Origin of the sequence: Aquabacterium soli (assembly GCF_003933735.1) — a bacterium.
GTDB lineage: Bacteria > Pseudomonadota > Gammaproteobacteria > Burkholderiales > Burkholderiaceae_C > Aquabacterium > Aquabacterium soli.
In genome coordinates this window covers 285,466-342,897 of sequence record NZ_RSED01000001.1, presented here as the reverse complement: position 1 = coordinate 342,897, position 57,432 = coordinate 285,466, and the positions used below count along the sequence as shown (strand labels likewise).

The 57,432-nt window shown below is 67.4% G+C and carries 49 protein-coding genes and 1 riboswitch (2 of these 50 cut by a window edge); of the genes, 26 read left to right on the top strand and 23 right to left on the bottom strand.

Annotated features, from left to right (window positions below; all coding sequences use genetic code 11):
- The 9 genes from murD to EIP75_RS01345 all read right to left on the bottom strand — a co-directional run.
- On the bottom strand, positions 1–1,674 hold the 5' portion of the coding sequence (gene murD / locus EIP75_RS01385; protein WP_125241408.1) for a UDP-N-acetylmuramoyl-L-alanine--D-glutamate ligase. 189 nt of this gene lie to the left of the window's left edge; 1,674 of the gene's 1,863 nt are visible here — the first part of the coding sequence; its start codon is at positions 1,672–1,674; its stop codon lies off the left edge, out of view.
- A 27-nt stretch (positions 1,675–1,701) separates the two neighbouring features.
- Positions 1,702–2,880 (bottom strand): phospho-N-acetylmuramoyl-pentapeptide-transferase, encoded by a 1,179-nt coding sequence (gene mraY, locus EIP75_RS01380; RefSeq protein WP_125241407.1) that lies wholly within the window; start codon positions 2,878–2,880, stop codon positions 1,702–1,704.
- A complete protein-coding gene (locus tag EIP75_RS01375; RefSeq protein ID WP_233584623.1) occupies positions 2,870–4,345 on the bottom strand; it encodes a UDP-N-acetylmuramoyl-tripeptide--D-alanyl-D-alanine ligase in 1,476 nt (491 codons plus the stop codon). The genes mraY and EIP75_RS01375 overlap by 11 nt, the downstream gene beginning before the upstream one ends.
- Positions 4,342–5,886: a UDP-N-acetylmuramoyl-L-alanyl-D-glutamate--2,6-diaminopimelate ligase gene (locus EIP75_RS01370; protein ID WP_125241406.1), complete on the bottom strand. Its 1,545-nt coding sequence runs from the start codon at positions 5,884–5,886 to the stop codon at positions 4,342–4,344. The genes EIP75_RS01375 and EIP75_RS01370 overlap by 4 nt, the downstream gene beginning before the upstream one ends.
- A complete protein-coding gene (locus tag EIP75_RS01365; RefSeq protein ID WP_125241592.1) occupies positions 5,886–7,730 on the bottom strand; it encodes a peptidoglycan D,D-transpeptidase FtsI family protein in 1,845 nt (614 codons plus the stop codon). The genes EIP75_RS01370 and EIP75_RS01365 overlap by 1 nt, the downstream gene beginning before the upstream one ends.
- Positions 7,731–7,816: 86 nt before the next feature.
- The gene (gene ftsL, locus EIP75_RS01360; RefSeq protein ID WP_158622705.1) at positions 7,817–8,137 is read right to left on the bottom strand and encodes a cell division protein FtsL; all 321 of its coding nucleotides are present in this window, start codon (positions 8,135–8,137) and stop codon (positions 7,817–7,819) included.
- Entirely contained in the window at positions 8,134–9,153 is a 1,020-nt protein-coding gene (rsmH, locus tag EIP75_RS01355) for a 16S rRNA (cytosine(1402)-N(4))-methyltransferase RsmH (RefSeq protein ID WP_125241404.1), read from the bottom strand. The genes ftsL and rsmH overlap by 4 nt, the downstream gene beginning before the upstream one ends.
- 4 nt (positions 9,154–9,157) lie before the next feature.
- Positions 9,158–9,589, bottom strand: a complete 432-nt coding sequence (gene mraZ / locus EIP75_RS01350; RefSeq protein WP_125241591.1) for a division/cell wall cluster transcriptional repressor MraZ — start codon at positions 9,587–9,589, stop codon at positions 9,158–9,160.
- Between the two features lie 515 nt (positions 9,590–10,104).
- Positions 10,105–12,204: a TonB-dependent receptor gene (locus tag EIP75_RS01345; RefSeq protein ID WP_233584622.1), complete on the bottom strand. Its 2,100-nt coding sequence runs from the start codon at positions 12,202–12,204 to the stop codon at positions 10,105–10,107.
- 280 nt (positions 12,205–12,484) lie between these two features.
- Between EIP75_RS01345 and EIP75_RS01340 the strand changes: the two genes are divergently transcribed.
- A complete protein-coding gene (locus EIP75_RS01340; protein ID WP_125241402.1) occupies positions 12,485–13,459 on the top strand; it encodes an alpha/beta hydrolase in 975 nt (324 codons plus the stop codon).
- A gap of 20 nt (positions 13,460–13,479) precedes the next feature.
- On the opposite strand, the gene EIP75_RS01335 is transcribed toward EIP75_RS01340, so the two are convergent.
- Positions 13,480–14,496: an LLM class flavin-dependent oxidoreductase gene (locus EIP75_RS01335; RefSeq protein ID WP_125241401.1), complete on the bottom strand. Its 1,017-nt coding sequence runs from the start codon at positions 14,494–14,496 to the stop codon at positions 13,480–13,482.
- 77 nt (positions 14,497–14,573) lie between these two features.
- Here EIP75_RS01335 and EIP75_RS01330 point away from each other — a divergent pair, with 77 nt between their 5' ends.
- From EIP75_RS01330 to EIP75_RS01310, 5 genes are all read left to right on the top strand, one after another.
- The gene (locus EIP75_RS01330; RefSeq protein ID WP_125241400.1) at positions 14,574–14,924 is read left to right on the top strand and encodes a hypothetical protein; all 351 of its coding nucleotides are present in this window, start codon (positions 14,574–14,576) and stop codon (positions 14,922–14,924) included.
- Between the two features lie 252 nt (positions 14,925–15,176).
- Positions 15,177–16,058 (top strand): 4-hydroxy-tetrahydrodipicolinate synthase, encoded by an 882-nt coding sequence (gene dapA / locus EIP75_RS01325; protein ID WP_233584621.1) that lies wholly within the window; start codon positions 15,177–15,179, stop codon positions 16,056–16,058.
- Positions 16,059–16,187: 129 nt separating this feature from the next.
- Entirely contained in the window at positions 16,188–16,526 is a 339-nt protein-coding gene (locus EIP75_RS01320) for a DUF3649 domain-containing protein (RefSeq protein ID WP_420797133.1), read from the top strand.
- Positions 16,523–18,256: a PepSY-associated TM helix domain-containing protein gene (locus EIP75_RS01315; protein ID WP_125241398.1), complete on the top strand. Its 1,734-nt coding sequence runs from the start codon at positions 16,523–16,525 to the stop codon at positions 18,254–18,256. Before EIP75_RS01320 ends, EIP75_RS01315 begins: the two co-directional genes overlap by 4 nt.
- Positions 18,256–18,615: a DUF3325 domain-containing protein gene (locus EIP75_RS01310; RefSeq protein WP_233584620.1), complete on the top strand. Its 360-nt coding sequence runs from the start codon at positions 18,256–18,258 to the stop codon at positions 18,613–18,615. Before EIP75_RS01315 ends, EIP75_RS01310 begins: the two co-directional genes overlap by 1 nt.
- A 17-nt stretch (positions 18,616–18,632) precedes the next feature.
- Here the strand turns inward: EIP75_RS01310 and EIP75_RS01305 are convergent, their stop codons facing one another.
- On the bottom strand, positions 18,633–19,694 hold the full coding sequence (locus EIP75_RS01305) for an AraC family transcriptional regulator (protein WP_158622704.1): 1,062 nt from the start codon (positions 19,692–19,694) through the stop codon (positions 18,633–18,635).
- Positions 19,695–19,833: 139 nt separating this feature from the next.
- Here EIP75_RS01305 and EIP75_RS01300 point away from each other — a divergent pair, with 139 nt between their 5' ends.
- The 12 genes from EIP75_RS01300 (at position 19,834) to EIP75_RS24010 (ending at position 32,263) form a co-directional block, all read left to right on the top strand.
- A complete protein-coding gene (locus tag EIP75_RS01300; protein WP_125241396.1) occupies positions 19,834–20,964 on the top strand; it encodes a fatty acid desaturase in 1,131 nt (376 codons plus the stop codon).
- Between the two features lie 148 nt (positions 20,965–21,112).
- Positions 21,113–21,382, top strand: coding sequence for a FeoA family protein (locus EIP75_RS01295; protein WP_125241395.1), 270 nt, complete (start codon positions 21,113–21,115; stop codon positions 21,380–21,382).
- A gap of 18 nt (positions 21,383–21,400) precedes the next feature.
- A complete protein-coding gene (gene feoB, locus EIP75_RS01290; RefSeq protein WP_125241394.1) occupies positions 21,401–23,332 on the top strand; it encodes a ferrous iron transport protein B in 1,932 nt (643 codons plus the stop codon).
- A gap of 22 nt (positions 23,333–23,354) precedes the next feature.
- A complete protein-coding gene (locus tag EIP75_RS01285; RefSeq protein WP_125241393.1) occupies positions 23,355–23,585 on the top strand; it encodes a hypothetical protein in 231 nt (76 codons plus the stop codon).
- Positions 23,586–23,678: 93 nt separating this feature from the next.
- Positions 23,679–23,879, top strand: coding sequence for a hypothetical protein (locus tag EIP75_RS01280; protein ID WP_125241392.1), 201 nt, complete (start codon positions 23,679–23,681; stop codon positions 23,877–23,879).
- Between the two features lie 65 nt (positions 23,880–23,944).
- Positions 23,945–24,056: riboswitch (TPP riboswitch) on the top strand.
- 164 nt (positions 24,057–24,220) lie between these two features.
- Positions 24,221–26,137: a phosphomethylpyrimidine synthase ThiC gene (gene thiC / locus EIP75_RS01275; protein ID WP_125241391.1), complete on the top strand. Its 1,917-nt coding sequence runs from the start codon at positions 24,221–24,223 to the stop codon at positions 26,135–26,137.
- Between the two features lie 10 nt (positions 26,138–26,147).
- Positions 26,148–27,284 carry an FAD-dependent oxidoreductase gene (locus EIP75_RS01270; protein WP_199758458.1) on the top strand — a complete coding sequence of 379 codons (1,137 nt, stop codon included), beginning with the start codon at positions 26,148–26,150 and terminating at the stop codon, positions 27,282–27,284.
- A gap of 22 nt (positions 27,285–27,306) precedes the next feature.
- On the top strand, positions 27,307–27,549 hold the full coding sequence (thiS, locus tag EIP75_RS01265; protein ID WP_125241390.1) for a sulfur carrier protein ThiS: 243 nt from the start codon (positions 27,307–27,309) through the stop codon (positions 27,547–27,549).
- 4 nt (positions 27,550–27,553) lie between these two features.
- Positions 27,554–28,387 (top strand): thiazole synthase, encoded by an 834-nt coding sequence (locus EIP75_RS01260; RefSeq protein WP_125241389.1) that lies wholly within the window; start codon positions 27,554–27,556, stop codon positions 28,385–28,387.
- Positions 28,384–30,042, top strand: a complete 1,659-nt coding sequence (locus EIP75_RS01255) for a bifunctional hydroxymethylpyrimidine kinase/phosphomethylpyrimidine kinase (protein ID WP_125241388.1) — start codon at positions 28,384–28,386, stop codon at positions 30,040–30,042. The genes EIP75_RS01260 and EIP75_RS01255 overlap by 4 nt, the downstream gene beginning before the upstream one ends.
- 91 nt (positions 30,043–30,133) lie before the next feature.
- A complete protein-coding gene (locus tag EIP75_RS01250) occupies positions 30,134–31,987 on the top strand; it encodes a sensor histidine kinase (RefSeq protein WP_125241387.1) in 1,854 nt (617 codons plus the stop codon).
- Positions 31,988–32,089: 102 nt separating this feature from the next.
- Positions 32,090–32,263, top strand: a complete 174-nt coding sequence (locus tag EIP75_RS24010) for a hypothetical protein (protein WP_158622703.1) — start codon at positions 32,090–32,092, stop codon at positions 32,261–32,263.
- Here EIP75_RS24010 and EIP75_RS01245 read toward each other — a convergent pair.
- Together EIP75_RS01245 and EIP75_RS01240 are read right to left on the bottom strand one after the other, a co-directional pair.
- Entirely contained in the window at positions 32,244–32,714 is a 471-nt protein-coding gene (locus EIP75_RS01245) for an AtaL-like protein (protein ID WP_125241386.1), read from the bottom strand. The two genes, EIP75_RS24010 and EIP75_RS01245, sit on opposite strands and share 20 nt — an antisense overlap.
- 103 nt (positions 32,715–32,817) lie before the next feature.
- Complete coding sequence (locus tag EIP75_RS01240; RefSeq protein ID WP_125241385.1) at positions 32,818–35,076, bottom strand: TonB-dependent receptor; 2,259 nt, start codon at positions 35,074–35,076, stop codon at positions 32,818–32,820.
- 450 nt (positions 35,077–35,526) lie between these two features.
- Here EIP75_RS01240 and bioB point away from each other — a divergent pair, with 450 nt between their 5' ends.
- The 3 genes from bioB to EIP75_RS01225 all read left to right on the top strand — a co-directional run bounded on the left by bioB (position 35,527) and on the right by EIP75_RS01225 (position 38,125).
- On the top strand, positions 35,527–36,540 hold the full coding sequence (gene bioB / locus EIP75_RS01235) for a biotin synthase BioB (protein ID WP_338014889.1): 1,014 nt from the start codon (positions 35,527–35,529) through the stop codon (positions 36,538–36,540).
- A gap of 76 nt (positions 36,541–36,616) precedes the next feature.
- Positions 36,617–37,012: a YkgJ family cysteine cluster protein gene (locus EIP75_RS01230; protein WP_125241383.1), complete on the top strand. Its 396-nt coding sequence runs from the start codon at positions 36,617–36,619 to the stop codon at positions 37,010–37,012.
- Positions 37,013–37,387: 375 nt separating this feature from the next.
- Positions 37,388–38,125, top strand: coding sequence for a hypothetical protein (locus EIP75_RS01225; protein WP_125241382.1), 738 nt, complete (start codon positions 37,388–37,390; stop codon positions 38,123–38,125).
- 164 nt (positions 38,126–38,289) lie between these two features.
- Here EIP75_RS01225 and EIP75_RS01220 read toward each other — a convergent pair whose 3' ends face one another.
- The 6 genes from EIP75_RS01220 to EIP75_RS01195 form a co-directional block, all read right to left on the bottom strand.
- Positions 38,290–38,961 carry an OmpW/AlkL family protein gene (locus EIP75_RS01220; protein WP_125241381.1) on the bottom strand — a complete coding sequence of 224 codons (672 nt, stop codon included), beginning with the start codon at positions 38,959–38,961 and terminating at the stop codon, positions 38,290–38,292.
- Between the two features lie 23 nt (positions 38,962–38,984).
- Positions 38,985–40,121, bottom strand: coding sequence for an SGNH/GDSL hydrolase family protein (locus EIP75_RS01215; protein ID WP_125241380.1), 1,137 nt, complete (start codon positions 40,119–40,121; stop codon positions 38,985–38,987).
- Positions 40,122–40,297: 176 nt separating this feature from the next.
- Positions 40,298–40,810, bottom strand: a complete 513-nt coding sequence (locus EIP75_RS01210) for a DUF4442 domain-containing protein (RefSeq protein ID WP_125241379.1) — start codon at positions 40,808–40,810, stop codon at positions 40,298–40,300.
- 67 nt (positions 40,811–40,877) lie between these two features.
- Positions 40,878–42,299: a DUF1501 domain-containing protein gene (locus EIP75_RS01205; RefSeq protein WP_125241378.1), complete on the bottom strand. Its 1,422-nt coding sequence runs from the start codon at positions 42,297–42,299 to the stop codon at positions 40,878–40,880.
- 30 nt (positions 42,300–42,329) lie between these two features.
- Complete coding sequence (locus EIP75_RS01200) at positions 42,330–43,916, bottom strand: DUF1800 domain-containing protein (protein WP_158622702.1); 1,587 nt, start codon at positions 43,914–43,916, stop codon at positions 42,330–42,332.
- A 273-nt stretch (positions 43,917–44,189) separates the two neighbouring features.
- The gene (locus EIP75_RS01195; protein WP_125241376.1) at positions 44,190–47,513 is read right to left on the bottom strand and encodes an acetyl-CoA carboxylase family protein; all 3,324 of its coding nucleotides are present in this window, start codon (positions 47,511–47,513) and stop codon (positions 44,190–44,192) included.
- A 301-nt stretch (positions 47,514–47,814) separates the two neighbouring features.
- Here EIP75_RS01195 and EIP75_RS01190 point away from each other — a divergent pair, with 301 nt between their 5' ends.
- Positions 47,815–49,089 carry a pectin acetylesterase-family hydrolase gene (locus EIP75_RS01190; RefSeq protein WP_125241375.1) on the top strand — a complete coding sequence of 425 codons (1,275 nt, stop codon included), beginning with the start codon at positions 47,815–47,817 and terminating at the stop codon, positions 49,087–49,089.
- A gap of 114 nt (positions 49,090–49,203) precedes the next feature.
- Here EIP75_RS01190 and EIP75_RS01185 read toward each other — a convergent pair whose 3' ends face one another.
- Positions 49,204–49,719 (bottom strand): FxDxF family PEP-CTERM protein, encoded by a 516-nt coding sequence (locus tag EIP75_RS01185; protein WP_158622701.1) that lies wholly within the window; start codon positions 49,717–49,719, stop codon positions 49,204–49,206.
- Between the two features lie 198 nt (positions 49,720–49,917).
- On the opposite strand from EIP75_RS01185, the gene EIP75_RS01180 reads away from it, so the two are divergent.
- The gene (locus EIP75_RS01180) at positions 49,918–50,622 is read left to right on the top strand and encodes a hypothetical protein (protein ID WP_199758457.1); all 705 of its coding nucleotides are present in this window, start codon (positions 49,918–49,920) and stop codon (positions 50,620–50,622) included.
- Positions 50,623–50,870: 248 nt separating this feature from the next.
- Here EIP75_RS01180 and EIP75_RS01175 read toward each other — a convergent pair whose 3' ends face one another.
- Both EIP75_RS01175 and EIP75_RS01170 read right to left on the bottom strand, forming a co-directional pair.
- Positions 50,871–51,575 carry a phytanoyl-CoA dioxygenase family protein gene (locus tag EIP75_RS01175; protein ID WP_125241373.1) on the bottom strand — a complete coding sequence of 235 codons (705 nt, stop codon included), beginning with the start codon at positions 51,573–51,575 and terminating at the stop codon, positions 50,871–50,873.
- 30 nt (positions 51,576–51,605) lie between these two features.
- The gene (locus tag EIP75_RS01170; protein WP_125241372.1) at positions 51,606–51,791 is read right to left on the bottom strand and encodes an oxidoreductase-like domain-containing protein; all 186 of its coding nucleotides are present in this window, start codon (positions 51,789–51,791) and stop codon (positions 51,606–51,608) included.
- A gap of 117 nt (positions 51,792–51,908) precedes the next feature.
- Here EIP75_RS01170 and EIP75_RS01165 point away from each other — a divergent pair, with 117 nt between their 5' ends.
- The 3 genes from EIP75_RS01165 to EIP75_RS01155 are packed head-to-tail and all read left to right on the top strand — an operon-like array spanning position 51,909 to position 56,918.
- Positions 51,909–53,288 (top strand): hypothetical protein, encoded by a 1,380-nt coding sequence (locus EIP75_RS01165; protein ID WP_233584619.1) that lies wholly within the window; start codon positions 51,909–51,911, stop codon positions 53,286–53,288.
- A 24-nt stretch (positions 53,289–53,312) separates the two neighbouring features.
- On the top strand, positions 53,313–54,098 hold the full coding sequence (locus tag EIP75_RS01160; RefSeq protein ID WP_233584618.1) for a hypothetical protein: 786 nt from the start codon (positions 53,313–53,315) through the stop codon (positions 54,096–54,098).
- A 3-nt stretch (positions 54,099–54,101) separates the two neighbouring features.
- Positions 54,102–56,918, top strand: a complete 2,817-nt coding sequence (locus tag EIP75_RS01155; RefSeq protein ID WP_125241371.1) for an ATP-binding protein — start codon at positions 54,102–54,104, stop codon at positions 56,916–56,918.
- Here EIP75_RS01155 and EIP75_RS01150 read toward each other — a convergent pair.
- On the bottom strand, positions 56,912–57,432 hold the 3' portion of the coding sequence (locus EIP75_RS01150) for a LysE family transporter (RefSeq protein ID WP_125241370.1). The gene runs 163 nt beyond the window's last position; the window shows 521 of its 684 coding nt (coding positions 164–684); the start codon falls outside the window, past its right edge — the gene reads right to left on this strand; the stop codon is at positions 56,912–56,914. The two genes, EIP75_RS01155 and EIP75_RS01150, sit on opposite strands and share 7 nt — an antisense overlap.

Here is a 57,432-nt window from a genome sequence, read left to right as displayed (position 1 = left end):
CAGCGGCTCGCCCAGCGCGTCGATCAGGCCGTCGCCTTGAGACAAGGCCTGTTCAATGGCCTCGGCATCTCGGCCGATCAAGGCCACGGCCCGTGCGAAGCGGCCCACCGGCGCGGCCAGCGGCGCGAAATCCTGGCCCTTGCCGTCGCCGCCCAGGATCACCACCAGCTTGCCGCCCGACAGGTCGGCGCCCAGGCCCAGCAATGCGGCCACGGTGGCGCCCACGTTGGTGCCCTTGCTGTCGTCGATCGCGTCGACGCCGGCGACATTGGCCACCACCTCGACGCGGTGCGGCTCGCCGCGGTATTCACGCAGGCCGTGCAGCATCGGCGCCAGCGGCAGGCCGATGGCCGTGGTCAGTGCCAGCGCGGCCAGGGCGTTCGAGGCGTTGTGGCGCCCGCGGATGCGCAGCGCGTCGGCCGGCATCAGGCGCTGCAGGATGATCTCCTCATCCGGATCGCCCTTCTTGCGCTTGATGGTGGGATCGACCTCGCGGGCACGCACCAGCCAGGCCATGCCGCCCTCGTTGACCAAGCCGAAATCGCCCGGTTGGCGCGGCGCGTCCAGACCGAAACGCACGACATCGCGGTGCACCACGCGGGCCGGACGGCCTTTGACGCCGGATTTGATCACTTCGGGCGGCGGCACCATGGCGTCCACTGCCGGGTCGTCGCGGTTGATCACCATCACACCCTGCTTGCCGAAGATGCGGGCCTTGGCGCCTGCGTAGCCGGCCATGGTGCCGTGCCAGTCCAGGTGGTCCTGCGTGATGTTGAGCACGGTGGCGGCACTGGGCTCGAAGTTGCTGACGCCGTCGAGCTGGAAGCTGGAGAGCTCGAGCACCCAGACCTCGGGCAGCACCTGGAACACGGGCTCGGCCGGCGGCGGCGGGGCCAGTTGCACCAAGGGCGCATCGGCATCATCGGGCAGAGACGCCGTGGCGTCTGCGTCGGTGGATTCAGGGGTGGCGGCCAGCACAGGCGCATCCTGGCCTTCATCGGCTGCAGCCGATTCAGCGGCCAGTTCTTCCCCGTCGGCCAGGTCGATGGCCACGGTGGCGGCATCGCCTTGAGCCGCCTGGTCTTGGGCAGGCAAGGCCGGCGCCTCGGCGCCTTCGGGCAATGCTGGCGGCACGGCCTCTTCAGGCTCTGGCGTCACCTCGGGCTCGGCGTCGAGCGCCTGGGCCAGCGTGTCCAGCAAGGTGGGGCCGATGTTGCCCGCCAGGCCCACCCGCTTGCCGGCGCGCTCGACCAGCTTGGCCGTGAGCGAGGTGGTCGTGGTCTTGCCATTGGTGCCGGTGATCGCCAGCACCTTCGGGGCATAGCCGCGTTCGTCCTTCAGATCGGCCAGGGCCGAGGCGAACAGCGAGAGCTCGCCGCGCACCGGGATGCCCAGCTCGTCGGCACGGGCCAGCAACACGGACACCTCGGGCGCGTTGGGCGCCAGGCCCGGGCTCTTGAGCACCAGTTGTACGCCGTCCAGCAGGGCCGCGTCCAGCCCATGGTGCAGCGTGGCGCCCGGCACCTCGGCAGCCAGGGTGGCCGCCTGGGGTGGGTTCGCACGCGTGTCCGCCACGCGCACCAGCGCGCCGCACCGGTTGCACCAGCGCGCCATGGCCAGGCCCGAGTCTCCCAGACCCAGGATCAGCACGGTGAGCTCACGCAGGTAAAGCATCTTGGTGGAGGTGTGAATCGACAGCGATCAACGCAGTTTCAGGGTGGACAAGCCGGCCAGGCACAGCAGCATGGTGATGATCCAGAAGCGGACCACGACCTGCGTCTCTTTCCAGCCGGATTTCTCGAAGTGGTGGTGCAGCGGCGCCATCAGCAGGATGCGCCGGCCCTCGCCGTACTTCTTCTTGGTGTACTTGAAGTAGCTGACCTGGATCATCACGGACAGGGCTTCGAGCACGAACACACCGCCCATCACGGCCAGCACGATCTCCTGGCGCACGATGACGGCGATGGTGCCCAGGGCACCGCCCAGCGCCAGCGCGCCCACATCGCCCATGAAGACCTGCGCCGGGTAGGCGTTGAACCACAGGAAGGCCAGCCCCGCGCCGGCCATCGCCGCGCAGAACACCATCAACTCGCCCGCGCCCGGGATGTGCGGCAGCAGCAGGTACTTGGCGTACACGGCGTTGCCGGTCACGTAGCAGAAGATGCCCAGGGCCGAGCCCACCATCACGACCGGCATGATGGCCAGGCCGTCGAGGCCGTCCGTCAGGTTCACGGCGTTGCTGGTGCCCACGATCACGACGTAGGTCAGCACCATGAAGCCCCAGACACCCAGCGGGTAGCTGATGGTCTTGAAGAAGGGCACGATCAGGTCGGCCTTGGGCGGCAGGTCATTCGAGAAGCCCGAAGCCACCCAGCGGAAGAACAGCTCGATCACGCGCAGGTTGTCGGTCTCGGACACGCTGAAGGCCAGGTAGATGGCGGCCACCAGGCCGATGACCGACTGCCAGAAGTACTTCTCGCGCGAGGGCATGCCCTCCGGGTTCTTGTGCACCACCTTGCGCCAGTCATCGGCCCAGCCCACGGCGCCGAAGCCCGTGGTCACGATCATCACGATCCACACGAAGCGGTTGCCCCAGTCGAACCACAGCAGGGTCGACAGGCCGATGGCCAGCAGGATCAGGGCGCCGCCCATGGTGGGCGTGCCGCGCTTGGACAGGTGATCCTGGATGCCGTATTCACGGATGGGCTGGCCGATCTTGAGTTCGGTGAGCCGGCGGATCAGCCAGGGGCCCAGGGCCAGGCCGATCAGCAGCGCGGTCATGGCCGCCATCACCGAGCGGAAGGTCAGGTACTGGAAGACGCGCAGGAAGCCCCATTCGGGGTTCATGTCCTGCAGCCACAGGGCCAGGCTAAGCAGCATGCTCACCTCCGGCCAGGCTGGCGACGACGGTTTCCATCTTCATGAAGCGCGATCCTTTGACCAAGATGGCGGCCGCGTCCGGCACGCCCCCTGGTTCGTTATGAGGGGTGTGGTTCTGGGCAGGGGTCGATGCCTGCAAGGCCGCCACGATGTCGGCGGCCGATTCGAAATGACGTGCACCCGCACCGTAGGCCTGTGCGGCATGGCGGCACAGCAGGCCGGCCGTCCACAGGTGTTCGATGCCCTTGGCGCGGGCATGGGTGCCGACTTCTTCGTGGAAGGCGGGCCCCTGGTTGCCGACCTCGCCCATGTCACCCAGCACCAGCCAGTGCGGTCCGGGCAGCGCGGCCAGCATGTCGATGGCGGCGCGCACAGAGTCGGGGTTGGCGTTGTAGCTGTCGTCGATCAAGGTGACGGTGCGACCTGCACGCTGGATGCTGCGCAACGCCGAGCGGCCCTTGACGGGCACGAAGCCGGACAGGCCCTGAGCGACGGCCTGCAGCGGGGCACCCGCGGCCAGCGCCGCTGCGGTGGAGGCCAAGGCATTGCGCACGTTGTGCTCACCGGCCATGTGCAGCCGCACCTCGGCAGCGCCAGCCGGCGTGGACAGCTGGATCAGCCAGTGCGGTCCCTGGCCATCGGTGGGCGCGTCGACCCAGGTGCTGGCGCAGGTCACGGCCGCATCGCCCTGCAATGCGAAATCGATCACGCGGCGGCCGGTGGAGAGCTCGCGCCAGATCGGCGTGTGCTCGGCATCGTCAGCGGGGAACACGGCGATGCCGTCACGCGGCAGCGAGGCCAGCACGCTGCCGTTCTCGCGCGCCACGGCCTCGACCGTGTGCATGAACTCCTGGTGCTCGCGCTGTGCGTTGTTGACCAGCGCCACGGTGGGCGCGGCCAAGGCGGCCAGCTGTTCGATCTCGCCGGGGTGGTTCATGCCCAGCTCGACGACGGCGCACTGGTGCTGGTCTTCGCGCAGGCGCAGCAGGGTCAGCGGCACGCCGATGTCGTTGTTGAAGTTGCCTTGCGTGGCCAAGGCGCCGTCGGGGCGGCCCTCCAGCGTGGTCCAGGCGCGCAGGATGCTGGCCACCATCTGCGTGACGGTGGTCTTGCCGTTGCTGCCGGTCACCGCCACCAGGGGGATGTCGAATCGGGCGCGCCAGCCGGAGGCCAGCCAGCCCAGGGCCGCACGCGTATCGGGCACGACCAGGCCGGGCAGCCCCGACGTGTCGATGCCGCGCTGCACCAGCACGGCGGCGGCGCCCGATTGCGCGGCCTGGGGCAGGAAATCGTGCGCATCGAAGCGCTCGCCGCGCAAGGCCACGAACAGGTCACCGGCCTGCAGGCTGCGGGTGTCGCTGTGCACGCGGGCGATCGGCGTGGCCGGATCGCCCACCAGCACCGAGCCGGGCAGCAACTGGTGGGCCAGGCCCAGGGTCATCATCATCACCGGGGTGCCTGTCATGCAGCCCTCCGTGCGCGCAGGGCGCTCAGCGATTCGTCCACATCGGAGAACGGTGTCTTGGCGCCGGCCACGTCCTGCGTGGTCTCGTGGCCCTTGCCAGCGATCAGCACCACATCGCGCGGGTCGGCACGGGTGATGGCGTGGACGATGGCTTCGCGGCGGTTCTCGATCACGGCCACAGGCTCGCTGCGCACCACGCCGGCCAGGATCTGGCACAGGATGTAGCCGGGCGCCTCGTTGCGGGGGTTGTCGCTGGTGAGCACGATCTCGTCGGCGTACTGGTCGGCCATGGCGCCCATCAGCGGGCGCTTGATCGGATCACGGTTGCCACCGCAGCCGAACACGCACCACAGGCGGCCGCCGCGTGCACTGGCCAGCGGACGCAGGGCCGTCAGGGCCTTGAGCAAGGCATCAGGGGTGTGGGCGTAGTCGACCACGGCCAGCGGCAAGGCCAGCGCATCGGTGTCGGGCAGCTGCACCTGCTGCATGCGGCCAGGCACGGCGCTCAGGCCGGCGCAGGCGTTCACGGCATCGGCCAGCGTCACGCCGAGGGCGCGCAGGGCACCAATCACGGCCAGCAGGTTGGACACGTTGAAATCACCCACCAGCGAGGCCTGCAGATCGGCCTGGTCCAGCACGCGGGCCAGCGATTCATCACGCTCGACGATGCGGGCGCGCAGGCCATCGGCCTGGGTGACCACGTCCTGGGCGGACAAGCGGGCCGGCTCGCGCACGGCGGTGGTCCACAGCTGCAGCCCGCGCTGGCGGCACAGCGGCACCAGCTCGTCGCCCTGCGGATCGTCCACATTGACCACGGCAGCCTGCAGGCCATCCCATTCGAACAGGGCCTGCTTGGCGCGCCAGTAGGCGTCCATGGTCTGGTGGTAATCCAGGTGGTCCTGCGTGAAGTTGGTGAACTGCGCGACACGGATGCGCGTGGCGTCCAGGCGGCGCTCTTCGATGCCGATGGACGAGGCCTCGATGGCCGCGGCCACCAAACCTTCATCCACGAAGTGGCGGAAGGTGGCGTGCAACGTGACGGGATCGGGCGTGGTCAGACCTGTGGAGACGAAATCGCCCGAGCCGGGCTGGCCGACGCCCAGCGTGCCGATCACGCCGCAGGGGCGGCCCAGCGCGCTGAGCGCCTGCGCTGTCCACCAAGAGGTCGAGGTCTTGCCGTTGGTGCCGGTCACGGCCACCACATCGAGCCGTTCGCTGGGGTGATCGTAGAAGGCGTGGGCGATCTCGGCCAGGCGGGCCTTGAGGCCGGGCACCGCCGCGACGCGGGCATCGGTGAACGCGAAGGCGTCGGCGCCCTCGGCCTCGACCAGGCAGGCACGCGCGCCTTCTTGCAGGGCCTGGGGCACGAAAGCCCGGCCATCACGGGCCGCGCCCGGCCAGGCGATGAAGCCTGGCGCCTGGCCTTGGGCCACGCGAGGGGCGATCTCGCGGCTGTCGACCGTCAACTGGCGCACGCCTTGCGCGGCCAGCCAGGCCAGGATCGAGGACACGTCGTTCAACGGGGTGGTCAGGGCGCTCATCAGAAGCTCTCCTCCACGGCCGGCTGGGCGACGATGTGCGTCTGCACGTCCAGATCGGGCACGACGCCCAGACGAGGCAGGGTGTTCTGCACGATCTGGCTGAACACAGGCCCGGCGACCGCACCGCCAAAGTACTTGCCATTGGCGGGCTCGTCCACCATCACCGCCACCACGATGCGGGGCTTGCCGATGGGCGCAATGCCCACGAACCACGATCGGTACTTGTTGCTGGCGTAGCCCTTGCCTTCCTGCTTGTGCGCCGTGCCGCTCTTGCCGCCCACGCTGTAGCCCACGGTCTGCGCCAGTGGCGAGGTGCCGCCATTGCCCGCGGCCATGCGCAGCATCTCGCGCATCTCGCGCGCGGTTTCAGGCGAGAGCACGCGCGTGCCCTTGGTGGGCACCAGGCCGCCAGAGAGCTCGGCCGAGCGTGCGGCCACGGCTTGCGACCAGCCCATGCCGCCTGCGTTGCCCATGCCATTGGACGTGTGCACCGAAGGCTCGTCCTTGGCCGGGGTGTCGCGCTTCATGAGCGTCACCGGGATCAGCTCGCCGTCGCGCGCGAACACGGTGTAGGCATGCGCCAGCTGGAACAGGCTGGCCGACAGGCCATAGCCGTAGCTCATCGTGGCCTGCTCGATCGGGCGCCAGCTCTTGTAGGGACGCAGGCGCCCCGTGACCGCCCCGGGGAAGCCGATCTGCGGCTTCTGGCCCATGCCCACCGAGGTGTAGAGCTCCCACATCTCGCGCGGCTGCATCTCCATCGCCATCTTGACCGTGCCCACGTTGCTGGACTTCTGGATCACCTCGGACACGGTGAGCACGCCGTGCGGATGCGAATCGCTGATGGTGGAGCCGGCGATGGTGAGGCGGCCCGGCGCGGTCTGGATCGGGGTGTCGGGCTTGACGCGGCCGGTTTCCAGCGCCCAGGACACCACGAAGGGCTTCATGGTGGAGCCCGGCTCGAAGGTGTCGGTGAGTGCGCGGTTGCGCAGCTGTGCGCCGGTCAGGTTGCGGCGGTTGCCAGGCGAGTAGCTGGGGAAGTTGGCCAGCGCCAGCACCTCGCCGGTGAGCGTGTCGATCACAACCACGCTGCCGGCCTTGGCCTTGTTCTCTGCCACGGCATCGCGGATGCGCTGGTAGGCGTTGGCCTGGATCTTGGCGTCGATGGACAGGCGGATCTCGCGGCCGTCGGCGGCGGGCACCAGGTCACCCACGTTCTCGACAACGCGGCCCAGGCGGTCCTTGATGACATGGCGCTGGCCGTCGCGGCCGGACAGATCGCGGTCATAGGCCAGCTCGATGCCTTCCTGGCCCTTGTCCTCGACGTTGGTGAAGCCCACCACGTGCGCGGCAGCCTCGCCTTCCGGGTATTGGCGGCGCGATTCCTTGATCTCGTGCACGCCCTTCATCTTGAGCGCGGCCACCTGCTGGGCCACGCCCTCATCCACCTGGCGGCGCAGCCACACGAAGTTGTTGCTGCCGGCCAGGCGCTTCTTGAGCTCGGGCGCGCTCATGTCCAGCAGGCGCGCCAGCTTGCGCAGCTCCTGCGGGGAAGCGTCCATGTCCTTGGGGATGGCCCACAGCGACGGCGCAGGCACGCTGGAGGCCAGCAACTCGCCATTGCGGTCGAGGATGCGGCCACGGCTGGCGGGCAGCTCGATGCGGCGCTCGTAGCGGTTGGCGCCCTGCTGCTGGTAGAACTCGGTGTGGATGATCTGGATCCACGCGGCGCGGCCGATCAGCACCGCGAAGGCCAGGCCAATGGCACCCGTGAGGAACTTGATGCGCCACGGCGGCGTCTTGGAGGCCAGCAGCGGACTGGTGGCATAGCGCACCGCGGGCATGGCGGTGCCGCCCTGCTTGCGCGAGCCACGGCCATTGGACTTGGCGCCGCCCTGGCCGTTCTTCTTGAACATGTCGGACCAGCCGCTCACCGGACACCTCCCGTGGCAGCGGCAGGCGCAGCCCCAGAGGCAGCCGCCGCGGCCGAATCACTCACGTAGTGCGTGACACCCGGCGTGGCGTTGAACATGCGCAGCTTCTGGCGCACCATGTCTTCGACCACCAGCGGCGTGGCGGCGGTGCGGCGCTCGATCTTCAGGCGCTCGAAATCGACCTGCAGCTCCTGCTCGCGCACCTGGGCGCGCTCGAGCTGCATGAACAGGCCGCGGGCCTCGTTGCTGGAGCGGATCAGCCAGAAGCAGCTGAGCAGCAGCACGATGGCCAGGGCGATGTTCAGGCGCGTGATCACCGGCGGCCTCCCTTGCGCTTGCCGCGCGGCGCGTCGTCGGCACGCGGGGGCACCCAGGGCACATCGGTGCGCTCGGCCACGCGCAGCACCGCCGAGCGGGCGCGCGGGTTGGCGGCGATCTCAGCTTCGGATGGCTTGATGCGGGCAATGGCCCGCAGCGGCAGCGGCTTGGGCTCGGCGAAGGGCACGCGGCGATCGACCACCTCACGGCTGTGGGTGGCGATGAAGGTCTTGACGATGCGGTCTTCCAGCGAGTGGAAGCTGATCACGGCCAGGCGGCCACCCGGCGCCAGCGCGCTCAAGGATGCCTCCAGAGCGGCTTGAAGCTCGTCGAGCTCGCCGTTGACGTGAATCCGAAGGGCCTGAAAGGTGCGGGTGGCTGGGTTTTGCCCGGCCTCCCGGGTCTTGACCGCACCAGCCACGACGTTGGACAGCTCGCCCGTGGTCCGCACAGGCTGTCCGGATTCGCGGCGAGCCACAAGCGCCTTTGCAATCGGCCGAGCAAACCGTTCTTCGCCATATGTGTGGATGACGTGGCTGAGTTCATCGACGGTGGCGCGGGCCAGGTAGTCGGCCGCGCTCTCCCCCTGGGTGGTGTCCATGCGCATGTCCAGCGGCGCATCGAAGCGGAAGCTGAACCCGCGCTGCGGGTTGTCGATCTGCGGCGAGGACACGCCGATGTCCATCAGCAGACCCTGCACCGGCGCCAGGCCCAGTTGCGAGACCACATCGGCCCACGACGAGAAGGCTGCGTGCTCGATGCGAAAGCGTGGATCCGTGATCGCCTGCGGGCCCTGTGTGGCGTGGACGATGGCGTCCGGGTCGCGGTCCAGCGCCAGCAGGGTGGCATCGGCCGGCAACTGCGACAGGATCAGGCGCGAGTGCCCGCCCCGCCCGAAGGTGGCGTCCACATAGACGCCGCCAGGCACCGGACCGGCCTCGGCATCCCACAACGCCCCGGCGGCCTCGTGCAGCAAGACGGTGGTGTGCTGCCAAGGTGTGTGCTCCCCTTGCATGCGGCTAGAAGGTGAAGTCCTGGAGGGCTTCAGGCATGGGCTGCGCCATGACCTGGGCCTCGTGAGCGGCATAGCGCTCGGCATCCCACAGCTCGAAGTGGCTGCCCATGCCCAGCAGCATGACGTCCTTGCCCAGGCCGGCGGCGGTGCGCAGCTCAGGAGAGATCAGCACGCGCGAGGCGCCGTCTATCTCGACATCCTGGGCATTGCCCATGAAGACGCGCTTCCAGCCCGCAGCCGACATGGGCAGCGCGGCAACCTTGTCACGGAAGGTTTCCCAGGCGGGACGGGGGAAGACCATCAGGCAACCCTCCGGGTGCTTGGTGATGGTGATCTGGCCTTCGCACAGGGCTTGCAGGGCGTCACGATGGCGCGCAGGGACGGCCATCCGCCCCTTCGCGTCCAGCGCCAACGCTGATGCCCCTTGAAAGACCAAGCTCACACAAAACTCCACTAAAGTGCACTTTCCAACACTTTAAACCATGGGCACCCCCGAAACAAGTGGAAAAGACAAAAAAATCTGAATGAAATCAAAGACTTACACGCACTTTCAAACGTGCCCACAAAGAAAAAGTTGTTCAAAATGAAGCACTTGCAATCTGGTGTGCAAGTGAATGTTGAGAAGGATGCCCCCATTGGGGGGATCCCGGACAGGGCTCTGAGGCGCTTTCTGGGAATGGAAGCTAAACGGGGAGGTTCACCCGAAGGCGCAGGCCGGCCGCCACGGGATAAGCGGGACGCTTGAGCGCTTGGCCGTCTGACCACAGCCACCCCAACGCAGGCGTTTGAAGCAGCGTCAACCGACGCACGTCAGGGAGGCACGGCGGCAAGCACATGCCCCTCTACCAGATGTTCTGGCCTGCTGCGCCTGATCGATCCCAGGCGCAGCAATCCTACGCAGTCACGAGAACGAGGCCTCTCCCGAGGCTCGTTCAGGACCGCTTCCTGCGCTCAGAAGTCGATCGCGGCCGAGAGCATCAGCGTGCGTGGCGCCCCGACGGTGGCGTAACCGGTGGCGGTCACCCAGTAATCCTTGTCGGTGACATTCTCGAGGTTGGCACGCAGCACGACGGCCCTGCTGTCCCACGAGGTCTTGTAGCGGGCACCAACGTCCATCCGCGTCCAGGACGGCATGCGCAACCTGTTGGCCGCGTCGTACCACATCGACGAGGTGTTGATTACGCGGCCGTTGAGGCTCAGGCCCTGCACCCAGGGGGTGTCCCAGTCGAGACCGAAGTTGAAGGTGCTGTCCGGCACGCCCGGCGCATCATTGCCCTGGTTCGTACCACCCTGCGTCTTGGTGAGCTTGGCCTCATTGAAGGAGGCACTGGCCATCAGACGGAGACCGCGCTGCACTTCACCATAGGCCGTCAGCTCCAGGCCGCGGTTGCGCTGCTCGCCACCGAAGCTGTAGATGTTGGTGACGGGGTCGGTCATCGAGGTCGGGCGGGTGATCTGGTACAGCGCGACCTGCGTCAGCACACGGCCCCAGTCGGCCTTGACGCCCACTTCGTACTGCTTCGACTTCTGCGGTGCGAACACCTGGCCGCGGTTGGCCGTGGAGGCGCCGGCGATGCCGCCTGCCTGCAGGCCTGCGGTGTAGTTGCCGTACACGGAAACGTTGTTCATCGGCTTGAACACCAGGCCGACGAGCGGCGTGATGGCGCTTTCGTCGTATGCGGTGGAGCCGTTCACGCTCTTCTGGTTGACCGTCTGGTTGCGGGCACCCAGCGACACCAGCACGCTGTCGCTCAGCAGCGAGATCGTGTCGACCAATGCCAGGCTGGACAGCTCGAGTTCAGCGGTCTTGGCTGGCGTGCCGCGAGCAAAGGTGATGGTCGGCAGCGGCGAGGGGTTGTAGATGTTGGAGGAAGCCGGGCTGCCCGCCGGGGTCAACTGGTAGAAATAGCCGGTTTCACGCTGCAACTGGTTCACGGCCAGCACCACCGTGTGCCCAATGTCGCCGGTCTTGAAGCGCGTGCGCACCCCTGCATCGGCAGAGGTGGTCTGGTTGTATTCGTCGTAGTAGCCGTTGCGGACGGTGAAGTTGCCAGCGGAGTTGATGCGCTGCACCGCGGTCGGGAAGCTCTGGTCGCTGGTGTTGTCGGTGTAGCCGATGCCGCCGTACACGGTCGTGCTGTCGTTGACGTCGTAGTCCACGCGCGTCATCGCCATCTTGGTCCGGTCGGTCAAGTTCGCCCCGGGGTAGAAGCTCTGGCGGTTGTCAGGTACCGCAGGCAGTTGCGTGATGCCGGCCAGGAAGGCGCTCTGCGGGCGGAATTCCCTGGTCGTGCCATCCACGTACAGCAGGTCGGCCGACCAGCGAAGGCGCTTGCCGGCGTAGTCCACCCCCACGGAGCCCAGGCTCACACGCTGGCGGCCATCATCCACGTTGCCTTCGCCGTTGCGCCACAGGCCGTTGACGCGCACGCCCCACTCGTTGTCTTCCCCGAAGCGGCGGCCGACATCCAGATGCATGCCGATTTGTTCCTGCCCCATGTAAGTGGCGGTCAGCCGGGTGAGAGGCACGTCCGTCCCGCGCTTGGTCACCACGTTGATGCCGCCGCCGATGCTGCCGCTGGGGCCCACACCATTCGTGAACGAGCCTGGGCCCTTGAGCACTTCGATGCGCTCGATCATTTCCAGAGGCATGCGGGTGTTGGGCGACAGGCCGATCAAACCGTTGACGGCAACGTCACGGGCGTTGATCGAGAAACCGCGGATCTGGTAGTCATCACCGTAACCACCCCGAGCCTGAAGAGTCCGGACAGACGCGTCGTTCATCACGACATCCGAAACGGTCAGGCCTTGCTGATTTTCGATCAGCTCCGAGGTGTAGTTGGTGGTGCTGAAAGGCACATCCAGCAGGTCGGTCCGGCCCAGGATGCCCAGGTCACCGCCGCGCGCCAGCTGGCCGCCGGAGTAGGTCTTCTGCAAGCCCCCGATGGCTGCGTCCGCCTGCGCCGTGACCTTGACGTCCTGCAGCTGCTTGGTCTGAGTCGCGGTCTGTGCTACTGCGCCAAACGCCGCGAAAGCGAAACTCGCACCCAACAGCGCATTCAGCCGTGTCAGGGGAAAACAGGAAGGGCCCGTAGAGTGGAAGGAGCGGGGAAATGTTTGCATGATGTCTTCAAAAGTGAGTCGGGAACAGCCATAAAACCAGCCGCCGAGATCACAAATGATACTGACTCTCATTTACAAAAAAGGACGCCCGCGCGGCGATTCATATCTTTCACACAACACTTCTCCTCCCCGTCGCCCGGACTGTCCCGCACCGCGGGCGGTCGATTTCACGGGCCGGAAGAGCGGCGCAGGCACCACAATGGATTGCATGGATCATCATGCCCCGCCCGCCATCCTCGCCAGGCCACCGAGCCTTCCGCGGCTGATCAGGACGTTGCTGCTGCTCACCCCTTTGCTGGGTGCATCGCCCTTTGCCGCCCATGGCGGCCCGATCACGGACCGCATGGCCGAGCGACGGGAAGCCCGGCAAAACGCGCTCACCGCTGCCCAGAGCCCGGCCCACAAGGATGTGGCCTATGGAAGTGACCCGTCGCAGACGCTGGATGTCTATGTTCCGACGACAGCCGTGCGAGGTGCTCCAGCGATCTTCATGGTCCACGGCGGGGCCTGGGCCATTGGCGACAAGGCCTCGTCGCAGGTCGTGCGCCACAAGGCGGCTCTCTGGTTGCCCAGAGGCCTGCTGTTCATCTCGGTGAACTACCGCATGCTGCCCAAGGCCGACCCACTGGAGCAGGCGCGTGACGTGGCCCGCGCGCTGGCCTTTGCGCAGCAACATGCCGCCTCATGGGGTGGCGATGCCGGTCGATTTGTGCTGATGGGCCATTCGGCCGGTGCCCACCTGGTGTCGCTGCTGGCGGCCAACCCCGACCTGGCCCGCGACGAGCAGGGTGCCAAACCCTGGCTGGGCACGGTATCACTCGACAGCGCGGCTTTCGATGTGCCCGCCATCATGAAGGCCCGGCATGCCAGGCTGTACGACCGCGCCTTCGGGCAGGACCCTGACTTCTGGGCGGCCAGCTCGCCACTGCACCAGCTCAAGCAGGCCCAGGCACCGCTGCTGGCCGTGTGCTCCAGCCGCCGCGACGATTCCTGCCCGCAGGCCCAAGGCTTTGCCGACAAGGCCAAAGCGCTGGGCATGCGCGTGACGGTGCTGCCGCAGGACCGCAGTCACGCCGAGATCAACAATGAACTGGGCAAGCCCGGCGCCTACACCGAGGCGGTGGAAGATTTCCTGCGCTCGCTGGACGAGCGCCTGGCCCAGGCGCTGAAACCGGCACGCTGACCCGCAGCGCACCGCAGCGATCAGACGGCCGGCGACAAGCTCAGCGCCGATTGCATGCCCGACAACAACTCCAGCGAACGCAGGCGCGCCTTCTGGTCGTGCAGGTGGGCCGTCACCATCAGCTCGTCGGGCCGGTAGGTGTCCAGGAAACGGCGCAGCCCCTGCAGCACAGTGGCCGGCGAGCCCACGAAGGCGTGGCGCAAGGCGCGGTCCACACCGGCTTTTTCTTCCGGGGTCCAGCGCCCATCCATCGTGTCGACAGGTGGCGGCACCTGGCCGGGCAGGCCACGCCGCAGGTTCAGGAACGACTGCTGCACCGAGGTGAAGGCATGGCGGGCCTGCTCATCGGTGTCGGCCACGACCACGTTCACGGTCAGCATCAGCCGGGATGTGGCATGCGCTGCCGAAGGCTGGAACCGGTGCCGGTAGATCTCGATGGCCGGATCCAGCTGTTCCGGCGCGAAATGCGAAGCGAACGCGTAGGGCAGGCCCAGCGCCGCCGCCAGTTGCGCGCCGTACAGGCTGGAGCCCAGGATCCACAGCGGCACACGCAGGCCACTGCCCGGGTAGGCGCGCAGGCGCTGGCCCGGCGCATCGGGCTCGAAAAAGCGTTGCAGCTCCTGCACGTCATCAGGAAAGCGCTCGGCCGCGGCCACCGGATCGCGCCGCATCGCGCGGGCCGTGAGCTGGTCGGCGCCGGGCGCGCGGCCCAGGCCCAGATCGATCCGGCCCGGGTAAAGCGACTCCAGCGTGCCGAACTGTTCGGCGATGGTCAGCGGTGAGTGGTTGGGCAGCATGATGCCGCCCGCCCCCACGCGGATGCGGGCCGTGCCACCGGCCACATGCCCGATCACCACCGAGGTGGCCGCGCTCGCGATGCCCGGCATGTTGTGGTGCTCGGCCAGCCAGAACCGGTCAAAGCCGCAGCGCTCGGCCTGGCGGGCCAGTTCCAGCGTGTGTTGAAGGGCCTGCGAGGCGGTGCTGCCCAGGGCGATGGGCGACAGGTCGAGGACGGAGAGAGGAACAGCGGACGACATGCCGCGCACTGTAGACAAGGCGGCGCCTGCTGGCTGGCGAGTGCAGGCAAAGCCCCGTTGGCGACACAGTTGCACACATGAGCGGCCCCGTCCGCATCTCCGCGCCGGCACAATCGCCCGCCACGCGCTACGATGGCGGCATGTTCGCGTTCGACAAGTTCCTGGCTGGGACCATTGCCGCCATCTGCCTCCTGCTGCTGGTGCGCCTGCTCGTGGGTGCACGGCGCCGCCAGCGGCTGGACCGCAGCGCCCTGGGCTTGTGGCACGGCCTGCGCCGGCGCGTGCTGGGCCTGGTGAACAGTCGCAAGCACCGCCGCTCGGCCGAACAAGCCGCCCAAGAGGCCATCCGGCGCGCCCGCGATGGCGTCGAGCGCAAGGGCAACGTCTACACGCCCAAGTCGTTCAACAAGCCGCGCAAGCCTCACTGACCGATGCGCCGCACACCCCTTCGCCCGATGACCTTGACGCGCGCCGCCGGCGCGGCTGCGTCGAGGCGGGCGTGGGCGCTCAAATCCAAAAAACAGCAGCTCGTCTGACCGGAGCGGCTGTGCCGTTCGCAGACGAGCGACGGCACGGCACCGCAGGCAAGGTGGGCTCCGCCCCCGTGAACGCGCAACACCCTGGCGATCCTTCGTTTTCGAACGGCCTTTCATCGGTCTTGTGTCGAAAGGAATCGCATCGTGCACATTTTCTCAGGCCTGTGGGCCCCCCTCATCACCCCCTTCGGCGCCGACGGCGCGCTGGACCTGGCCTCGCTGGACCGGCTGACCCGCCACCTGGTGCAGGCCGGCCTCGACGGCCTGGTGGTGTGCGGCACCACGGGCGAGCCCGCCACCCTGTCAACGGATGAAAAGGCCCTGGTGCTGGGCACCGTGCAGACCGCCGCGCCCCAACTGCCCCTGGTGATGGGCGTCACGGGCGTGGCCCCGGCAGCAGTGGCCAGCGAATGCCGCCAATGGGCCAGGCAGGGCGTGGCGGGCTTCCTGGTGCCGCCACCCGCCTATGTCCGCCCCTCGCAGCAAGGCATCGTCCACTTCTATGAACACGTGGCGGCCGAGGCCGGCAGACCCCTCATCGTCTACGACATCCCCTACCGAACCGGCGTGACGCTGGAGCTGGACACCTTGCGGGCCCTGGCCGACTTGCGCGGCGTGCAGGCCGTGAAGGACTGCGGCGGCGATGCTCACAAGACCCAGGCCCTGATCGCCGATGGCCGCCTGCAGATCCTGGCCGGCGAGGATCACCAGATCTTCGGCACGCTGTGCCAGGGCGGGGCCGGCGCGATCGCGGCCAGCGCGCACCTGCACACGGACCTGTTCGTCGCCCTGCACACCGCACTGCGCGAAGGGCACCTGCCCCAGGCACGGGCGCTGCACCATGCGCTGGCCCCCTTGGTGCGCACGCTGTTCAGCGAACCCAACCCGGGCCCGCTGAAGGCCGCGCTGGCGATGCAGGGGCTCATCGCAACGCCCACGGTGCGCCCACCCCTGACGCCTGCCCGCCCCACCACCGTGCAGGCCCTGACGCGGGCCATGGACGCAGCACGGCAGGCATCGGCCTAGGCCTCGCAGGGTGGTAAGCCGATCGGTTTTGTCCGAAAGACCGGATCACCACCCTGAAAGCCACCCCACAAACCAGTGGGCCATCAGCTAACGAGAATCATTCTCAAATATGATGCGGGGCTGGGCGCGATGGTGCGCCCCACCCGCTGTACCGCCCAGATGCTCGCCGCCCTTCAACTGACGCCTGCCGCACGCCACCGCTGGGTGGTCGCTTCACGCGCCCTCGCCGCCATCGTCGGCGGTTACGTCCTGGCCGCGCTCAGCGCCGCGGCGCTGGCCGTGTTCCTGCCCTTGTCCCGCGCCGACGCCACGCTCACGGGCACGATGCTGTCCTTCCTGGTCTACGCCTGCGCCGTGGTGTGGGTGTTCGCCGCACGCACCGCCACGCGGGCGTGGCTGGGCCTGCTGCTGCCGTCTGCAGCCCTGGGCATGGCCCTGTGGCTGCACCGGATCACGGGGGCCGCATGAAAGAAGGTTTCCGCCAGTCGATGGCCTGGCTGCACACCTGGTCGGGCCTGCTGGTCGGCTGGGTGCTGTTCGCGATGTTCGCCACCGGCACCTCGGCCTACTTCCGCGAAGACATCACGCTGTGGATGAAGCCCGAGTTGCACCAGGCACAGACACATGCCGTGGCACCGGCCGAAGTCGCCGAGCGTGCCGCCGCCCGCTTGCAGGCCGTGGGCGACAAGTCGCCCCGCTGGTTCATCTCGCTGCCAGATGCACAGGATCCGACCGCACGGATCACCTGGGCGCCGGCGCCCGCGCCAAAGGGCGACAAGGCGCCGAAGAACCAGCGCCGCCGCTTCGACTCCGAGACCATCGACCCCGCCACCGGCGAGCCCATGGCCAAGGCGCGCCAGACGCGCGGTGGTGATTTCCTCTACCGCTTCCACTTCGACCTGCACTACATGCCGGCCATCTGGGCGCGCTGGATCGTGGGCGTGTGCGCCATGTTCATGCTGGTGGCGATCATCAGCGGGATCATCACGCACCGCCGCATCTTCTCGGATTTCTTCACCTTCCGCCCCCGCAAGGGACAGCGCTCCTGGCTGGACGGGCACAACGCCACCGCGGTGCTGGCCCTGCCCTTCCACCTGATGATCACCTACACCGGGCTGGTCACGCTGATGTTCATGTACATGCCCTGGGGCACGCAGAGCGCCTACAAGGGCGATGAGAAGACCTTCTTCGCCGAGGTGTTCCCTTCGTCTGCCGGCGATGCCAAGCCCAGCGGCGAACGCGTGGCGCTGGCCCCGCTGGGACCGATGGTCGCGCAGGCCATGGCGCATTGGCAGGGCACCCCGCCGGGCCGCATCACCGTCAACCAGCCCAATGATGCCAACGCCACCGTCATCATGACCCGCCAAGGTGGCAGCACCGTATCGCACAAGCAGCCGGTGATGCGCTTCAATGGCGCCACGGGCGCGCTGCTGGGCACCAGCGGCGACGAGCTCTCCGGCGCCATGCAGACGCACGGCGTGCTGTATGGCCTGCACGTGGCCAGCTTCGCCACGCCCTTCATCCGTCCGCTGTTCTTCCTGTGCGGCCTGGCGGGTTGCGCCATGGTGGGCACCGGCCTGCTGCTGTGGGCGGTGAAAGAGCGGCAGAAGCACGCCAAGGCCCTGGCCAAGGGCGGCCGCGTGAGTTTCGGCCTGCGTCTGGTGGATGGCCTGAACATCGGCGCCGTGGCGGGTGTGCCGCTGGCGATCGCCGCGTACTTCTGGGCCAACCGCCTGCTGGCCGTGGACCTGCCCGATCGGCAGGCCGCCGAGATCGCCTGGTTCTTCAAGGCCTGGGGCTTCGTGGCTGTGCTGGGCCTGATCCGCCCGACCCGTGGCCTGTGGCAGGTGCTGCTGGTTCTCATCGGCCTGGCCTTCGGCCTGATCCCGGTGCTCAACGCCTTCACCACATCCACCCACCTGGGTGTGACCCTGCTGAACGGCCCCTGGCCCGTGGCCGCCTTCGACCTGACGGTGCTGGGCCTGGGCCTGCTCTTCCTGTTCTCGGCCTGGATGCTGCACAAGCACCAGCCCAAACCGAAGGCGAGCAAGGTGGCCGCGCAGCGCAAGGCCACCGCCGCCAAGACCGCAGCACCCGCACCCACCACGGTGGCCGCGCCACAGGCCGACAAGCCCGCCCCCTCTCGCGGCCAGCCCTTCCTGGATGGTGATGGCCTTGCGGAAGCGCAAGGATCCTGATGATGACGACTTCTGCCTGGCTGGCCATTGCCGCCATCGCGTTGGCCTACGCCGGTTTCGCCGCCCTGAGCCTGGCCATGGACCGCCACCACGCCGATGTTTTCGGGCGCGGCAAGGAGCCCTCCGCGCGTGCGCGCCAATGGCTGCGTGCCGGGGGCGCCCTGGGCCTGGCCTTGTCCCTGCTGGCCTGCGTGGAGCGGCAGGGCTGGAACATCGGCCCCATCCTGTGGTGCGGCGCGATGACGCTGGGCGCCCTGCTGTTGTCCGGCCTGCTGCTGCCCTATGCGCCGCGCTGGGCGCTGCGCCTGGCGGTGGTCAGTGCGCCACTGGGGCTGCTCAGCCTGATGCTGGGCCGCTGACGCAGCGCACCGCCGCCTCAGGCATCAGGCGAGTCACGCCACGCCGAGGGCGTCACACCCGTCCAGCGCCTAAAGGCCCGCGTGAAGGCGCTGAGTTCGGCAAAGCCCAGCAGGTAGGCGATCTCGCTCACGGAGTACACCCCGGCGCGCAGGTGAGCCAGCGCCAGCGCGTGGCGGGCCTGCTGCAGCACATCCCGGTAGCTGGTGCCTTGTTCGGCCAGGCGGCGCTGCAGGCTGCGCGTGCTCAAGCCCAGGTGCGCGGCCGCGTCCTCCTGGCGCGGCTCGCCCTGGGGCAGGCGGGCGCCGAACCATTCGCGCATGCGCAAGGGCAGGTCGTCGGCCTGCCCCTGCCGCCATTGCGACAGGTAGCGGCCCACCGCCTCTTCATTGATGCGGGCCAGCTCTTCGTTGGCATAGGCCAGCGGCCGCATCAGTACTGACTCATCCAGCCACAAGGCATTGTCCTGGCTGCCGTAGATGGGCACCACGCGCAAGACGCGCTCGTAGCGTTGATGGTCCTGAGGCCGGGGCCGCTGCAGGCGCAACTCCAGCAGCTGGAAATCCGGCCCATACAGGGCGCCGCAGGCGCGCAGGATCACCGACATGAAGGCATCCACCGGGCCCCAGGCGGCTTGCGCATCGGCCTCGGCCAGCACCCGCGCATCCCCGCTCACGCGCAGGCAGCCGGCACGTCCCACACGCTCGAAACTCAGCTCGCCCGCATCCGACACCACGCGGAAATAACGCGACAGCCGCGTGAACAGATCCGCCAGGTTCTGCGAGGCCAGCCCGGCATAGCCCAGGGCATGGAAGGTCATGGGCGTGATCTGGCGCGCCACGTCCAGCCCGAGCAGGGGCTCGCCGGTGGCCTCGATGGCACGCTGCCAGAACACCATGGTCTGGTGCACGGGGTAGCGCGCCAGCGGGTCCTTCAACAGGGACAGGTCCATTCCCGCCTCGAGCATCAAGGCCTGTGCGTCCACGCCCTTGCCCTCCACGGCACGCTTGACCGCCTGGACCCAGGTGGAGAGGGACGTGGCCCGGTGGGCGGGCAATGAGGATGGTTCGACGGAAGGCATCGCGCCAGATTGTCTCCGCTTGGCCGGACGGTGAAACGGCCGTCCCTGGTGAATGGGGTCAAGCCGCTGTCGCATTGGGGCAAGACCTGCGGCCCTCAAGCTCGACATGATGAGGCAAGCTCAACGCCATCCGATCACCATGTCACATCCAGCCAGCATCCACCGATCCCGCAGGGACCACGCCCAGGACAGCCCTGCGCCGAGCCCTCTCAGCGACATGCAGAAGGCCCAACGCATCCGCGCCGAGGTGGGCGCGGCAGGCGAGCGCATGCGCGCTCGCCATGCCTGGCTGCGTCACCAGGACGCGATCGGCCTGACCATCCAGCTGGGCGCCATCGCCGGCATGGGCCTGTGCGCCTGGGCCTACCTGGCGGGCTGGGCACCCTGGTGGGCGGTGGTGCTGCCCATCGCCATCTTCGCCTCGCTCACCCACGAGATCGAGCACGACCTGATCCACCAGCTCTACTTCAAGAACCGCCCCTGGGTGCAGGATGCATTGCTGTTGCTGGGCTGGTGCGCGCGCCCGTCCACGGTCAACCCGTGGATCCGGCGCCAGATGCACTTCCACCACCACAAGCACTCGGGCCAGGCCACCGACTACGAGGAGCGCGCCATCACCAACGGCCAGCCTTGGGGGCTCAAGCGCCTGCTGATGACCAGCGACACCATCCTGTCGTATGCGCTGCGCCGCCGTGAGATGCGCGGCATCATGAAGGCCTATGTGCTGGAAGTGGACAAGCCTGCCACGCGCAGCGCCTTTCACCGGGCCATGGCCGCCAAGCTGCTGAGCCTGGCCCCGCTGGGCATGGCCTTCTGGGGAGCCTGGCACCTGTTCCTGGGCTTTCACGCCATCGACATCGGCGCCCGCCTGCTGGGCTCGCCCATGGCCTGGAGCCCCGGCACGCTGGCCTTCATGGCCGCGCTGCAGGCCTGGGTGGTGTGCCTGATCCTGCCCAATGTGCTGCGCAACTTTGCCCTGCATTTCATCAGCTCGAACATGCATTACTTCGGTGATGTGGAACGCGGCAACTTGCTGCAGCAGTGCCAGGTGCTCAACCACCCGCTGTTCTGGCCGCTGCAGCTGCTGTGCTTCAACTTCGGCTCGACGCACGCCATTCACCACTTCGTGGTCGGCCAGCCCTTCTACCTGCGCCAGATGATCGCGGGCGAGGCGCACCAGAGCATGCGCCGCATGGGCGTGCCCTTCAATGACCTGGGCACGTTCAGGCGGGCCAATCGGCGCCTGGCGCCCCATGCACCCACCGTCTGAACAGCGTTCCTGCGTTGCTCTTGGGGCCGCATTCGCGGCCCTTTTTTTCATTCCCCCAGGCGCTTCGAAGGGCGCCATCACCCTGCGGCCCACGGCGGATCGCCACCCCTTCATGGTAACAATTCGCATTTAGAGTAAGCTTCCGCCCATGAAAACGCCGTCCACGCCATCCGCCGCCCTCACGCTCGACCTCCTGCCTGAACGCACGCAGGCCGTGATCCAGCGCGTGCGCGATGCCGATTCGGACCAAGCCGGCCTGCAGCGCCGCCTGCTCGAACTGGGCTTCGTGCCCGGCGAGCGCGTGCAGGTGCTGCGCCGCCCGCTGGCCGGCCGTGGCCCGCTGGCCGTGCGCGTGGGTGGCAGCACCTTCGCAATGCGCCCGCTTGAATCCTCCCTGATCGAAGTTCTCCCCGGCTGATTTCCGCCGTTTGCCCGCATGTCCACGCTGACCCAGGCCCCGGTGGCCTTGAAGTTCCCCACCCTGATCGCCTTGGTGGGCAACCCCAACTGCGGCAAGACCGCCCTGTTCAACCGCCTGACGGGCGCTCGCCAGAAGGTGGGCAACTACGCCGGCGTCACCGTCGAGCGCAAGGAAGGCTCGTTCATCAGCCCGGGCGGCCAGCCCTGGCGCGTGCTCGACCTGCCAGGCGCCTACAGCCTGCTGGCCGTCACGCCCGACGAGGCCGTCACGCGTGACGTGATCCTGGGCAACCAGGACCACGAGAAGGCGCCCCGCGCCCTGGTGTGCGTGGCCGATGCCTCCAACCTGCGCCTGCACCTGCGCATGGTGCTCGAGCTCAAGACGCTGGGCGTGCCCATGCTGCTGGTGCTCAACATGATCGACCAGGCCGAAGACCGCGGGCTGCGCATCGACGTGGACAGGCTGTCCAGGGAACTGCAGATTCCGGTGGTCACCTCGGTGGCCGTGCGCAGCGGTGGCACCGACGCTTTGCTCAAGGCCCTCGATGACTCTGGCTGGGGCCAGTTGCCCCGTGAAGGCAACAGCACTTCAGCCACCCAGGCCCACTCGGTCGCCGCCATCGAGGCGCTGTCGGTGCAGGACACCCACCAGCGCGTGCTCGAACTGCTGCGCATCTGCGTGAGCCACCCCGCCGGCACCGACGACGCCCCCGCGCACCCGCTCACGCAACGCATCGACCGCTTCGCGCTGCACCCGGTGTTCGGCCCGTTGATCCTGGCCGTGCTGATGTTCCTGGTGTTCCAGGCCGTGTTCAGCTGGGCCAGCGTGCCGATGGACATGATCGACGCCGGCACCAGCGCCCTGGGCGAGTTCGTCGGCAGCCACATGAACGAGGGCATGCTGCGCAGCCTGCTGGTCGATGGCGTGATCGCCGGCGCCGGCAGCGCGCTGATCTTCCTGCCGCAGATCATCATCCTGTTCGCCTTCATCCTGGCGCTGGAGGATTCGGGCTACCTGCCGCGCGCGGCCTTCCTGCTCGACCGCGTCATGGGCGGCGTGGGCCTGTCGGGCCGCGCCTTCATCCCGCTGCTGTCCAGCTTCGCCTGCGCCATCCCCGGCATCATGGCCACGCGCACCATGGGCCAGCCGCGCGACCGCCTGATCACCATCCTGATCGCGCCCTTGATGACCTGCTCGGCGCGCCTGCCCGTGTATGCGCTGCTGATCGGGGCCTTCATCCCCAACCAGACCGTGTGGGGCCTGTTCAACCTGCAGGGCATCGTGCTGTTCACGCTGTACATGGCGGGCATCGTGGCCGGACTGGTGGTTGCCTTCGTGCTCAAGCGCGTGATGGGGCAGACCGGCGATCAACCGCTGCTGATGGCCCTGCCCGACTACCACTGGCCGCACCTGCGCAACCTGGCGCTGGGCCTGTGGGAACGCGCCGCCATCTTCGTCAAGCGCGTCGGCACCATCATCCTGGCGCTGATGATCGTGCTGTGGTTCCTGTCCACCTTCCCTGGCCCGCCGCCGGGCGCCACGCAGCCCGCCATCGACTACAGCTACGCCGGCCAGCTCGGCAAGGCGCTGGAGGTGGTGCTCTCGCCCATCGGCTTCAACTGGCAGATCTGCATCGCGCTGGTACCCGGCATGGCCGCGCGCGAGGTGGCCGTGAGCGCCCTGGGCACCGTGTACGCCCTGTCGCAGACCGGCGAGGCGCTCGATGGCGCACTGACCACCGTGATCCAGCAATCGTGGTCTCTGGCAACGGCGCTGTCACTGCTGACCTGGTTCGTCTTCGCGCCACAGTGCCTGGCCACGCTCAGCGTGGTCAAGCGAGAAACCAATGGATGGAAGATCCCGGTGGTGATGACCATCTACCTGTTCGGCCTGGCCTATGCCTGCTCGTGGGTGGTCTACCGCCTGACCCTGCATTTCACGGGCTGACGCCCATTGACCGGAGGTTGTCATGAACCTGCCCTGGCAAGACATCATCACCTGGCTGATCGTGCTGGGCGCTGTGGCCTATCTGGCACGGCGCTGGTGGCCTGGCAGCCAGCGCAAGGCGGCCTGCCATGACGGTGGTGCGCCCTCTCCTTCCGCGGCCCGGGCCACGGGCTGCTCGGGTTCATGCCATGGCTGCGGTGCGGCCACCACGCAATCTGCAAAAACACAAACCCACACAAACAAGGGTGCCTGACCCCCTTCTTCTGGGGATACGCAATCGGGAAAACCCTTTCTACACTGCATTCACCGCCCCAAAAGGGCAATGCACAGAAATCAGGTTTCCGCCATGCGTCCCTTGTTCGCCATCGCACCACTCGCCCTGGTTCTGGCCTTGCTGGGCCCCACATCCCAAGCCTCCCAGACCGACCGCTCCTGGGCCCAGACCGTGCTGTCCTGGGTCTTCGACCAGGACGAAGCATCCACATCGTCCACGGCCAGCGAAACCTCCGCGTCCTTTCGCTCGCTGACCGACCGCGTCGCCCGCTGATCTTCAGCCGCGCGCCTGGCACCGTCCAGGGCGCTTCCCATCCACCCCGGCTTGCGCATACACTGTGCACTGCTCCGGGGTGTGCCTCACGACAGTGAAGGCGCTGAGATGGATAACACCGAACCCGTTGAACTTGATCCGGTTCATACCGGCGAAAGAAGAGCCGTCCTGTTGAGGCCCCGCCTGGAGCCGCTGGCAGTGCAGCCCTTCAAGCGTGCTGCGCATTCCATGCCAGCCTGCGCCTGAAGGACACCCGCACCTCTCTGCCTGCGCCCCGCCCGAGGCCTCCACATGGGCCACTCCCGGAGCACGTGTCATCACACCTGCCTGGAGAGTGCCCCATGAACGCCCCCGATCCCGCCGTCGCCCTGAACACGCTCAGCGAACTCGCGCGCCTGACGCGAGAACCCCTGCCCGCCTCGCGCAAGGTCTACGTGCAAGGCAGCCACGAGGGCGTGCGCGTGCCCATGCGCGAGGTGCTGCTCACCAACGGCGAGACGGTGACGCTGTACGACTGCTCCGGCCCCTACACCGACCCCAATGTGGCCATCGACGTGACGCGCGGCCTGCCCGCCGTGCGCGAGGCCGCCGTGATCGCCCGGGGCGACACCGAGACCTACGAGGGGCGCGCCGTGCAGGCCGTGGACGACGGCCTCAAGCCCGACGAGCGCCACGACGAACGCATGGCCGCCCTGCGCACCGCCGCCAGCGGCCTGCAGCGCACGCCACGCCGCGCCAAGGCCGGCGCCAACGTCTCGCAGATGCACTACGCGCGCCAAGGCATCATCACGCCTGAGATGGAGTTCGTGGCGCTGCGCGAGAACCAGCGCCGCATCGAACTGGCGGACGACTGGCGCAGCAAGTACGGCGTCGATGCCGAACGCGAGGCCCGCCTGCGCGGCAATCCCATGGGTGCGGCGATCCCGCGTGAGATCACGCCCGAGTTCGTGCGCAGCGAGGTGGCGCGCGGCCGCGCCGTGATCCCGGCCAACATCAACCACACCGAGCTGGAGCCGATGGCCATCGGCCGCAACTTCCTGGTCAAGATCAACGCCAACATCGGCAATTCGGCCGTCACGTCCAGCATCGAGGAAGAGGTGGAGAAGCTGGTGTGGTCCATGCGCTGGGGTGCCGACACCGTGATGGACCTGTCCACCGGCAAGCACATCCACACCACGCGCGACTGGATCGTGCGCAACAGCCCCGTGCCCATCGGCACAGTGCCCATCTACCAGGCGCTGGAGAAGGTGGGCGGCGTGGCCGAGGACCTGACCTGGGCGATCTTCCGCGACACGCTGATCGAGCAGGCAGAGCAGGGTATCGACTACTTCACCATCCACGCGGGTGTGCGCCTGCCCTTCATCCACCTGACCGCCAACCGGCGCACGGGCATCGTCTCGCGCGGCGGCTCGATCCTGGCCAAGTGGTGCATCGCCCACCATAAAGAGAACTTCCTGTACACGCAGTTCGACGAGATCTGCGAGATCATGAAGGCCTACGACGTGACCTTCTCGCTGGGCGACGGCCTGCGCCCCGGCTCGCTGAGCGATGCGAACGACGAGGCCCAGTTCGCTGAGCTGCGCACCCTGGGCGAGCTCACGCAGATCGCCTGGAAGCACGATGTGCAGACCATGATCGAAGGCCCTGGCCACGTGCCCATGCACCTGATCCAGGCCAACATGGACGAGCAGATCAAGCACTGCCACGAGGCGCCCTTCTACACCCTGGGCCCGCTGACCATCGACATCGCCCCAGGTTACGACCACATCGCCTCGGCCATCGGCGCGGCCATGATCGGCTGGATGGGCACGGCCATGCTGTGCTACGTGACGCCCAAGGAGCACCTGGGCCTGCCCAACCGCGATGACGTCAAGCAAGGGCTGATCGCCTACAAGATCGCGGCGCACGCAGCCGACATCGCCAAGGGCCACCCGGGTGCCCGTGCGCGTGACGATGCGCTCTCGCAGGCCCGTTTCGACTTCCGTTGGCAGGACCAGTTCAACCTGGGCCTGGACCCGGAGACCGCGCGCGATTTCCACGACGAAACCCTGCCCAAGGATGCCTCCAAGGTGGCGCACTTCTGCTCGATGTGCGGCCCGAAGTTCTGCTCGATGAAGATCACGCAGGAGGTGCGTGAGTTCGCGGCCAAGCAAGGCGTGGGCGATGGCGATGCGATCGCGCAGGGCATGGCGCAGAAGTCCGCCGAGTTCAAGCAGGTGGGCGGCGAGCTCTACATCCCCATCAAGGCGCAGGCCTGACGAAGCCGCCATGAGTGGCTTGCACATCGGCATCGCGGGCGCCGGCCTGCTGGGCCGCCTGCTGGCGTGGACCCTGGCACACCACGGCCACCGCGTCAGCGTGTTCGACCCAGCTCCTGGGCCGCAGCCCCTGTTCGACGGTCAGGGCGCCGCGGGCTTCACGGCGGCGGGCATGCTCAGCCCGCTGGCCGAGCTTGAAACGGCCGAGGCGGACATCGCCGCACGCGGCTGGGTGTCGATCGCCTGCTGGGCCGGCATCACCAGTGCGCTGGCCGAACGGGGGCACGCCGTGCCCTTCGCCCGCCGGGGCAGCCTGATGGTGGCCCATGGGGCCGACCTCGGGGCTGCACGACGGGTGCTGGCGCACCTGGCGAGCAAGCCACTGCGGGATGAGGGCGGCAACCCATCAGGTCACCAGGCACCCAGCCCTCAGGTGCTGGACAGCGCTCTCCTACGAAGCCTGGAGCCCAGCCTGCACGGCGCCAATGGCCCCTTGCATGCCTGGCTGCTGCCCGGCGAAGCCCACATCGACACCGTGCGCGCCTTGCAGGCCCTGCACGATGATGCGCCCGGCGTGGCGTGGCACTGGGATCAACCGGTGCACACCGTCGAGGCCCATACCCTGGGCCTGGCAAACGGGCAAGCCCGGCGCGCTGACCTCGCGATCGACGTGCGTGGCATCGGCGCACGCCCCGCTCTGCCCGTGCGCGGCGTGCGCGGCGAGACGGTCTGGCTGCACGCACCAGGCCTGGGGCTGCAGCGCCCCGTGCGCCTGCTGCACCCGCGCCACCGGGTCTACATCGTGCCCCGCCGGGGCGACACCGTGCTGGTCGGTGCCAGCGAGATCGAGAGCGAAGACCGCTCACCGGTTTCGTTGCGCAGCGCGGTCGAGCTGATGGCCGCCGCGCACAGCGTGATGCCCGCGCTGGCCGAAGCCCGCATCCTGCGCATGGACCGCAACCTGCGCCCGGCCCTGCCCGACCACCGCCCGCGCATCGACATGGCACCTGGGCTGCTGCGCATCAACGGCCTGTACCGCCATGGCTGGCTGCTGGCGCCTTCATTGGTGGATGACGCGCTGACACAGCTCAAGCTGGGCCGCCTGCCCACACACGCTTTGCCAGGGATCGCCGCGGCCATGCCGTGATCGAACCGAGACGAACAACGACATGTCCGACACCCCCACATCCCTCGACACGATCACCATCCGCACCGACCAGGGCCCCTTGAGCCTGCCCGCGGACAGCACGCTGGCCGAGGCCGTGCAGCAACTGCTGGCGGCGCAAGGCAAAGCGGACGACAGCGTGGCCACCGCCGTGAACGGCCACTTCGTCGCCCGCGGCCAGCGCATGCAGCACCGGCTGCGCGATGGCGACACCGTGCTGTGCTTTTCACCCATCACCGGAGGCTGACCCCATGACCGCCGCCACCACATCCAAAACCTCATCCTGGCACATCGGCGACACCGAACTGCACAGCCGCTTCCTGCTCGGCACCGCGGGCTACCCCTCGCCCGAGGTGCTGCGCCAGGCCATCGTGGCCTCGGGTGCGCAGGTGCTCACCCTGGGCCTCAAGCGCACGCTGGCCGTGCCGGGCCATGGCGATGCCAGTGGCGACAACGGCTTCGTGCAGATCATCCGCGACACCGCCCGCGCGCAGGGCGCCCACCTGTTGCCCAACACCGCCGGCTGCCGCAGCGCGCACGAGGCGATCACCCTGGCCCACATGGCGCGTGAACTGCTGGGCACGCACTGGATCAAGCTGGAGGTGGTGGGCGACGAGCAGACGCTGCAGCCCGACCCTTTCGAGCTGGTCGAAGCCGCGCGCCAACTGGTCCGCGATGGATTCGAGGTGCTGCCCTACTGCACCGATGACCTGGTCAGCGCCCAGCGCCTGGTCGATGCCGGCTGCCGCATCCTGATGCCCTGGGCCGCCCCCATCGGCTCGGGCCTGGGCCTGCTCAACCCCTGGGCACTGCGCACGCTGCGCGCCCGCCTGCCAGGCACCACGCTGATCGTCGATGCCGGGCTGGGCGCACCTTCGCACGCCACCGCCGCGATGGAGCTGGGCCTGGACGCCGTGCTGCTGAACTCGGCCGTGTCGCAGGCGCGCGACCCGGTGTGCATGGCGCGGGCCTTCCGCCACGCCGTGGAGGCTGGCCGCCATGGCTTCGAGGCCGGCCTGATGCCCACCAGCGACGTGGCCGTGGCCACCACCCCGGTGGGCGGCCAGCCCTTCGTGCTGCTGTGAGCCGCCCCCCCATTCTCTGGAGCATCGCCGGACTGGACACGGCCGGCGGCGCGGGCCTGAGCGCCGACCAGCGCGCCGCCGACGCCCTGGGCGTGCACCTGTGCCCCGTGGTGGCCGCCATGACGGCCCAGCACTCCATGGGCGTGCAGGCCGTGCAGCCCGTCACCAGCGCCTGGCTGGATGCCCAGTTGCGCGCCTTGATGCAGGACATGCCACCGGCCGTCATCAAGACCGGCCTGCTGGGCAGCGCCGAGCTGGTGCATGCGGTGGCGCGCTGGGTGGACCGCCTGAGGGCCGACCATCCCGAGCGCCCCGTCGCCCTGGTGGTGGACCCGGTGCTCAATGCCTCGGCCGGGGGCACGGCCTTCGCCAGCGAGGCCGTGCTCGACGCCTACCAGCGCCACCTGCTGCCACGCGCCACCCTGCTCACGCCCAACCGCGCCGAAGCGCGTCGCCTGCTGGGCATCCCGCCCAGCCATGAAGGCCCGCGTGACGAGGTGCCCGACCTGGCCGCCGCCCTGCGCCTGCTGGGCGCGGAGAACGTGGCCATCACGGGTGGCGACGCGATCGGCGGCGACACCCTGCACTGCCTGGACTGGATCGACACTGACCAGGCCCATGGCTGGCTGTGCGCCCCCCGGGTGGACACTCACCACCACCATGGCACGGGCTGCACCTTCGCCACCGGCGCGGCGGCCGCCCTGGCCCTGGGCCACACCCCGGCCGATGCCCTGGTGCTGGCCAAGATGCTGACGCACCATGCGTTGACGAACAGCCACGCGGCAGGCCAAGGCCCGGGCCCTGTGATCGCCACACCCGGGTTCGCGCACGGCATCAGGCACGGCGGTGCGCCGCTGCCCTGGCTGGGGTTGGGGCGCGAACTGCCTTGGCGCCTGCTCCACGGTACCGCGCACGAGACACCGCTCTTCCAGGCGTTCGAGCCGCCCGCCGATGGCCTGTACGGCATCGTCGACACGGGTGAACGCATCACCCAGGCCCTGCATGCCGGCCTGCGCTGCCTGCAACTGCGCCACAAGGCACGACAGGGCGTGCGTGCCCACCTCGACCAGGCCATCGACGCCAGCCAACAGGCCGGTGCCGCGCTGTTCATCAACGACCATTGGCGCGAGACCCTGGCCGCGCTGCCACCACCGGGCAGTGGGCCCAACGCCCGCGTGGGCCTGCACCTGGGACAGGAAGACCTGCTGGCCCTGGGCACCACCGACCGCCGCACACTGCTGGATTCCCGCCACCGCCTGATGCTGGGACTGAGCTCGCACAGCCTGTGGGAACTGGCCCGCGCGGCCGGCTGCGGCGCCAGCCTGATCGCCTGCGGCCCCGTGCTGCCCACCACCACCAAGGACATGCCATGGCGCCCGCAAGGCGAGGACAACCTGCGCTGGTGGGTGGCCCACAGCCCGGTGCCCGTCGTGGCCATCGGCGGCCTGCTCACCCCGGCCGACCTGCGCCGCTTCGCGGCCTGCGGCCCGGCCGCCCTGTGCGTGGTGCGCGGCCTGGGTGCCGATGCGCATGCCCTGCAGGCCACGGTGCCCGTGTTGGGGCAGGCGGTGGCAGATGGCCGTGCAACGGCCTTGCCTGACGGCCCATCCCTCGGCTATTCGGCCAGGCCGCCGCTGCCCCACCCGGTTCTCTGAACTTGTGCGTCAAAGCTGGCTTCTCAAGGGCTGGCCTTTCTGTTAGCTTGTCCGGATCGGGCCTTGCCGCCCCTCAGGATCACACGACAACATGCAAGGGCTTCGCGACGCGCAGGCACCCTCGACCCCTGCGCCTCGTCCGTGGCGCCTGTACCTGGGCCTGCTGGCACCCTCCCTGGCGGTGGTATGCCTGGTCGCCTTGCTGGCCGTGACCAGCGTGAACGTGCTGGCCGCCGTGCGGGCCTACGTGAGTGGCGAGAGCCTGTGGTCCAAGGCACGCCACGAGGCCTTCCTGCACCTGCTGGACTATGCCCAGAGCCGCGAGCCCATTCACTTTGCACGCTACGAGGAAGCCCTGGCCGTGCCCTTGGGTGATCGCCAGGCGCGCCAGGAAATGGAGCGCCCCGATCCGGACATGGCGCGCATCCGCGCCGGCTTCATCCAAGGGGGCGTCCACCCTGACGACATCGATGGCATGGTGTCGCTGTTTCGCCGGCTGGGCGACCAGCCGATGTTCCGAGATGCCCTGAACGCCTGGGTGGAAGGCGACGCGCTGATCGACCGAATGCGTGAATCGGCACGCCAATTGCGCCTGCAGGTCGAGCGAGGCGATGCTCCTGGGGCCCTGACCCCCGCCCTGCGGCAATTGCGTGACATCAACGATCAGCTCACCTTCATGGAAAAGCAGTTCAGCGCCAGCCTGGCCACGGCCTCTCGCCTGACGGAGTCCCTGCTGGTCGGCTCGATCCTGCTGTCGGCTGTGTTGCTGTCACTGCTCAGCGTGGCCGTGATGCGCCGCTCCCTGAGCCGCCAGACGGCGCACCAGCGGGCCCTCGCAGAGGCCAATGATCGCTGGGCCCTGGCCGCCGCAGCCTCCGAGGTCGGCCTGTTCGAGGTGGACATCGCCCGCGACCTGATCCACATGGACGGCCGGGCCTCGGCCCTCTATGGCATGGGTGACCAGGGCGTCACCATGCCCCGCCCCCAGGTGCGGGACATGATCGACGAACAGGACCGGGACCATCTGCGCCAGGGCATGAACGACTCGCTGAACCATGGGGCGGTTCTGAAGAAGCGCCACCTCACGCACGGCGCCGACGGCGTCGCCCGCCTGCTGGAAACCACAGGCCGGATGGACCACAGCAGTGCCGCCGCAGGCAGCCGCCTGGTGGGCGTGGTGCGCGACGTCACCGCCGAGCAGGCCCAGAGCGATCTGGCCGCTCAGCGCGATGCCGCCAGGCAGGTGGCCGAGTCCCAGCGGATGTTCCTGTCACGCCTGAGCCACGAGTTGCGCACGCCGCTCAACGCCATCCTGGGCTTCGCGCAACTGCTGCACCTGGACACCAGCCGCACGCTCACCGACAGCCAAACCCAGCAAGTGCAGTGGATCCTCAGTGCCGGGCAACAACTGCTGGCCCTGGTCGAAGACGTGCTGGACCTCACCAAGGTGGAGGCCGGCGAGGTCCGCATGAACCTGCAGGCCGTGGAGATCGGGCCGATGCTGGAAGGCAGCCTGGCGCTGCTCGACGGGGTCGCCACGCGCTACCAGGTCACCTTCATCGACCGGCTGCCGGACAAGCCCCTGCGCGCGCGGGCCGATCCTCAGCGCCTGCAGCAGGTGTTCATGAACCTGCTGTCCAACGGCTGCAAGTACAACCGGCCTGGCGGACAGGTGACGATCGACGGCAGGCTGGAGGGCGACGAAGTCGTCATCGACATCGCCGACAACGGCATCGGCATGACGCCCGAAGATGCCGGCCAGCTGTTCCAGCCCTTCAAGCGCGTGGTGTCATCGGCGCATTACATCGAAGGCACGGGGCTGGGCCTGTACATCGTCAAGCTATTGGTCGAGCGCATGCGCGGCGAAGTCACGGTCGACACGCGCGAGGGGATGGGGTCGTGCTTCACGCTGCGCCTGCCAGCGGCCACCCCACCCATGGGTTAGCCCTGATTGCTGGCGCAGGGTCTACCCTCAACCATATGTGAATAGTTCACGAGGTGGTGGCCAAGACCACGCCCGGCCAACTCCTCACCCCAGGAGACGTCCATGGTGACGAAACCTCCCACGGCGCACACGCGGCGCGCCTTTCGCTGGCGCCTGCTGGTGGCCGTGCTCGGCCTGATCGTGCTGGACCATTTTCTGGCGCCAGCGCACGCTGCCCGCCAACCCGCTCAAACGGGGCTGATGGCTGCGGCCAGCGTCACAGGCCTTCTTCGCTGAGCCACTGTCGCAAGGTGCGCACCATGTCGCGGTCGTTGTGCAGCCAGGCGTTGTGCCGGTACTCGGCGTAGTACTTCTCTTCGGCACTGGGCTCGCCCAGCGTTTCATAGGTGAAGCGCAGCACCATGCGGCCGGGCGTCGGCTCTTCGATGTCGATGCTCAAGCGCACGGGCGCGGTATCGCCATGCGGCTCCGGGGTGAAACGGATGCGCTCCATCGGCGTGGTCTCCACCTCATCGCGCAGCACGTGCGGACCGAAATGCACCGAGCGCTGGAACACGCCGGGCTCAGTTTCACGCCACTCACAACGCTCGGGGCCCATCGGGAAACGCTGTGGGGTCTGCACGCGCTGCATCAGGCCGCGCCACAGTTGCTCCCGGGTGAACAGCGGGGCCATCGCGCCCAGGGCTGTCGCCGGGGCATTGATTTCAATCAGGTGTTCGAAACGCATGTGCGCAAGCTTAACGCCACGGCCCCTGATGACACGCGAACAGGGTTGCGGTCGGCAGGGGCCGTGTGGTGTGCCGCGCCAGGGCGGCGCGACGTCAGCTTGCTTAGAAATCGACGCTGGCGCTCACGCCCAGCGTGCGGGGCGCACCCGCGGCCAGGTAGCCCGAATCCGGTGAGCCGCCCACCGAAGCCCAGTAGTCACGGTCTGCCAGGTTCTCGATGCGGGCGCGCAGTGTGACCGCACGGCCCTGGATGTCGGTGATGTAGCGAGCTCCAATGTCCACCCGGGTCCAGCTCGGCGCCTTCAGCGTGTTGTTGGCATAGACATACCGTCCGCCTGTATGGATCAGCCGACCATCCAAGGCCACCCCACGTGCCCCCGGCACATCCCACTCAGCGCCGATCGTAGATTGGAAACGAGGCACACCGATCACCTGTTTGCCCTCAGTGCTGGCGACACCCGTCTTCTCCTGCTTCGCATCCAGCCAAGTGGCACCACCTAGCAGGCGCAAGCCGCGCATGGCCACACCTTGAACGGTCAACTCCAGCCCTTGATGCTTGTCCTCTCCCTGCGTTGCGAATACGAGCGCACTGTTGATAAAGGCACGTGGCTTGGATGTTGAGAACAAGGCAGCACTCGCTGACAGGCGGCCACCGTCGTACTTCACACCCACTTCCTTCTGGCGTGACACATAGGGCGCCATGATCTCGCCATTGTTGAGCGGCGTTGGACCGCCGGTGGCAGCCGCCGCCGTCTGACCTTGGGCCAGGCTTTCAACGTAATTGCCATACACAGAGAACTTGGGGGCCACCTTGAAGACCACCCCCAGCAGGGGACTCGTACGGCTTTCGTCGTAAGAAGAGTTCACGCGGCCGGGAACGATCACACCTGTCGTCAGACTGCGCGTGGTGTAGCTCCGGCCCTCTGTCTTCAGTTGCTGATGACGGGCACCGATCGTGACAAGGAGGCGGTCATCAAACAAGGCCAGTGTGTCGACCAGCGCGTAGCTTTCGAAATCCACCTTGCCGTTGTAGGCCGGATCGGAAAGATCATTGCCAAGAAAGGTGAAAGCGGGCTGGGCTGCCCGTACCGGCCGGTAAATGTTGGTGGCAATCGAACTGCCCAACGCATAGGCGTTGTATTTCTTCAGTTGGAACATCGCGTACGACGCCACCAGCTCATGGCCCACGCCGCCGGTGCGCAGCTTGGCTCGCAGGCCCACCTCGCCGGTGTCCACACGGTCTTCGCGAGCATTGTCGAAGCGGCTGGTGCTGGCAGCCCCCGTGGCACCGTTGCTGACCGTGACATTGGCCAGCGAGTTGGCCTCCTGGCCACGACGCGCACCATAGGCAGCCCATGCTGTCACGGTGTCGCTGATGTCGTACTCACCGCGCAGCGTTCCGAAGACGTCGCGCTCATTGGAATACGACCAATCCTGCGCCCAGTTGCCCTCGTTGTCCGGGACGGATGGCAGAGTGGTCAGAGGCGCGGCATTGGTTCCCAGGGTAACGTTGGTACGAGTACGGCGCAACTTGTGATCTTGGTAGCCGATGTCGCCCGACAAGCGGACATCGCGGCTGCGCCAATCCATGCCAACCGAGACCAAGCCAAGGCTTACGTACTCGCGCTCTACATGGGTGCTGCCGTCACGCAGCGCGGCATTCACGCGCAAGCCAGTGCTCTGGTCCGGGCCGAAACGCCGAGCTATGTCGGCGGACACCGTCCCCAGGGATCCATTGCCCTCGAGAGAAACGTTCAACCGGTTCAGAGGCTCATTGGGTGCCCGCTTGGGCAACAGGTTGATCGCCCCGCCAATGCCACTGCCATTCGGGTTGGCGCCGTTGAGGGAAGCCGAAGCCCCGCGCAGCACCTCCACACGCTCGAACAGCTCCGTGGCGATGTACTGCCGCGGCAGCAGGTTGTACAGGCCGTTGTAGGCCACGTCATCCGAGAAGAGCACGAAGCCGCGGATGAAGTACGACTCCTGGAAGTTGCCGAAGCCGCGCGCCACGCGCACGGTCGGGTCGTTCTGCAGCACGTCGCCCACGCTTCTTGCCTGCCTGTCCTGGATCAGCTCGTTGGTGTAGGCCGTGATGCTGAACGGCGTGTCCATGTTGTCACGCGTGCCCAAAATTCCGGCGCGGCCGCCGCGGGCCACCTGGCCACCGGCGTAGGCGGGCGACAGTCCTTGCGCTGAGGCATCGGCGCTGGCGCGCACGGTCACGGTGGGCAGGGCCTCGGTACTTTGGGCAGGCTGCGCGTCGGCGGGCGCTGCCGCGGCTTGTGCCGAGGCGCTTGGTGCGGCCAGGGCGGTCAGCAGGGCCACGGCGGCGGCCACACTGCTTGTTTGGAAACGTGTCATGGAGAAAAGGGGCGTGGAGCGATTGACGAATACCAATGGCCCGCCTCCACCACCCACCACAGTGCATACGGCACGCATGATGTGCGCCGAGGCAGACGCGGAAATCAGCGAGAAGAGCCTGCACCATGGCAGCCAGGCCCATGCCTCAACACTATTGAATGAGAATTAGTATCATTGTAGGCCATGTAAAGCAATGTGTGCAATGCGGCTTCCGTTGACCAAACCACGCGTCAGGCGCCGCAAGCGGGTCCGCCTGCACGGTAGTCGGCATTCCCGGATCGCTTGGCGCATCCCCCAGGCCTGTCCTACACTGCCCCTGTTTTGATTGCTTTCAGATCTGCCCCGAGGCAGCTCCACCCCATGTCCGTCAGCACTTTGTCTTCTGCGCAAGCCGCATCGCCCTCCACACTGCCTTCGACACCGCAGCCCGTGACATGGCAGCCCAAGGCCGTGCTCAACGCCCATGGTTGCGGTGGCGACTGCACCGACCCGAACTTCGACAATGGCCGCTGGCCTCGCGACAAGGTGCTCGAGCTGTTCAACCTGCCCTTCAACGATCTGTTGTGGCAGGCGCAGCAGGTGCACCGCCAGCACTGGGATGCCAACGAGGTCGAACACGCCACGCTGCTCTCCGTCAAGACCGGTGGTTGCGAGGAAGACTGCGGCTACTGCCCGCAGGCCGCACGTTACGACACCGGTGTCACGGCCAGCAAGCTGATGTCGCCCGAGCAAGTGCGCGAAGCCGTGGTGGCCGCCAAGGAAGCCGGTGCCAGCCGCTTCTGCATGGGCGCTGCCTGGCGCGCCCCGAAGGACCGCGACATCGAGAAGGTGGCCGAGTTGATCGGCGTGATCAAGGATGAAGGCCTGGAGGCCTGCTGCACCCTGGGCATGCTGACCGACACGCAGGCCCAGTCCCTGAAGGACGCCGGCCTGGATTACTACAACCACAACCTGGACACCGCGCCCGAGCTCTACGGCGACATCATCACCACGCGCGACATGCAGGACCGCCTGGACACGCTGGCCCATGTGCGCAGCGCCAGCATCAAGGTGTGCAGCGGCGGCATCGTCGGCATGGGCGAAACGCGTGAAGGCCGCGCCGGCCTGATCGCCCAGCTGGCCAACCTGCCCACCTTCCCTGAGTCCGTGCCCATCAACGACCTGGTGCGCGTGCCCGGCACGCCGCTGGCCGACACGCCACCGCTCGATCCGCTGGAGTTCGTGCGCACCATCGCCGTGGCCCGCATCACCATGCCCACGGCGCGCGTGCGCCTGTCGGCCGGCCGCCAGCAGATGCCCGAATCCGTGCAGGCACTGTGCTTCCTGGCTGGCGCCAACTCCATCTTCTACGGCGACAAGCTGCTGACCACCGGCAACCCCGAGGTCGAGCGCGACCGTCAGCTGATGAACAAGCTGGGCCTGCGCAGCGGCAAGGCCGTGACCGCGCGTGTGCAGGCGGGCTGAGCCCCTTCTCTGATTCCTGCTGGATCAAGTCAACGCCTGGCGCCCTGCCGGGCGTTGTGCTTGATGGCCCCTGAGCATGAGATCTTCCATCCACATCGTCGACGTTGACCGCACCGAGACCTGGACGCGTTACCGCACCGGCCTGTGCGACCGCTGCATGGCCAACTGCTGCACCATGCCGGTGGAGGTGAAGCTGCCCGACCTGGTGCGCCTGGAGCTGGTCGACCCCTTCGAGGCTGAGCACGAGGCGCCCAAACAGATCGCCAAGCGCCTGAGCAAGGCCGGCCTGATCGAGCACTTCAATTTCAAGCACGAGATCTACACGCTGGGCCGCAGGGCCGATGGCGATTGCCGCTTCCTCGATGCCCAGACGCGGCGCTGCACCGTGTACGACAAGCGTCCGGGCACCTGCCGCAAGCACCCGCAGGTGGGCCCCCGCCCGAACCACTGCCCCTACGGGCAGCGGAGCTGACCAGGGCAAGACCGGACACCCCCCACACGAATCTGATGTTGGCGGGGTACAAGCCCGGCCAATTGTGAGGAGTAGTTGCCTTTTCCCGGGGGCTGGCCGGATGGCGCTTCGGCTTTATGCGAACCTTGACGTCGCACCTGTCACTCACATCACAACAGCGTGAGCCCTGCATCAACGATGTTCATGAAGAATCCAGCCACCGTGACCAGCCTCTTGATGGCACTGGCCGGCCACAGTCTCGCCGCAGATGTGGCCCCCAATTCCGCGCCCCCCGCCTGGACGACACCGATCGCAGCAGCGAGCGCTGCATCATCACCAGGAAGTGAGGCAGCGCCAGTCCAGGCATCGCCCCCTCTGGACATCCCGACCGGCGCCATGCTTCGCACGGATGAAACCAGCCTGGCCTTTTTCGCGAAAACAAAGGCCTCCATCCCGAACGACCTTTCCATCTACCGCCCGGGCCCGAACATGCCCGAAGCCTCGCCGCAGCTCTTGCGCGACCAGATGAGCAAGACAGCAACGACCGACTTCCTTGGCTACATGCCCAGGGTCCGCGTCACGGGCTGCCCGCAGTGCAAGGGCAGCGACTTCTCCAAGATCATGAAGAGCTTCCTCAAGGGCCTTGGGAGCTACACCGACGGCCCCGGCAAGATCGAGTACCGGGGCGAGCTGCCCATCGAGATTCGCTGGTTCAACATCGGCTCTAGCTTCCTGCCGACCAGCACGAGCCAGTTCGGCATCAGCTACGTCTACGAGGGCAAGCTCATCTCGATGGGCCGCTCTACCGCCGTGGGCAAGGCCTCGGACATCTACCAGCAGGCTGAGGACCTGGGTGTGAGGCTGGGCTACGACCTGCTGTTCCGAATCGGCGTGGGCCTGAAGCCCTACACCCTGATGTCGCTTGACGCCAATGACACCTCCATGCGCAAGGCCTCCCTCGCGCTGGGCGCAGGCCTGACCCATGTCCATACCGCCCTGGGTGGCGTGGATGCTCGCTCGCGCATCGAACCTGTCGACCCAGCCAGGCATGCCCACCTTCTGCCCGCCATCGACGGGATCAACCCTGGCGAAGTCCGGCCCATCACCGAAATGATTCTGGTTCCAGACAGGTGATGCACCAGCACGCCGTGATGGCAGCGTTCGATTGAAGGCGGCCATCATCGTCAGGATGGATGACAAGGCCTGACGCGTGTCACGTTCAATCACCGGCATGAAAAAGGCCGCCCGAAGGCGGCCTGGTCGGAGCCGGCGCGACAGAGCGCCATCATCCGGACAGATCAGTAGCGATACCCCACGGACAGGCCCACGATCACCGGATCGAGCTTGGTGTCGATGTGCTGGCCCGTGCTCAGCGTGCTGCGCACCTTCAGGAAGGTCTTGCCCACCCAGCCGTCCAGGTAGACCTGAGGCGTGAGCGAGTAGGTCATGCCGGCCTGCACGGTCGGCGCGAATTCGCTCTTGATGCTCAGCGTGGTCGAGCCGCCCGGATCGGTGATGGCCGTCAGGGTGCCGTTGCCCTTCTCGCCATAGAACCGAGCGTAGGTCAGGCCTGCGCCCAGATAGGGACGCCACGTGGACTGCGCCTCCAGGAAGCGGTACTGCAGGAACATCGTGGCAGGCACCACGCGGGTGGTGCCGATCTCGCCAGAGCCCGAGATGGCGCCGTCGCCCTTGATCTTGTGCTTGGGCGGGATCGCCAGGGGCACGTCCAGCGACCAGTTGTCGGTCAGCATGTAGCTGATGCCGCCGGCCAGCGTGGTGGACGAATCCACGTCGATCTTCACACCCGGCACCGAGGGTGCGCTCAGGTCACCGCTGCTCACCTGGGGAATGATGGACATGGCACCCACGCGGAACAGCCAAGTGCCGGCCTGCTGGGCCTGGGCCAGGCCGCTGAAGGCCAGCGTGGCGGCCACGAGGGCCGAGGAGAGTGCGAACTTCTTGGTCATGATGTCTTGGTGCTCCCGTCAGCTCACAGCCAGCCGGCTTCGGTCAGGCGCTTGGCCACGAGTTGGGCCAGCAGTTGGTGGCCATAGGGCGTGGGGTGGAAGCGATCCGCAAAGAGGTAGTGCTGCCACCACGTGCTGGTGCCGTCTGCGCCCTGCGAGGGCGTGATCGCCGAGGCCGCCGAATCAGTGCACGCAGCCCTCACGGTCGATGAGCTGAGCGTCACCGCCCCAGGCGAATGGGTACCACCGGCATTGACGATCTGGTCGCACACCGTACCCGTCACATCATTGAGCCCGTACTGGGCTGGATCGGCCATTTCGGCGTTGAAGTTCGTGTAGAAATCAACGATAGCCACCTTGCCCGCGTATGGAGCAAGGTTGGCAGCCAGCCGCGCGTTGTAGGCCACGATCCAGGACTGGATGACAGCCTGCATGGCCAGAGCATTGGTCGACCCGTAGTTTGCAAGCGCTGCAGCCAACTGAGGTGTCTTGGTGACATCCAGCGTGTTCAAGACGGCCACCCGCAGAGCACCCTTGTCGAGCGCATTCGTCTTGATCGATGCGGCCAATTGGTCTGCAAGCTTCTCGACATACGCAACGCCCTCGGCTTGCAGAGCGTCTCGCGTCCCCGCACTTGCGCCCAAGCCCATCGACCCGCGCAGCGCCGTGAACTGTGTGTACGACACACCCAGGTAAGCAGGGACGTACGCTCCAACCAACGTGGCCACGTCATTGGCACTGCCTTCGCCCACGATCAAAAGATCACCAGAGCTGTAGCCTGCATTGCCCGCATCAACCAACTGCTGCAATTGCGACAGCTTTGAGGATGGGTTCGCGTAATAGTTGATGGCCGCACCTGCCACTGCGTAGTTCGTGCAGCCTACGTTCGCGGTAAAGGTCGATCCATTGTCTGGACTGCTGTACGCAGAGCAGAAGTTGCTGATGCCGTAGGAGGCGGCGATGCGCTCTGAGTAGACCCTGTAGCTTGTGCTGCTAGATTGGATCGTCGACTTGTAGCCGAGCGAGCCCGAATCCGCCAAGCTCGCACCCACCACCTTCACCGAGGTGATCGTGGCCTTGGTTTCGCCACTGTTGCCACCGCCACCGCAGGCGGTCAGCAAGACAGCTGCCGACACGGCAGCCAACACGTATTTTTTCACTTCATGAACTCCGTAGGGAGGGCTGGGGAGCGCCCTCGAAAGAGCCACGATTGCAGCACAACAGTCGTATTAATTGATGTGCAGATTCGTAGAAACCCGAAGTTCTATTTGGTGAAAAAGTCGCAAATCCGTCGGTCGGTGTGACGAGGTTCACACCGTATTCAGTGACGCCGCTGTCAACGTCGCGCCTTGGGCACCCAGGCCCACACCATCTCGCACTGGATGGGTGCCGCGCCACTCTCATCGGTGATGGTCACCGGCACGGTGACCTCACCCTTGTCCTGGGTGGTGATCAGGTGGATCTGCTCGGGCCTGAGTTCGGCCACGGCGGTCAGGTCGCCCTGCGCCCGCTTGAGGTAATCCACCTTGAGCGACTTGATCAGCGGCAGCTTGTCGTCCGGCAGGTTCATGCCCACGCAAAAGCCGGTGGCCGTTTCGGCCAGCAGCGCCATGGCGGCCGCGTGCACGCCCTTGATGTGGTTCTGCACCTTGCGGCGGTTGCGTATGCGTACCACCACACGCTGGCTGCTGACTTCGTCGAAGCGCAGGCTGGCCGTGCCGACGAAGGGCACGACCTTGCCCAGCAGGAAGCTCATCAGGGGAACCCGCAGCGCAGCGGGCAGGCCTTGAAACCGCGCCAGGGTGCGGCTGAGCTGGTTGGAACGTTGGGCGGTGGCGAGTGCAGGCATGGTGGCTTCGAGGCGGCTGGGACACAAGAGCCCCGGATGGTAGCTGCTGCCAGCCACCGCCCCGTCGTCAGACGGTGGTGCTCAGCAGTGACGACAACGGGTTGGTGCCGTTCCAGCGCGACAAATAAGGCGCAATGCGCGCGAGCGCGGCCGTGTCCGTCACACCCATCCAGCGGGCCAGCGCGGCCGACAGGTGATCAACCGCCATCGTGGGCAGCAGCCGGCCTTGACCAATGTCGGTGCTGCCACCGACAACATCGGGCAACTCGCCGTAGAAGCGCCCACCGCGCACAGCGCCGCCCAGCACGAAATGGTGGCTGCCCCAGCCATGGTCAGAGCCATCACCATTGGTGTTCATCGTTCGGCCGAAATCACTCGCGGTGAAGGTCGTCACCTGGTTTTCGACACCCAGGGTCCGCAGATTGGCCTGGAAAGTGGCCAACGCTGCGCCGACGCGCCGCAACAGAACCGGGTGCGATGCCGTGAGGCCGTCGTGATGATCAAAACCTCCGAGGGACACGAAGAACACCTGTCGCTTCAATCCCAGGCGCTGGCGGGCCTCGATCATGCGCGCCACCATGTTGAGCTGCAAGGCCAGACGCTGGGCCTCACTCGTGGCCGCCAGGGGTTGGATCTGCGAGCCTGCGGCATCGACCTCGGTGCGCAGCAGGCCATTGGTGTTGAGCGCGCTGCGCAACACACCGGCATGGTGACGGGCCAGCCAGTGGGCATCGGCACCCACGTCCACCGACAGGGCCTTGAAGGCATTGGCCAGCGAAGGAATGCCAAAAAAGCTCTGCTGCATGAGCCGCAGGGAAGGCACGCCCAGGGGATCGACCATGTACTGGCTGGTGTTCTCGCCGGCCACGAACACGGCATTGCCACTCAGGTTCACGCAGGCCAGATTGTCCTTGGGCTGGCGGGCCGCGGCCGCAGGCAAGCCTTGCTCGCCGATGATGCCACCCCAACCTGCGAGCGCCCCTTCCGGACGCGATGACTGCCACACGGCCTGCTGATCGTTGTGAGAGAACAGCTTGGGTGGCAATGAACGGCTGTTGTAGTAGTCGCTTTGCGTGGTGGGGCCCTGCAGAGGCCCGATGTTGAGCAGCACCGCCATCCGACCATCGTCGAACAGAGGTTTGATGTCTTCCAGGGCCGGGGCCAGCGCCATCTGCCGGCCCGGGGGCAACGGGTTGCTCGGGCTCAGCACCTGCGCTGTCAGCGCACCGCGCGCAATGGCCACGCTGGAGCGGGCCGCCAGATAGGTGTCATAGCTGGCCTGGTCGTAGGGCACCAGCGTGTTGCCATGGTCGTTGCCCCCCTGCAGGAAAACGCAGACGACGGCCTTGTAATCATCCGCAGGACTTGCAGCCGCAGCGGCCTCGGCCATGGCTGCCAGGTTCATGGCCCACGGCGCGATGGTTCCGGCCACGGTCATGGCACCACTGCGTCGCAGGAAAGCACGCCGGTTCAGGGTGTCGTTGTTCATGCCTAAGGCCTCATCATTGCTCAGGGAAGATCAGCGCTGCACCAGGTAGTCGGCGCTGGTCATGATCAGGAAGAAGGCCACCACCACACGGTTGCGCGCCTGCGAGACATCGCCCACGCCGAACACATTGGGCGTGGCCTGGGCGGCACGCACCGCCTGCAACACCACGCTCAGCGTGTTCTGCGACAAGGTTCTGCCGGTCAGCAAGAGATTGAGCCGATCCACCAGTTGCTCCGGGGAGGCCGCCAGTGCGTCCCAATCCTGTCCGTCAAGATCGTATTGGGGCGCGATGCGCTCGGCATCGCTGTAGCCCAGGCCAACCTGCACCACATCAAGCATGTAGTTGACATAGCCGACCACCGAAGACTGGTCCGTGATCTGCATCTCGGGGGCCAGCATCGTGCCGGAACCTTCCGACACGGCATAGCCAGGCCGGAAGAAGTTGAAGACCGAGGGCGCACGCATCGGCCCCTGGGCCAGCTTGTCGGACGTGGACAGATTGCCCGCGTTCCAGGTGCCATCGTTGGACACCACGTTGGTGAGGCGACCCCAATGGACCAGGCGCAGCACAGGTTCGCGCAGCTTGCCGCGGCGGGCCTGCTGCTCGTCCGGCAGGCCGACATGCCTCGCCAACGGATCGAGCAGCACCGCACGCAGCACGGCCTTCATGTCGCCACGAACGCCCTGACCGTTGTCATTGAAGGCTTGCGCCACACGCGCCACATGGTTGCGTTCCGGGTTGCTGGTGACCAGCCTCTGGATCAACTGCTTGGCCACGAAGGGCCCCACGTTGGAATGATTGAAAATGAACTGCAGCGCCTGGCGCAACGCTGGCCGGCCCGGGGCTGCCGTGATCGTGTTGCCGGAATCAAGCACCCATTTCGGATCGGTGTCGTAGCGATCACCGAAAAACGTCATCGGGCGGTTCACATAGTCGGCCGTGGTTGACGGCAGGAAGCTCACACTGGTGGCGTCGAAATCCCAGCCGGTGAAGGCACGCGCCAACTGCGTGACGGTCGCATTGTTGTAAGTCTCGACGGGGTTGCCTTGTGCATCCTTGACGGGCTCACCGTAGATGTCCAGTTTCACCAAGCCGATGGTGAACAGTTGCAGCACTTCACGTGCGAAGTTCTCATCAGGATGGCGGCCGGTGCTGTCCGCCTTGGCACTGCCGTGCAGGCTCAGGTATGTGCCCATCGCCGGGGACAGCGTGATGGCCTCCAGCAGATCCAGGAAATTGCCAAAGCAATGCTGTGCCAGCAGATCCCAGAACGCCAGCACCGCGATATGCCCGTAGGGGATCGGCATGTTGCGGACCGACACGACGAAGATCTCGGACAGGGCCAGCACAACCCGTTGCCGCAGGACATCATCCGCCTGGAACAGGTTGAACCAGAGCAAATTGTCCAGACCCACATCGGTCGACATCCAGGCGGGATCGGTCCAGCCCACGTTCTCTGCGATGCTGTACAGGTTGTGCACAGGCGGCGCGGCCATCTGCTCGGCCAACCATCCTTCATAGCCCAAGGTGGTGACGCGCGTGATGCCGTCCACCGTGGCGCCCAGTGCCGCCTGGTTCAGGAACCGGGCGGCCTGGTTCTCATCGGGCCAGGGCACGGGCTCCGACTCAATGCTGTTGGCCACCGTCGGCGGTGCGCTCGGATCGGCAGGATCGTCATCGCCTGCCCCGCCACAAGCGGTCAGTGCCGCACCAGCCAATGCAGCCAGTGGCCACGCCGCGCCGTGCGCGGATGGCTCCAGACCAACTGTGTCTCCCCTGTCATCAACCATCGTCGCGACCTCTGTTAGATGCTGCGCGACTCTAAATGAGCAATTGTTGACGGTACCGATGGCTAACGCTACGTCCCCCCCGAATGAGGGTCGGCAAATCTACCAAGCATCAACGAAGGGCCGCTTGCGGCCCTGCCTGGGTACGGGCATCGGCATGGCCGCCAGCCCCTTCGCCAGCCAGCGGCGGGTGTCGGCCGGGTCGATCACGTCATCGAGCTCCAGATGGGCGGCCATGTTCAGGGCCTTGCCGCGCTGGTAGGCCGCGGCCACGAACTGGTCGAACATCTGTTGGCGCTGCACCGGATCCTCGATGGCCTCGAGCTGTTTGCCAAAACCCAGGCGCACCGCGCCTTCCAGGCCCATGGGCCCGAATTCGCCCGTGGGCCAGGCCACGGTGAAGTCCGGCGCCAGCAGGCTGCCGGCCGTCATGGCCTGCGCGCCCAGGCCGTAGCCCTTGCGCAGCACCACGGTGAAGAAGGGCACCGTCACGCTGCTGGCTACCAGGAACATGCGCGAGAAGTGCCGCACGGTGGCGGTCTTCTCGGCGTCAGGCCCCACCATGAAGCCGGGCGTGTCGCACAGCGAGACCAGCGGCACGTCGAAGGCATCGCACAGCTGCATGAAGCGCGCGGCCTTGTCGGCGCCGTCCGCATCGATGGCGCCGCCCAGGTGGCGCGGGTCATTGGCGATCAGGCCCATGGGCCGGCCCTCGATGCGCACCAGCGCCGTGACCATGCCGGGCGCGAACCGGGGGCGCAGCTCCAGCACCGAGTCGTCGTCGCACAGGGTGCTGATCAGGGCGCGCACGTCATAGACACGCGTGCGCTTTTCGGGCACGGCGTGGCGCAGCAGGCGCTGATCGGCGCAGGACCATTGCGGCAGGCGTCCCTGGAAGTAGCCGATGTACTGCTTGGCCACCCGCGCGGCCTCCTGCTCGTTCTCGACCACGATGTCGATCACGCCATTGGGCGCCTGCACGCTGACAGGCCCCACCTCTTCGGGGGCGAAGCGGCCCAGCCCTCCGCCTTCGATCATCGCAGGGCCGGCCATGCCGATGCTGGTGTCCTGCGTGGCGATGATCACGTCGCAGCAGCCGGCCAGCGAGGCATTGCCTGCAAAGCACCGCCCGTTGACGATGGCCACGGTGGGCGCCAGTCCGCTCAGGCGCGCCAGTCCCAGGAAGGTCATGTTGTCCAGCAGGCTCACGCCAGGGTACTCGTCGTTCGGGCGGCCACCGCCGCCTTCGGCCCACAGGATCAGCGGCAGCGCGCGCTGCAGGGCCAGGTGCAGCAGGCGGTCGGTCTTCTTGTGGTTGACGATGCCCTGCGTGCCGGCGAACACGGTGTAGTCGTAGGCCAGCACCATGCAGCGCGCGGCCTGCTCGCCGAACTGCGCGGCATTGACGGTGCCCAGGCCCGCCACCAGACCATCGGCCGGGCTCTTGTCGATCAGTTGGGCCTCGGTGAGGCGGCGGCGCTGCGAGGCCAGTGCCAGGCCGCCGTACTCCAGGAAGCTGCCTTCGTCCAGGACATCACCGATGTTCTCGCGCGCCGTGCGGTGGCCCTTGGCGTGGCGCCGGGCCACGGCCTCGGGGCGGCGAGCGTCGGTCAGCAGCGCATGGCGCTCGACCACCTCGGCCAGGTCGGGGCGGATATGGTCGGGGCCTGGCGTGTCGTCATGCACAGTCCCCGGACCCGCATCGCCTTCGAAGGCCTCCAGCGCCAGCAAGGGCTGGCCTTCGGCCACGACGGTGCCGGTTTCGGCCAGCAGCGCCAGCACGCGGCCGGGCTGCGGCGCGGTGACCTCGAACTCCATCTTCATGGCTTCGATGACGGCCAGGCGCTGGCCTGCGGCCACGGTGTCATCGGGCTTGACCAGCCAGCTCACCAGCGAGCCGGGCACACTGGCGCACACAGGCAAGCCATGGGCCAGGGAAGCGTCCAGCGCATCCCCACCTTCAGGGCCGGCCTGCACCTCATCAACCCCGCCAGCGGCGAACCGCGGCGGCGGCAGGTGCGCGCTGGCGGCGGCCAGCTCGGCCATGCGGCCCTGCAGCCAGCGGGTGCTCACGCGGTAACCCGCCAGGTCGGGATGGCCCAGCACGGCCTGCAGGAACGCCAGGTTGCTGTCCACCCCTTCCAGGCGGAACTCGGACAGCGCGCGGCGCGCCCGCAGCAGCAGCGCGTCGAAAGCGCCGCGGCGCTCATGCACGATCACCTTGGCCAGCAGTGTGTCGAAGCCTGGATGGGGCTTGAAGCCGGCATGGCCATGGCCATCCACCCGCAGGCCAGGCCCGCTGGGGGGCTCGTAGGCGCGCACCGTGCCGCCGGCGGGCAGCGCGCGGCCTTCGGCGTCCATGCGCTCCACATTCACGCGCAGTTGCACAGCCTGGCCTTGGGGCGCGGGGATGTCGGCCTGGCCCAGGCCCAGCGCGGCCAGGGTGGCGCCTTGCGACAGCTCCAGTTGCGCCCGCACCAGGTCCAGCCCGGTGATCTGCTCGGTCACCGTGTGCTCCACCTGAAGGCGCGGGTTGGCCTCCATGAAATAGAAGCGGCCCGGGTGCGCCACATCGACCAGGAACTCGAAGGTGCACAGGCCGCGCAGGCCCACCTCGCGTGCCAGGTGCAGCGCGGCTTCCAGCAAGCGGTCACGCAAGGCCGCATCCAGATCAGGTGCGGGCGCGATCTCCACCAGCTTCTGGTGGTTGCGCTGCACAGTGCAATCGCGCTCCCAGGCATGGCTCACACCGCCCTGCCCATCGCCCAGTGCCTGCACCTCCACATGGCGTGCACGCTGCACCAGCTGCTCCACATAGACATCACCGCGCCCGAAGGCAGCCTGCGCCTCGGACTGGCAGCGCTCGTAGAACGGCGCGACATCCTCTGGCCGTTCGACCACGCGCATGCCTCGCCCGCCGCCGCCAGCCAGCGCCTTGATCATCATCGCGCCGCCCTCACCCAGGCCGGCCAGGAAGGATTGCGCCTCGGCCAGGCTGACGGCGTGGTCCAGGCCCGCCGTCACCGGCACGTCGCAGGCCTTGGCCAGCGCGCGGGCGCGGGCCTTGTCGCCCAACAGGTCCAGCGCCTCGGGCGTGGGGCCAACGAACACCAGTCCGGCTGCGGCACAAGCACGCGCGAAGGCTGCGCTTTCGCTCAGGAAGCCGTAGCCCGGGTGTACGTGGGTGCAGCCCTCGGCCAAGGCGGCGGCCACAACGTTGTCGATGTCCAGATAGGCCGGCACGCCACGGCCGGGCAGCAAGTGCACCGCATCCACGTGGCGGGCATGCAGCGCGGCCTGGTCGTCCTGCGACACGATGCCCACCGAACGCCAGCCCAGGTCGGCCGCCGCGCGGGCAATGCGGATGGCGATCTCGCCCCGGTTGGCGATCAGCAGGCAGGGTGTGGGGTGAGGCAGAAAAGGCATGGCGGTGGGCAGTGTCGGCAGTCAATCCGGCGGGACACAGGCGTCGCTCGCCGGCTGCCATCGTAGCGGCTGCCCCCGCATGCCTGGCACGGCGACCTGGGGTTGACCCGAATCCACGGCATCGAGCGGGTGTCCGCCAGCGTCATGCAGTTGACACTCGCCGCCCCCTAGAACGAGGGGGGCACCCGCCACGCCGGGGTAAGCCCGCCCCTGGGGCCCAAGGCCCTCTCTTCACACTCGGTGACATCGAGTCCACGCAGCGCCAGTCCAGGCGTTCCAAGCTGACCGAGGAGAGAACACCATGACCATCAGAACCCTGCTCAACACCGTGATCAAGGCCGTGGCCGCCACCGCCATCACCAGCCTGGCCGCTGCGGCCCACGCCGGCTACCTCAAATGGGAGATGGTGGAGTTGCCCGCCTCCACCGGCGCCACCTGCGGCAACGGCACGCCTTACCGCTTCTTCGTCAACCGCACGCCCTTCACCAGCAAGACCGTGGTGATGTTCGAGGGCGGCGGGGCCTGCTGGGACCAGGCCTCCTGCAAGGGCGGAACCCTGCTTGACGCCGTCAACCCGGATGGCATCCCCGCCAACTACATGACCGACTGGAACCGCCAGGCGCACTGGGGTCTGGTCACGCCCTTCACCGCACGCCTGCACCCACTGCAATCGGTTCAGACGCAAAGCTGGAACATCGTCTACCTGACCTACTGCACCGGCGACGTGCACACCGGCAACAAGACGGCCCTGTACAGCAATGTGGACCCGAACAACGCCATGGCCTACATGCACAAGGGCGCGGTGAACGCCCAGGCTGTGGCCACCTGGCTGGCCAACAACGGCCTGAAGAAGCCCGAACACCTGCTGCTGACCGGCTTCTCGGCCGGCGGCGTGGGCTCAAGCGCGCTGTACCCGGCCTTCCGCGAAACCCTGCAGCCCAAGAAGATGGCCTTGATGGCCGATTCGGGCCCGCTGTTCAACGTGCCGCGCACGGCCACGCCGCAACAGGCGCCCTCGGTGCTGCTGCACAACAAGATCCGCGACGTGTGGGGCCTGGACGGCGCCAACGGCCTGGTCACCAAGCTGATCGCCAAGTACCCCAATGCCGGATCGGCCGACAACCTGGGCACCATCACCAGCGGCCTGGGCAAAATCTTCCCCAACGACCGCATCGGCTACACGATGTTCCAGGAGGACACCAACTTCTCGGCCTTCTCGTACCAGAAGTTCTATCCCGAGATCGCCAACGCGCCCACCAACGAAGAGCGCCTGAAGCTGCTCAACGTGAAGTGGCGCCAGGAGATCACGCCCTGGCTGGCCGAGATGAAGCCCCAGGCCAACATCGGCTATTACATCCCCAACAAGCGCGACATCAATGGCTCGCACTGCACGACCATCGTCACCTTCGGTGGCACCAGCATCGTGGAGAAGAAGCTCAAGTCGGTGGGCGAGTTCCTCGACAATCTGCTCGACGGCAAGGGCGCGGTGATGCGGGCCTATGAAGAGAACCCGACGACACAGCGCGTGCTGCTGAGCGACATGTTCGCCGACTGGATCGCGCCGCTGATTCCCTGATCAGCGCTGCCTTGCTGGCTGCGCCCAGCAAAAAGGCCCATGACGGGCCTTGCTTGTTCAGACCCGGCACCGCCTTGGCGGCCCCGGGTCTTTTCAATGGGGTCGCGACAGCGATCAGGCCTGAGGACGACGGCGACGCGCCACGGCGGCCACGATGCCCAGGCCGGCCAGCGCCAGCGCCATGGACGCGGGCTCCGGCACCGGGGCCGCGGCATACACCGAGCCCGAATAGGCATGAAAGCCCAGGGGGAACACGCCGTCCACCGTCAGCGTGTAGCTGCCAGCAGCCAGGTTGGCGAAATCGAACGACAGGTCGTTGATGTCCGTCAGCGACTTGGTCCAGCTGGCGCCGCCCGAAGAGGTGACGGTGACCGACGAAAACGAGGTCTCGCCAAAGAAGTTGGAGACGCTGCCGATCACAGAGGCCGTGCCGCCCAGGGTGAACGTGTAGTCGTGCGAGAAAAGCCGATCACCCGGTTGAGGCACCCGCTCAGCTCCGGAACGCGACCCGCCGAATTGCACCGGGTACTTCGTCAGCGCGCCCAGATCGCCGTCAGGTGCGACCACAGCGAACGAGGAAGTGGACGAGACGGCCAGGACGGCAGCGGCGGCCAACAGTTTGACTTGCATTTTCATAGAGACTCCTTTGGTTTGACGCACTTGGCGCGCACGGTCTTGCATGCCGTGCGTCGTGACAAATGCACGCAGATTGTGCAGGGATAACCCGGATTCACCGAATGCCTTGTTACCCAAACCCCGTCCTGCCGTGGGGTATAACAAAACGCAACTTCCATGACGACACCGTTAAAGCCCCTTTCCGGCGACCAAATGGCATTGCAAACACCTCGTCTCCCTCTGTGGACCAAGCTGACCTATACGGCCTTCGTGGCCGTGCTGGTGCCCTATTACTGGCAGGCCTACGGCCCCACCAATTTCCTGTACTTCTGCGACATGGCGCTGCTGCTGACGCTGGTGGCGCTGTGGATCGAATCACCGCTGCTTGCATCGGCATGCGCTGTCGGCATCCTGCTGCCGCAGGCGGTCTGGATGCTGGACTTCCTGGGAAGCTGGATGGGTCTGCCCTTCACCGGCATGACGGCCTACATGTTCCAGGACAGCCTTCCGCTGTTCACTCGGTTCCTGTCGTTCTTCCATTTCTGGCTGCCTCTGGTGCTGATCTGGCTGGTCTGGCGCCTGGGTTACGACAGGCGTGGCCTGTGGCTCTGGTGGCCGCTGGCCTGGGCTGCGATGTGGCTGTCCTACCTGTACATCCCCATGCCGCCGGCACCTGCATCGAACCCCGGCCTTCCCGTCAACGTGAATTACGTCTTCGGGTTCAACGACAGCGCTGCGCAGACCTGGCTGCCTGCCCCTGTCTTCTTTGCGCTCATGCTGGTCGCACTGCCCGTGGTGGTGCTGTGGCCGACCCACTGGCTGCTCAAGCGCTTCGCGCCCAGCGCGCAGGAGCGTCGAATGCCCAGATCAAATCTGCCGGATCTGGATCTGGCGGAAACGGATCGTCCCACCCGCTGATTGCAGCGCGAACGGCCCGGAGGCGAACCGACCGTCTCGCACGGAAGACACCGCTGTTGGCCGCTTCATCAGCCCAGAACTCGGCACGCAGCTCGGAGCCCTTGTACGAGTTCTTCGACACCAGGAAGCCTGCCTTGCCGTCCTTGCCCTGAAGGGCCTGGTGGCCTTGCAGGTGTCCAGCAAAGTGCTTTCCAGGCGTGCTTGCTCGCAAAACGCTGTTGAGTGCACCATGCATGGCGCCTGATCTATCAAGGGGCAAGGATGAAGCGGGAGGTGGCCATCATGCGGATGTGCTTGGTGGCGTTGATGGACGGTGTATGCAGCAGGCGCATGTCCATCAGGAACACATCGCCAGCCGAGCCGGACATCTCGACGATGTCGATGCCCAGAGCCTGAAGATCGCCCGGCAGGACCTTCGACATCTTCAGCCGTTCGCGAAGCAAGCGACCCGCCGCGCCTGGCCCTCCATGGATGAGATGCGATCCGGCCAGCGCCAGGGTGGCACCGCCATGCGGTGCGACATCGTCGATCAGCACGAAGGCCTGGATGCCCGGTAATCGCTCAGGGGGCTCGGCTGTCACGTCAACATGCCAGTTCAAGCCCTGCAGGGTCCAATTGCCTTGATGAGGCAGTGACAGGAGCAGCTGAGTCGCCTGATGCTCGCGGCCTGGCTCGCGCCCGGCCAACGCCGCCACATTGGCCAGCAACTCGCTCGTCATCCAGGCTTCGTGCACGCCCGGCGCCTTCACCAGCGTCGCCAGCCTGGCGATCTGCTGGAACGGGGGCATGCCTCGCCATGCGCTGGACAGGCTCTTGCCGGCGGCCCAGATCTTCAGCCGCTTCAGCTCATCGAGCAGTTGCTGCCGGACAGGGGCCATGCGCTTCCTGGGGTGGAAGCCGCTCAGCCGCACATAGCCATGCGCCCTGAAATGATCGATGTGGGTGGACTGCATGCCGCCGCAACACCAGAGCACACCACCGGATCAGCCGCCTTGAGACGGCGCGTCGCCCTGGCGCGCCTGCCAGGCTCGCAAGGCCTGCCGGTAATCGTCCATCGCCAGATCATGCGCATCGAAGATGCACGGATCGCAGCCACTGCCACAGCAGGCGTTGATGTCGGGCTGCTCGGGTGGTTCCGGCATCGGGTCTGGATCGGGAACGGCGCTCATGGTGGATATTGTCCCCCACCGTTCGGATCCTTCGATAGGCAAAATTGAACACGTCCCGTTCGCCAAGGGTCCGCCCCATGGGTAGGCGCCGTTCACCTTCCGGCACAATCCCACCCCATGATCGAGGCGCATCCTTCTCCTGACCTGTCCGATTCGCCCAGTTTCGAGAGCTACTTCCGCGAGCCCGGCCTGGCCCCGGAGCAGCCCCTGGCCTGGGCGCTGGGCCAGCGCCTGGACCTGATCGACGCCCTGCGCGGCCTGTTCAACGGGCCGCAGGCCCTGGTGCGGCTGCGCCTGTGGGTGTTCATGGCCCTGGCGGGCCAGCCCCAGGCCCGCTTCTCGCGCGATGACCTGAACCAGCTGTTCCACGCCCTGCTGCCCGACGCCCTGGACAGCGCGCTCAAGCGTCTGCGCGACATCCACCTGCTGGCCTGGGACGCCACCGCCCAGGATTACCACCTGCCGCCCCTGGCGCAGCAGGTGCACGGCCTGCTGGCCTCGCTGACATCGGCGCCCGTGGGCGAACACGACGAGATGGTGGCGCTGCTGGCCCAGGTGGCCGGCGCGCAGCAGCTGGGCCTGGTGGACACCAACCAGCTCAAGCACCTTCACGCCCAGCTGGCCCGCCTGCACGACGAGTTCGCCGAGGCCATCGCCAGCGGCTCCGAATCGCGCCTGCGGCTGGCGCAGCCCCGCTTCGACCGCGCCTTGACGCTGGTGGACCGCGCCGGCCAGGCGCTCACGGCACTGATCCGCGCCGAGCACGAAGACCCGCGGCTGGAACGCGAGGCCCGCGCCCTGGGCCAGGACCAGGCCCGCCTGCTGTCCATGGCCAGCCAGTTCACACGGGCCCTGCAGCAGGCCGACCGCCAGCGCGTCACGCTGGGCAGCACCGGCCTGACCAGCTCCGACGTACGCCGCTGGCTGCAGCACCACCCTGCGCTGTACGAGCTGATGGGCGAGGCCCTGTCCGTGCCCGTGCGGCCGGTGATGGTCAGCCAGCACGACCTGGTGGACGTGGCCGAAGGCGAGTTCGAGCGCGACCGCCCCGTGGCCGATGGCAGCGCCGGCCTGCCACCGCCCACCGAGGCCGCCGATGGCACGCTGGGCGTGCTCTCGCTGCCCGAAGAGCTGAGCCAGATGATCGGCCTGTTCGACCGCTGGTTCCAGCAAGCCCCCGCCGACGCGGCCCCGGCCGATCGCCCGCTGCACGAGGCCGTGCTGGGCGGGCGCTTCGCCCAGGCCGCCTACCGCATGCAGCTGATGCCGCTGCTGGGCGATGGCCAGGCCCGCACGCTCAAGGGCCTGACGGGCGACCTGGCCCGATCGCCCTGGCAATGGCAGGCCAGCGCACGCCACCTGGCGGTGGACGACGAAGCCGTGGCCCTGATCAGCGAAGGCACGCTGAGCCCGTTGCCGCATGAAGCCTTCAAAGGCCCGACAGACCACACGAAAGCCGATGCCACGCCTGGCACGGCCGCATCCCCTTCACGCTGACCTGCGCACGACGCTGATCCAGACATGAGTTCTTCCATGGACGACGCCGCACTGCTGGCCGCAGAACTGCTGGCCCGCCGCTGGCTTCCCCGCCAGCACCCGAAGGTCAAGCGAGCCTTGATCGATGCCGACCTGTGGCAGGCCACGCAAGAGCGCCTGGCCCAGGTGGGCCTGCGCCTGATCGACAACCTGTATGCCGACCACGTGAGCGTGGCCCTGCTGCGCCCGGCCGAGGCCACCGTGTTCGGCGAGGCGGGCCTGAACAGCCACAACAACATCGACCTGCCGCGCGACGCGGTGTCGCTGCTGGTGGTGCTGTGGGCGCTGATCGTGCTGCCCAAGCGCGAGCGCCAGGCCGCGCGCGCCGCCAACCAGAACGGCGACGATCAGAACGACATGTTCGGCAAGGACCGCCCCATGCCCACCGCCGCCAGCGTGAGCCCGATGGTGTCGTACAAGGCCCTGCTGGCCGACTTTGGCGTGCAGCTGGGCAAGAAGACACGCCTGGACACCAACCTCAAGCGGCTGGAGAACCACGGCTTCATCGTGCGCAAGGGCGAAGACATCGCCGAAGGGCCCCTGCTTGATCTGCTGCTCGACTACGACGCGCTGGCGCCACGCATCCTGCAAGGCGCCCTGGGCGATGTGCTGGCCCAGGCCAAGCAGCTCACGGGCAACCTGCCCCTGGCCCTGACCCAGCCGCCGCTGGAAGAGATCATCGAAGACGAACTGGACGATGAACCCGTGGATGACGCCGCCACTGCCGGAGCGCCCACGCCTTCCGCCGACCCGCACACCGACGAGGCCTGACCGATGTTTCACCTGCAAAGCCTCGAACTGCTGCACTGGGACTACTGCCAGCGCCTGACCCTGCCGCTGGACGGCGCCATCATCACCGTGGCCGGGCCCAACGGCTCGGGCAAGACCACGCTGCTGGACGCCATGCGCACCCTGCTGGGCCTGGACTGCTCGGGCGGCCGCAACTACAAAACGTATGCGCGCCACGCCAACGCCGACAGCGCCTGGCTGCGCGCCACGGTGGACAACCGCCCGCGCAACCGCCAATCGTCGAACCGGCCCTTCGCGCGATGCCTGCTGTACAGCGACACCGTCACACTGGCCTGCCGCATCGACCGCAACGGCGGCGACTGGACACGCCGCTATCTGATGACCGAGGGCGATGTCAGCATCGAAGAGCTGGTCGAACGCGGTGACCGCGACTGGCTGGGCATCGACAACTGGCGCCGCCGCCTGGAGGGCGCCGGCCTGTCGCGCGCCATCGCCAAGGTGCTGGCGCTCGAGCAGGGCCAGACCGACCGCCTGTGCGAGTTCAGCCCGAAAGAGCTGCTCAAGCTGGTGTTCGACGTGTTCGGCGACCAGGAGGTGCTGGACCGCTACGACGAGGCCCGCAACCACCAGAAGCAGCTGCTGCAGGAGGTGGAGACGGCCGAGCGCGAGCTGGTGCACGGCAAGGCGCAGCGCGCCGAGCTGGAAGCCCGCGTCAACAACTTCCGCCAGTGGGAGCTGAAGTGCCAGGAGCGCGAGACGCTGGGCACCGAGGTCGTGCCCGTGCTGAGCAATGTCGAGACGCGCAAGAGCCTGTCCAACAAGTTGCGCGAGCTGCACCGCCAGCGCATCCAGTCGGTCGATGACCGCCGGCAGCTGAGCCAGGTCAAGGCCGATCTGCTGCAGCGCCTGCAGGACCAGACCGACAGCGCCGCCCTGGTCGAGCAACTGGAAGCCCAGGTGCGCACCGCCCGCCGCACGCAGGAAGAAGCGCGCGACGCCGAGCGCCCGATGGAGCTGCTGGTCAAGCGCGCCGATGAGCTGCAAGGCCTGTGCGGTGTCGAGGGCGACGAACAGCAGCTCACCCAGCGCATCCAGGAGCTGAGCGAGCGCAAGCAGCAGCTGTCGGCCCAATGGCAGCGCCTGAAGGACCAGCGCGACGAAGCACAGCGCGCGATGGATTCGCTCAAGGGCCAGCGCCTGGCCCCGCCCCCGCCCGAGGTCACGCGCTTCACGCGCACCCTGAGCGATGCGGGCATCGGCCACCACCTGATCGCCGACATCATCGAGATCACCGACGAGAAGTGGCGCGCCGCCGCCGAAGGCGTGCTGCGCGGCAGCCGCTGGGTGGTGGTGCTGGACAGGGCCGGGCAGGAAGCCCAGGCCATGGCCCTGGCCGAGAAAGAGCGCTACCGCCACTACGTGGTGGCCGACGCCGACCACGCGCCGGACAACGCCGACAAGAACAGCCTGCTGGCCGTGCTGAAGTTCTCGGCCCCCGCGCCGCACTGGCTGCTGCGCCAGCTGGGCAACATCCGCCGCGTGGCCGGCACCGACGAAGGCGTGAAGGTGGGCGGCGAATGGATCACACCCGATGCCTACCACCGTGACCCGCGCGGGGGCCGTTCAGTGTGGGTCGACCCGAGCCAGCACCAGTTCGGCGCCTCGGCCATCGCCTCGCGCCGAACCTCGATCGAGAACCGCCTGGCCCAGCTCGACGACGAGATGACGCGCATCGTGCGCGACCAGACCTTCTTCGAGCGCCAGCTGCAGGATGCCCGCAAGGCCGCACAAGGCTTCACCGCCGCGGCCGAGCTGGCCGAACGCGCCTCCGAGTTCGCCGATGCCCGCCAGCAACTGCCCGTGCTGCGCCAGGCGCGCGCCGATGCGGGCGAGCGCTGGCAGCAGCTGGAGACGCAGCTCAAGCGCGCCGTGGTCGAGCAGACCAATGCCCAGCACGCCTACCGGCAGGCGCAGGAAAAGCTGGCCCACATCGAGCAGCGCAGCGCGGCGCACGACCGCGAATGGCAGGCCCGTTTCGACGACGTGATCGCGCAGGCCGTGATGTCACGCGAGGTGAAGCTGCAGATGCCGCGCCACTGGCGCTCCATCGAGCGCATCACCGAGATGCAGTCGCACTATGGCAACGCCACCCAGGCTCGCCTGCGCGCCGAGGCCGTGGAGCGCGAGCTCAATGAAGGCAAGTGGGAAACCGACGGCACGGTGATCGAACAGCTCACGCTGATGAACGCCAACGTGCTGCGCCAGGAAGACGAGCTCAACCAGCGCAAGGCCAGCAACGCCGCCGCCGGCATCGCCGTGGACAACGCCCGCGCGCGCTACACCGACGTGCTGAAGGTGACGGTGCGCCGCTACCGCAAGAACATCATCGAGCTGGGCCAGTTGGCCGGCGTGGAAGTGAACGCCGAACTGCCCCACCTGGACAGCGACGACACCGGCCTGCGCCAGGCCGAGCTGAAGGTGCACTTCAACTTCGACGGCAAGGGCAGCATCGGCCTGAACGACGGCGAGGCCTCGGGCGGGCAGCAGGTGATCAAGTCGCTGATCCTGCTGGTGGGCTTGATGAAGGACGACGAAACCCCCGGCGGCTTCGTGTTCATCGACGAGCCCTTCGCCCACCTGGACGTGCGCAACATCCAGCTGGTCGGCCACTTCCTGCGCTCCACGCGCGCGCAGTACGTGCTGACCACGCCGATCACGCACAACGTGGAGGTGTTCGAGCCGGCCGACATCACGCTGGTGACGTCCAAGAAGCTCAAGGGTTCGCGCTGGGCGCCGCCGATCGGCGTGCTGCAGCGGCGCATCCCGGCCGAGGTCTACTGACGCTTGACGAACACCAGCGACACGCCCATGCCCATCAGCACGCCGCCGAACAGCCGATCACGCACGCGCTGAGCGCCGGGCCGGCGCATCAGCCGTTGCAGCCCGGCGGCCAGCGTGGCATAGCCGAAGCGCATCACCACGAAATCCACCGCCACGCTGGTCAGCGCGATCAGCAGCAGCTGCGGGCCGAGCGTCCGGGCCGGGTCCAGGAACTGGGGCAGCACGGCGACCATGAAGACGATGCCCTTGGGGTTGGTGATGTTGGTGAGCAGGCCCTGCATGAAACAGGCGCGGGCCGGGGTGTGGGCAGACACGGCTGTGGCGCCCAGTATCGGCCTGTGGTGCGAGACCGGATCAGGCTGCGGCTCAGAGTCAACGGCCTGCGCACCCCGCGATGCCGAGCGCCATTGGCTCAAGCCCAGCCAGAACAGGTAGGCCGCGCCCGTCCACTTGAGCACCAGGAAAGCCTGCTCCGAGGCCAGCAGCAGCGCGCCCAGGCCGAAGCCCGACACCA

What these genes read in the sequence shown, in the direction of transcription:
- mraY (WP_125241407.1), bottom strand. Translation starts at nt 2,880, where the DNA reads ATGCTGCTTAGCCTGGCCCTGTGGCTGCAGGACATGAACCCCGAATGG.
- EIP75_RS01375 (WP_233584623.1), bottom strand. Translation starts at nt 4,345, where the DNA reads ATGACAGGCACCCCGGTGATGATGATGACCCTGGGCCTGGCCCACCAG.
- EIP75_RS01370 (WP_125241406.1), bottom strand. Translation starts at nt 5,886, where the DNA reads ATGAGCGCCCTGACCACCCCGTTGAACGACGTGTCCTCGATCCTGGCC.
- EIP75_RS01365 (WP_125241592.1), bottom strand. Translation starts at nt 7,730, where the DNA reads ATGCCCGCGGTGCGCTATGCCACCAGTCCGCTGCTGGCCTCCAAGACG.
- rsmH (WP_125241404.1), bottom strand. Translation starts at nt 9,153, where the DNA reads ATGCAAGGGGAGCACACACCTTGGCAGCACACCACCGTCTTGCTGCAC.
- EIP75_RS01340 (WP_125241402.1), top strand. Translation starts at nt 12,485, where the DNA reads ATGGATCATCATGCCCCGCCCGCCATCCTCGCCAGGCCACCGAGCCTT.
- EIP75_RS01335 (WP_125241401.1), bottom strand. Translation starts at nt 14,496, where the DNA reads ATGTCGTCCGCTGTTCCTCTCTCCGTCCTCGACCTGTCGCCCATCGCC.
- EIP75_RS01330 (WP_125241400.1), top strand. Translation starts at nt 14,574, where the DNA reads ATGAGCGGCCCCGTCCGCATCTCCGCGCCGGCACAATCGCCCGCCACG.
- EIP75_RS01320 (WP_420797133.1), top strand. Translation starts at nt 16,188, where the DNA reads ATGGTGCGCCCCACCCGCTGTACCGCCCAGATGCTCGCCGCCCTTCAA.
- EIP75_RS01315 (WP_125241398.1), top strand. Translation starts at nt 16,523, where the DNA reads ATGAAAGAAGGTTTCCGCCAGTCGATGGCCTGGCTGCACACCTGGTCG.
- EIP75_RS01310 (WP_233584620.1), top strand. Translation starts at nt 18,256, where the DNA reads ATGATGACGACTTCTGCCTGGCTGGCCATTGCCGCCATCGCGTTGGCC.
- EIP75_RS01305 (WP_158622704.1), bottom strand. Translation starts at nt 19,694, where the DNA reads ATGCCTTCCGTCGAACCATCCTCATTGCCCGCCCACCGGGCCACGTCC.
- EIP75_RS01300 (WP_125241396.1), top strand. Translation starts at nt 19,834, where the DNA reads ATGTCACATCCAGCCAGCATCCACCGATCCCGCAGGGACCACGCCCAG.
- EIP75_RS01295 (WP_125241395.1), top strand. Translation starts at nt 21,113, where the DNA reads ATGAAAACGCCGTCCACGCCATCCGCCGCCCTCACGCTCGACCTCCTG.
- feoB (WP_125241394.1), top strand. Translation starts at nt 21,401, where the DNA reads ATGTCCACGCTGACCCAGGCCCCGGTGGCCTTGAAGTTCCCCACCCTG.
- EIP75_RS01285 (WP_125241393.1), top strand. Translation starts at nt 23,355, where the DNA reads ATGAACCTGCCCTGGCAAGACATCATCACCTGGCTGATCGTGCTGGGC.
- EIP75_RS01280 (WP_125241392.1), top strand. Translation starts at nt 23,679, where the DNA reads ATGCGTCCCTTGTTCGCCATCGCACCACTCGCCCTGGTTCTGGCCTTG.
- thiC (WP_125241391.1), top strand. Translation starts at nt 24,221, where the DNA reads ATGAACGCCCCCGATCCCGCCGTCGCCCTGAACACGCTCAGCGAACTC.
- EIP75_RS01270 (WP_199758458.1), top strand. Translation starts at nt 26,148, where the DNA reads ATGAGTGGCTTGCACATCGGCATCGCGGGCGCCGGCCTGCTGGGCCGC.
- thiS (WP_125241390.1), top strand. Translation starts at nt 27,307, where the DNA reads ATGTCCGACACCCCCACATCCCTCGACACGATCACCATCCGCACCGAC.
- EIP75_RS01260 (WP_125241389.1), top strand. Translation starts at nt 27,554, where the DNA reads ATGACCGCCGCCACCACATCCAAAACCTCATCCTGGCACATCGGCGAC.
- EIP75_RS01250 (WP_125241387.1), top strand. Translation starts at nt 30,134, where the DNA reads ATGCAAGGGCTTCGCGACGCGCAGGCACCCTCGACCCCTGCGCCTCGT.
- EIP75_RS24010 (WP_158622703.1), top strand. Translation starts at nt 32,090, where the DNA reads ATGGTGACGAAACCTCCCACGGCGCACACGCGGCGCGCCTTTCGCTGG.
- EIP75_RS01245 (WP_125241386.1), bottom strand. Translation starts at nt 32,714, where the DNA reads ATGCGTTTCGAACACCTGATTGAAATCAATGCCCCGGCGACAGCCCTG.
- EIP75_RS01240 (WP_125241385.1), bottom strand. Translation starts at nt 35,076, where the DNA reads ATGACACGTTTCCAAACAAGCAGTGTGGCCGCCGCCGTGGCCCTGCTG.
- EIP75_RS01230 (WP_125241383.1), top strand. Translation starts at nt 36,617, where the DNA reads ATGAGATCTTCCATCCACATCGTCGACGTTGACCGCACCGAGACCTGG.
- EIP75_RS01225 (WP_125241382.1), top strand. Translation starts at nt 37,388, where the DNA reads ATGCTTCGCACGGATGAAACCAGCCTGGCCTTTTTCGCGAAAACAAAG.
- EIP75_RS01220 (WP_125241381.1), bottom strand. Translation starts at nt 38,961, where the DNA reads ATGACCAAGAAGTTCGCACTCTCCTCGGCCCTCGTGGCCGCCACGCTG.
- EIP75_RS01210 (WP_125241379.1), bottom strand. Translation starts at nt 40,810, where the DNA reads ATGCCTGCACTCGCCACCGCCCAACGTTCCAACCAGCTCAGCCGCACC.
- EIP75_RS01205 (WP_125241378.1), bottom strand. Translation starts at nt 42,299, where the DNA reads ATGAACAACGACACCCTGAACCGGCGTGCTTTCCTGCGACGCAGTGGT.
- EIP75_RS01195 (WP_125241376.1), bottom strand. Translation starts at nt 47,513, where the DNA reads ATGCCTTTTCTGCCTCACCCCACACCCTGCCTGCTGATCGCCAACCGG.
- EIP75_RS01190 (WP_125241375.1), top strand. Translation starts at nt 47,815, where the DNA reads ATGACCATCAGAACCCTGCTCAACACCGTGATCAAGGCCGTGGCCGCC.
- EIP75_RS01185 (WP_158622701.1), bottom strand. Translation starts at nt 49,719, where the DNA reads ATGCAAGTCAAACTGTTGGCCGCCGCTGCCGTCCTGGCCGTCTCGTCC.
- EIP75_RS01180 (WP_199758457.1), top strand. Translation starts at nt 49,918, where the DNA reads ATGGCATTGCAAACACCTCGTCTCCCTCTGTGGACCAAGCTGACCTAT.
- EIP75_RS01175 (WP_125241373.1), bottom strand. Translation starts at nt 51,575, where the DNA reads ATGCAGTCCACCCACATCGATCATTTCAGGGCGCATGGCTATGTGCGG.
- EIP75_RS01170 (WP_125241372.1), bottom strand. Translation starts at nt 51,791, where the DNA reads ATGAGCGCCGTTCCCGATCCAGACCCGATGCCGGAACCACCCGAGCAG.
- EIP75_RS01165 (WP_233584619.1), top strand. Translation starts at nt 51,909, where the DNA reads ATGATCGAGGCGCATCCTTCTCCTGACCTGTCCGATTCGCCCAGTTTC.
- EIP75_RS01160 (WP_233584618.1), top strand. Translation starts at nt 53,313, where the DNA reads ATGAGTTCTTCCATGGACGACGCCGCACTGCTGGCCGCAGAACTGCTG.
- EIP75_RS01155 (WP_125241371.1), top strand. Translation starts at nt 54,102, where the DNA reads ATGTTTCACCTGCAAAGCCTCGAACTGCTGCACTGGGACTACTGCCAG.